This is a genomic window from Serratia grimesii NBRC 13537 (assembly GCF_001590905.1).
In the GTDB taxonomy this organism is placed as follows: domain Bacteria; phylum Pseudomonadota; class Gammaproteobacteria; order Enterobacterales; family Enterobacteriaceae; genus Serratia; species Serratia grimesii.
Genome location: NZ_BCTT01000014.1, coordinates 57,672 through 115,342 on the forward strand (window position 1 = coordinate 57,672; position 57,671 = coordinate 115,342).

Annotated in this window: 52 protein-coding genes, 4 tRNA genes and 1 other RNA gene (2 of these 57 cut by a window edge); 17 read left to right on the top strand and 40 right to left on the bottom strand. The window is 53.5% G+C overall.

Features of this window, described 5'->3' with window-relative positions; translation table 11 throughout:
* Positions 1–337, top strand: partial view of a lysoplasmalogenase gene (locus tag SGR01S_RS17635; RefSeq protein ID WP_061808143.1) — the 3' portion only. It extends 290 nt beyond the left edge of the window; the window shows 337 of its 627 coding nt (coding positions 291–627); its start codon lies beyond the left edge, outside the window; it ends in the stop codon at positions 335–337.
* Positions 338–373: 36 nt separating this feature from the next.
* Here the strand turns inward: SGR01S_RS17635 and SGR01S_RS17640 are convergent, their stop codons facing one another.
* Complete coding sequence (locus SGR01S_RS17640) at positions 374–751, bottom strand: AprI/Inh family metalloprotease inhibitor (RefSeq protein WP_061808144.1); 378 nt, start codon at positions 749–751, stop codon at positions 374–376.
* A 55-nt stretch (positions 752–806) separates the two neighbouring features.
* Positions 807–2,270 carry a serralysin family metalloprotease gene (locus SGR01S_RS17645; RefSeq protein ID WP_037423578.1) on the bottom strand — a complete coding sequence of 488 codons (1,464 nt, stop codon included), beginning with the start codon at positions 2,268–2,270 and terminating at the stop codon, positions 807–809.
* A gap of 671 nt (positions 2,271–2,941) precedes the next feature.
* On the opposite strand from SGR01S_RS17645, the gene SGR01S_RS17650 reads away from it, so the two are divergent.
* Positions 2,942–5,257 carry a zinc/cadmium/mercury/lead-transporting ATPase gene (locus tag SGR01S_RS17650; RefSeq protein ID WP_061808255.1) on the top strand — a complete coding sequence of 772 codons (2,316 nt, stop codon included), beginning with the start codon at positions 2,942–2,944 and terminating at the stop codon, positions 5,255–5,257.
* Between the two features lie 65 nt (positions 5,258–5,322).
* Here the strand turns inward: SGR01S_RS17650 and tusA are convergent, their stop codons facing one another.
* Positions 5,323–5,568: a sulfurtransferase TusA gene (tusA, locus tag SGR01S_RS17655; protein WP_012004676.1), complete on the bottom strand. Its 246-nt coding sequence runs from the start codon at positions 5,566–5,568 to the stop codon at positions 5,323–5,325.
* A gap of 220 nt (positions 5,569–5,788) precedes the next feature.
* Between tusA and SGR01S_RS17660 the strand changes: the two genes are divergently transcribed.
* From SGR01S_RS17660 to SGR01S_RS17670, 3 genes are all read left to right on the top strand, one after another.
* On the top strand, positions 5,789–6,454 hold the full coding sequence (locus SGR01S_RS17660; protein WP_061808145.1) for a 7-cyano-7-deazaguanine/7-aminomethyl-7-deazaguanine transporter: 666 nt from the start codon (positions 5,789–5,791) through the stop codon (positions 6,452–6,454).
* A 12-nt stretch (positions 6,455–6,466) separates the two neighbouring features.
* The gene (locus SGR01S_RS17665; protein ID WP_337590044.1) at positions 6,467–6,931 is read left to right on the top strand and encodes a GNAT family N-acetyltransferase; all 465 of its coding nucleotides are present in this window, start codon (positions 6,467–6,469) and stop codon (positions 6,929–6,931) included.
* Between the two features lie 80 nt (positions 6,932–7,011).
* Positions 7,012–7,575 (top strand): DcrB family lipoprotein, encoded by a 564-nt coding sequence (locus SGR01S_RS17670; RefSeq protein WP_061808147.1) that lies wholly within the window; start codon positions 7,012–7,014, stop codon positions 7,573–7,575.
* 51 nt (positions 7,576–7,626) lie between these two features.
* Here SGR01S_RS17670 and glpC read toward each other — a convergent pair whose 3' ends face one another.
* The 3 genes from glpC to glpA are packed head-to-tail and all read right to left on the bottom strand — an operon-like array spanning position 7,627 to position 11,727.
* Positions 7,627–8,826, bottom strand: a complete 1,200-nt coding sequence (gene glpC, locus SGR01S_RS17675) for an anaerobic glycerol-3-phosphate dehydrogenase subunit GlpC (protein WP_061808148.1) — start codon at positions 8,824–8,826, stop codon at positions 7,627–7,629.
* Positions 8,823–10,094, bottom strand: a complete 1,272-nt coding sequence (glpB, locus tag SGR01S_RS17680; protein WP_061808149.1) for a glycerol-3-phosphate dehydrogenase subunit GlpB — start codon at positions 10,092–10,094, stop codon at positions 8,823–8,825. The genes glpC and glpB overlap by 4 nt, the downstream gene beginning before the upstream one ends.
* Positions 10,084–11,727 (bottom strand): anaerobic glycerol-3-phosphate dehydrogenase subunit A, encoded by a 1,644-nt coding sequence (gene glpA, locus SGR01S_RS17685; protein ID WP_037426295.1) that lies wholly within the window; start codon positions 11,725–11,727, stop codon positions 10,084–10,086. The genes glpB and glpA overlap by 11 nt, the downstream gene beginning before the upstream one ends.
* A 365-nt stretch (positions 11,728–12,092) precedes the next feature.
* On the opposite strand from glpA, the gene glpT reads away from it, so the two are divergent.
* Positions 12,093–13,448, top strand: a complete 1,356-nt coding sequence (glpT, locus tag SGR01S_RS17690; protein WP_037426293.1) for a glycerol-3-phosphate transporter — start codon at positions 12,093–12,095, stop codon at positions 13,446–13,448.
* Positions 13,449–13,698: 250 nt separating this feature from the next.
* The gene (gene glpQ / locus SGR01S_RS17695) at positions 13,699–14,778 is read left to right on the top strand and encodes a glycerophosphodiester phosphodiesterase (RefSeq protein WP_037426291.1); all 1,080 of its coding nucleotides are present in this window, start codon (positions 13,699–13,701) and stop codon (positions 14,776–14,778) included.
* 171 nt (positions 14,779–14,949) lie between these two features.
* On the opposite strand, the gene yigL is transcribed toward glpQ, so the two are convergent.
* Both yigL and pldB read right to left on the bottom strand, forming a co-directional pair.
* The gene (gene yigL / locus SGR01S_RS17700; RefSeq protein ID WP_037426288.1) at positions 14,950–15,747 is read right to left on the bottom strand and encodes a sugar/pyridoxal phosphate phosphatase YigL; all 798 of its coding nucleotides are present in this window, start codon (positions 15,745–15,747) and stop codon (positions 14,950–14,952) included.
* A gap of 11 nt (positions 15,748–15,758) precedes the next feature.
* Positions 15,759–16,796: a lysophospholipase L2 gene (gene pldB, locus SGR01S_RS17705; RefSeq protein ID WP_061808150.1), complete on the bottom strand. Its 1,038-nt coding sequence runs from the start codon at positions 16,794–16,796 to the stop codon at positions 15,759–15,761.
* A 135-nt stretch (positions 16,797–16,931) separates the two neighbouring features.
* Here pldB and rhtB point away from each other — a divergent pair, with 135 nt between their 5' ends.
* Positions 16,932–17,552 carry a homoserine/homoserine lactone efflux protein gene (gene rhtB / locus SGR01S_RS17710; RefSeq protein ID WP_037426281.1) on the top strand — a complete coding sequence of 207 codons (621 nt, stop codon included), beginning with the start codon at positions 16,932–16,934 and terminating at the stop codon, positions 17,550–17,552.
* Between the two features lie 52 nt (positions 17,553–17,604).
* On the opposite strand, the gene rhtC is transcribed toward rhtB, so the two are convergent.
* From rhtC to pldA, 3 genes are read right to left on the bottom strand one after another with little or no spacing between them, the layout of a single operon-like run.
* A complete protein-coding gene (rhtC, locus tag SGR01S_RS17715) occupies positions 17,605–18,231 on the bottom strand; it encodes a threonine export protein RhtC (RefSeq protein ID WP_061808151.1) in 627 nt (208 codons plus the stop codon).
* Positions 18,232–18,243: 12 nt separating this feature from the next.
* Positions 18,244–20,076: an ATP-dependent DNA helicase RecQ gene (gene recQ, locus SGR01S_RS17720; protein ID WP_037426275.1), complete on the bottom strand. Its 1,833-nt coding sequence runs from the start codon at positions 20,074–20,076 to the stop codon at positions 18,244–18,246.
* Positions 20,077–20,124: 48 nt separating this feature from the next.
* Positions 20,125–21,003, bottom strand: coding sequence for a phospholipase A (pldA, locus tag SGR01S_RS17725; protein WP_061808152.1), 879 nt, complete (start codon positions 21,001–21,003; stop codon positions 20,125–20,127).
* 204 nt (positions 21,004–21,207) lie between these two features.
* Here pldA and SGR01S_RS17730 point away from each other — a divergent pair, with 204 nt between their 5' ends.
* Positions 21,208–21,678: a thioesterase family protein gene (locus SGR01S_RS17730; RefSeq protein WP_037426267.1), complete on the top strand. Its 471-nt coding sequence runs from the start codon at positions 21,208–21,210 to the stop codon at positions 21,676–21,678.
* A gap of 64 nt (positions 21,679–21,742) precedes the next feature.
* Positions 21,743–22,630 carry an EamA family transporter RarD gene (rarD, locus tag SGR01S_RS17735; RefSeq protein ID WP_037426264.1) on the top strand — a complete coding sequence of 296 codons (888 nt, stop codon included), beginning with the start codon at positions 21,743–21,745 and terminating at the stop codon, positions 22,628–22,630.
* Positions 22,631–22,638: 8 nt separating this feature from the next.
* Here rarD and SGR01S_RS17740 read toward each other — a convergent pair whose 3' ends face one another.
* Both SGR01S_RS17740 and corA read right to left on the bottom strand, forming a co-directional pair.
* On the bottom strand, positions 22,639–23,697 hold the full coding sequence (locus SGR01S_RS17740) for an AbrB family transcriptional regulator (protein ID WP_061808153.1): 1,059 nt from the start codon (positions 23,695–23,697) through the stop codon (positions 22,639–22,641).
* Positions 23,698–23,807: 110 nt separating this feature from the next.
* The gene (gene corA / locus SGR01S_RS17745; RefSeq protein ID WP_037426848.1) at positions 23,808–24,758 is read right to left on the bottom strand and encodes a magnesium/cobalt transporter CorA; all 951 of its coding nucleotides are present in this window, start codon (positions 24,756–24,758) and stop codon (positions 23,808–23,810) included.
* A gap of 447 nt (positions 24,759–25,205) precedes the next feature.
* Here corA and SGR01S_RS17750 point away from each other — a divergent pair, with 447 nt between their 5' ends.
* On the top strand, positions 25,206–25,685 hold the full coding sequence (locus SGR01S_RS17750) for a WbuC family cupin fold metalloprotein (protein WP_061808154.1): 480 nt from the start codon (positions 25,206–25,208) through the stop codon (positions 25,683–25,685).
* 42 nt (positions 25,686–25,727) lie between these two features.
* Here the strand turns inward: SGR01S_RS17750 and uvrD are convergent, their stop codons facing one another.
* From uvrD to lptM, 6 genes are all read right to left on the bottom strand, one after another.
* Positions 25,728–27,890 carry a DNA helicase II gene (gene uvrD, locus SGR01S_RS17755; protein WP_037426853.1) on the bottom strand — a complete coding sequence of 721 codons (2,163 nt, stop codon included), beginning with the start codon at positions 27,888–27,890 and terminating at the stop codon, positions 25,728–25,730.
* 77 nt (positions 27,891–27,967) lie between these two features.
* Positions 27,968–28,684 (bottom strand): 5-amino-6-(5-phospho-D-ribitylamino)uracil phosphatase YigB, encoded by a 717-nt coding sequence (yigB, locus tag SGR01S_RS17760; RefSeq protein WP_037426841.1) that lies wholly within the window; start codon positions 28,682–28,684, stop codon positions 27,968–27,970.
* Positions 28,684–29,595, bottom strand: coding sequence for a tyrosine recombinase XerC (gene xerC, locus SGR01S_RS17765; RefSeq protein ID WP_061808155.1), 912 nt, complete (start codon positions 29,593–29,595; stop codon positions 28,684–28,686). The genes yigB and xerC overlap by 1 nt, the downstream gene beginning before the upstream one ends.
* Positions 29,592–30,296, bottom strand: a complete 705-nt coding sequence (locus SGR01S_RS17770) for a DUF484 domain-containing protein (protein ID WP_037426835.1) — start codon at positions 30,294–30,296, stop codon at positions 29,592–29,594. Before SGR01S_RS17770 ends, xerC begins: the two co-directional genes overlap by 4 nt.
* Positions 30,293–31,117 carry a diaminopimelate epimerase gene (gene dapF, locus SGR01S_RS17775; protein WP_037426832.1) on the bottom strand — a complete coding sequence of 275 codons (825 nt, stop codon included), beginning with the start codon at positions 31,115–31,117 and terminating at the stop codon, positions 30,293–30,295. The genes SGR01S_RS17770 and dapF overlap by 4 nt, the downstream gene beginning before the upstream one ends.
* A 58-nt stretch (positions 31,118–31,175) precedes the next feature.
* Complete coding sequence (gene lptM / locus SGR01S_RS17780; RefSeq protein ID WP_303621142.1) at positions 31,176–31,373, bottom strand: LPS translocon maturation chaperone LptM; 198 nt, start codon at positions 31,371–31,373, stop codon at positions 31,176–31,178.
* Between the two features lie 78 nt (positions 31,374–31,451).
* Between lptM and cyaY the strand changes: the two genes are divergently transcribed.
* Positions 31,452–31,772 carry an iron donor protein CyaY gene (cyaY, locus tag SGR01S_RS17785; protein ID WP_037426825.1) on the top strand — a complete coding sequence of 107 codons (321 nt, stop codon included), beginning with the start codon at positions 31,452–31,454 and terminating at the stop codon, positions 31,770–31,772.
* A 46-nt stretch (positions 31,773–31,818) separates the two neighbouring features.
* Here the strand turns inward: cyaY and SGR01S_RS17790 are convergent, their stop codons facing one another.
* Positions 31,819–34,371, bottom strand: coding sequence for a class I adenylate cyclase (locus SGR01S_RS17790; RefSeq protein ID WP_061808156.1), 2,553 nt, complete (start codon positions 34,369–34,371; stop codon positions 31,819–31,821).
* A gap of 316 nt (positions 34,372–34,687) precedes the next feature.
* Here SGR01S_RS17790 and hemC point away from each other — a divergent pair, with 316 nt between their 5' ends.
* From hemC to hemY, 4 genes are read left to right on the top strand one after another with little or no spacing between them, the layout of a single operon-like run.
* Positions 34,688–35,629, top strand: coding sequence for a hydroxymethylbilane synthase (hemC, locus tag SGR01S_RS17795; protein WP_037422769.1), 942 nt, complete (start codon positions 34,688–34,690; stop codon positions 35,627–35,629).
* Positions 35,626–36,372 (top strand): uroporphyrinogen-III synthase, encoded by a 747-nt coding sequence (hemD, locus tag SGR01S_RS17800; protein ID WP_061808157.1) that lies wholly within the window; start codon positions 35,626–35,628, stop codon positions 36,370–36,372. Before hemC ends, hemD begins: the two co-directional genes overlap by 4 nt.
* Positions 36,373–36,389: 17 nt before the next feature.
* Positions 36,390–37,514: a uroporphyrinogen-III C-methyltransferase gene (gene hemX, locus SGR01S_RS17805; RefSeq protein WP_037422776.1), complete on the top strand. Its 1,125-nt coding sequence runs from the start codon at positions 36,390–36,392 to the stop codon at positions 37,512–37,514.
* A 3-nt stretch (positions 37,515–37,517) separates the two neighbouring features.
* A complete protein-coding gene (gene hemY / locus SGR01S_RS17810) occupies positions 37,518–38,714 on the top strand; it encodes a protoheme IX biogenesis protein HemY (RefSeq protein WP_037422779.1) in 1,197 nt (398 codons plus the stop codon).
* Positions 38,715–39,547: 833 nt separating this feature from the next.
* Here the strand turns inward: hemY and SGR01S_RS17815 are convergent.
* From SGR01S_RS17815 to trxA, 20 genes are all read right to left on the bottom strand, one after another.
* A non-coding RNA gene (locus SGR01S_RS17815) (RtT sRNA) lies at positions 39,548–39,675 on the bottom strand.
* 32 nt (positions 39,676–39,707) lie between these two features.
* Positions 39,708–39,784, bottom strand: a tRNA-Pro gene (locus SGR01S_RS17820).
* A gap of 76 nt (positions 39,785–39,860) precedes the next feature.
* Positions 39,861–39,947, bottom strand: a tRNA-Leu gene (locus tag SGR01S_RS17825).
* A gap of 43 nt (positions 39,948–39,990) precedes the next feature.
* A tRNA-His gene (locus SGR01S_RS17830) sits at positions 39,991–40,066 on the bottom strand.
* 64 nt (positions 40,067–40,130) lie between these two features.
* Positions 40,131–40,207, bottom strand: a tRNA-Arg gene (locus SGR01S_RS17835).
* Between the two features lie 135 nt (positions 40,208–40,342).
* The gene (gene thrP, locus SGR01S_RS17840; RefSeq protein WP_061808158.1) at positions 40,343–41,746 is read right to left on the bottom strand and encodes a bifunctional threonine/serine APC transporter ThrP; all 1,404 of its coding nucleotides are present in this window, start codon (positions 41,744–41,746) and stop codon (positions 40,343–40,345) included.
* A gap of 369 nt (positions 41,747–42,115) precedes the next feature.
* Positions 42,116–42,856 (bottom strand): lipopolysaccharide N-acetylmannosaminouronosyltransferase, encoded by a 741-nt coding sequence (gene wecG / locus SGR01S_RS17845; RefSeq protein WP_037422786.1) that lies wholly within the window; start codon positions 42,854–42,856, stop codon positions 42,116–42,118.
* Positions 42,857–42,874: 18 nt separating this feature from the next.
* Positions 42,875–44,251 carry an ECA oligosaccharide polymerase gene (gene wzyE, locus SGR01S_RS17850; RefSeq protein WP_061808159.1) on the bottom strand — a complete coding sequence of 459 codons (1,377 nt, stop codon included), beginning with the start codon at positions 44,249–44,251 and terminating at the stop codon, positions 42,875–42,877.
* Entirely contained in the window at positions 44,248–45,333 is a 1,086-nt protein-coding gene (locus SGR01S_RS17855; RefSeq protein WP_061808160.1) for a TDP-N-acetylfucosamine:lipid II N-acetylfucosaminyltransferase, read from the bottom strand. The genes wzyE and SGR01S_RS17855 overlap by 4 nt, the downstream gene beginning before the upstream one ends.
* Positions 45,330–46,580, bottom strand: a complete 1,251-nt coding sequence (gene wzxE / locus SGR01S_RS17860) for a lipid III flippase WzxE (protein WP_061808161.1) — start codon at positions 46,578–46,580, stop codon at positions 45,330–45,332. Before wzxE ends, SGR01S_RS17855 begins: the two co-directional genes overlap by 4 nt.
* A gap of 1 nt (position 46,581) precedes the next feature.
* Positions 46,582–47,712, bottom strand: coding sequence for a dTDP-4-amino-4,6-dideoxygalactose transaminase (gene rffA / locus SGR01S_RS17865; protein ID WP_061808162.1), 1,131 nt, complete (start codon positions 47,710–47,712; stop codon positions 46,582–46,584).
* Entirely contained in the window at positions 47,699–48,430 is a 732-nt protein-coding gene (rffC, locus tag SGR01S_RS17870) for a dTDP-4-amino-4,6-dideoxy-D-galactose acyltransferase (protein WP_061808163.1), read from the bottom strand. The genes rffA and rffC overlap by 14 nt, the downstream gene beginning before the upstream one ends.
* Positions 48,408–49,289: a glucose-1-phosphate thymidylyltransferase RfbA gene (gene rfbA / locus SGR01S_RS17875; RefSeq protein WP_061808164.1), complete on the bottom strand. Its 882-nt coding sequence runs from the start codon at positions 49,287–49,289 to the stop codon at positions 48,408–48,410. Before rfbA ends, rffC begins: the two co-directional genes overlap by 23 nt.
* Positions 49,290–49,340: 51 nt before the next feature.
* The gene (gene rffG, locus SGR01S_RS17880) at positions 49,341–50,408 is read right to left on the bottom strand and encodes a dTDP-glucose 4,6-dehydratase (RefSeq protein WP_061808165.1); all 1,068 of its coding nucleotides are present in this window, start codon (positions 50,406–50,408) and stop codon (positions 49,341–49,343) included.
* Positions 50,405–51,667, bottom strand: coding sequence for a UDP-N-acetyl-D-mannosamine dehydrogenase (wecC, locus tag SGR01S_RS17885; RefSeq protein ID WP_061808166.1), 1,263 nt, complete (start codon positions 51,665–51,667; stop codon positions 50,405–50,407). The genes rffG and wecC overlap by 4 nt, the downstream gene beginning before the upstream one ends.
* Positions 51,664–52,794, bottom strand: coding sequence for a non-hydrolyzing UDP-N-acetylglucosamine 2-epimerase (wecB, locus tag SGR01S_RS17890; RefSeq protein ID WP_061808167.1), 1,131 nt, complete (start codon positions 52,792–52,794; stop codon positions 51,664–51,666). Before wecB ends, wecC begins: the two co-directional genes overlap by 4 nt.
* A gap of 84 nt (positions 52,795–52,878) precedes the next feature.
* Positions 52,879–53,931: an ECA polysaccharide chain length modulation protein gene (gene wzzE, locus SGR01S_RS17895; protein ID WP_037422806.1), complete on the bottom strand. Its 1,053-nt coding sequence runs from the start codon at positions 53,929–53,931 to the stop codon at positions 52,879–52,881.
* Positions 53,932–53,951: 20 nt separating this feature from the next.
* Entirely contained in the window at positions 53,952–55,049 is a 1,098-nt protein-coding gene (gene wecA / locus SGR01S_RS17900; protein WP_115185125.1) for a UDP-N-acetylglucosamine--undecaprenyl-phosphate N-acetylglucosaminephosphotransferase, read from the bottom strand.
* A gap of 314 nt (positions 55,050–55,363) precedes the next feature.
* Positions 55,364–56,623: a transcription termination factor Rho gene (gene rho, locus SGR01S_RS17905; RefSeq protein WP_037422810.1), complete on the bottom strand. Its 1,260-nt coding sequence runs from the start codon at positions 56,621–56,623 to the stop codon at positions 55,364–55,366.
* Positions 56,624–57,202: 579 nt separating this feature from the next.
* Positions 57,203–57,529 carry a thioredoxin TrxA gene (trxA, locus tag SGR01S_RS17910; RefSeq protein ID WP_037422813.1) on the bottom strand — a complete coding sequence of 109 codons (327 nt, stop codon included), beginning with the start codon at positions 57,527–57,529 and terminating at the stop codon, positions 57,203–57,205.
* Between the two features lie 117 nt (positions 57,530–57,646).
* Here trxA and rhlB point away from each other — a divergent pair, with 117 nt between their 5' ends.
* Positions 57,647–57,671: the start of an ATP-dependent RNA helicase RhlB gene (rhlB, locus tag SGR01S_RS17915; protein WP_037422816.1), read on the top strand. The gene runs 1,262 nt beyond the window's last position; 25 of the gene's 1,287 nt are visible here — the first part of the coding sequence; the start codon lies at positions 57,647–57,649; its stop codon lies beyond the right edge, outside the window.

Consider the following 57,671-nt stretch of genomic DNA (forward strand, 5'->3'; position numbering starts at 1 on the left):
GATGACGTTCAGCCTGTTTTGGCCGCTGCCGCTGGCATTGCTGGTCATTGGCATGTTGTTGTTGGCAACCATTTGGACCCGGCTGGAAGATATGCGTTGGCCTATCGCCACGTTGGTTGCGATGACGTTGCTGATGGTGTGGTTGGCAGGTGAACAGTACTTCATGCGCAGCACAGATTTCGGTTTCTCGCTGCTGGCAGGCACATCTCTCCTGCTGCTGGCCAACATAGTGTGGTTGATTAATCGCTATCGCTTTACCTTCCGTGCAGCGGACGCGCTCGTGGCATTCTGCTACTTTTCCGGCCATTTCCTGATCGTACGTTCGTTGTATCTGTAATGCTCAGGGCGGGTTCGGCAACCGAACCCGCTGTAATTATGCCAACGCCTTCAGCGTCAAACCGTCAGCCGCACCGAGTTGGTTACGATAAATATCCCCGTCTCGTGAAAAGAATACCAATGTGCTGCCGTCTGCCTGTAGCAAGGCGATGCCATCTGGTGCAGGACGCCACCCCACCACCTCAGCCGCTAATACCTTTTTCAAACACCCTTGTTGATCCACCAATTGATAGCCGTTGGTTTCACTCTGCTCGCTGGCTGAAAACACGATCTGACACTGTTGTTCAGCATCGGCGACTTGCCACTGCCCCGCCAGAGACTGCGCGGTGGGAAGAATTAAACTGCTGGCCATAACGGTCCCCGTAACAATCATGCCTCCCGCCATCGCGACGGCGCAGGCTAAGCTGCCTTTCATATTGACTCCTGCATAACGCCCGGCCAAAGTGCTCCGGGCGTTATTAACTTCACTGTTACACGATAAAGTCAGTGGCAACGTCTACCTGACCCACGATCTTCACCAGGAAGTCCGGCGCCTGATGGCCACCAATGTTCAGTGCCAGATCGCTGACGTTATTTGACGCGTTGTAGGACAGTAAAGCTTCGCCCGCTGCGCCGCTGAAATGATCAACAAAGTGGATCTGATCGCTGCTCGATACGCCCTGATTGAAGAATGACAGATCGATCTTATCGATGCCTTTCTGGAAATCCTTGATCCAATCAGACGCACCTGGCGTAGAGTCGCTGACCGCAGAGAAGACAAAGATATCCTTGCCCGCGCCGCCCCACAGCTCATCAGCCCCACCACCGCCGAACAGAATGTCGTTGCCCGCACCACCTTTCAGCACGTTGTTGGCGGCATTGCCGACGATCACATCATTACCCGAACCACCAATCGCATTTTCAATTGTCACGCCTGCGGCGATAGACACGTTACCTTTCAGCCCGCCCACGTCGGAGAAGGACTTTTCATTCAGGTTAATGCGCTGGTTGGCGGTGTAACCGGAGAAATCAAAGGTGTCATTACCGCCCGCATCCCAGGCAGCAAAGATCACTTTTTGAGAATTGCTGGTCGTGCTGAGGAAATCACGGCCAGTATTGGAGTTGAAGCCATACACAGTGTCGCCGGTACGGGTCGACAGGTTGGCGCCATACAGGTGTTGAATGGCAGAAATGTCATCCAGCAGCGGTGCCGCCGCGTAGTGACCACCATTATCACCACCGGTGTTGGTTTCACTCCAGTAGCTCATCAGGCTGAACTCACGGGTGTCCTCGGCATAGCTTGCGTCGTTGTAGGTTGGGTTACCTTCCCCGGCGTTGTAATCCCCAGGGTGGCTCAGGCCCAACGCATGGCCGATCTCATGGGTAAACGTCTGGCGGCCATAGTCTTCGCTGGCAGGATGTTTAACGTTGGACTGGTTGACGTTGTACCAAGTCTGGCCACCCAGATCCTGTCCTTGGTAGATCGTGTTCGGCAAGAAAGCGTACGCCTGGGTGCCGTAGTCATAATGACCAGGGCGATCCTGGCTGTAGTTGCCGAAAGTGATATTGGCCTTTTGACCAGCGGCAACTTCAGTAAAAGTGATATTGGCCACGTCAGACCAAGACTGCAGCGACAGTTTGGCTTGTTGCTGTTGTTCCGCGCTGAATTTACTCAGCCCGGTATCACCAGCAACGTTGGTGGAAGAGAATTTATAGTCCGGGAAAGAGAACGTTAATTTAACCGGTTGGCCAAAAACTTTATAACCGTTCCAGGTTTGGTTCTCACGGGTAATAAACAGCCCAGCTTGTTCGGTAGAAAATGAGTCCTTGCCATTAACCTGAATCCCGTTGCCACGCTCGTGGTAATGCAACAGATCGTCTACAGCATTATAGCCGGAGCCGGTCGCCGCGAGGACGGATTCAGTAACTTCAATTGCCTTTTTAGTAGATTGCATTGGTTCGATTCCACTCATTAGCTGATCGTTATCAATCAGACAGATAGACATAACCTGCCAGTCAGCGACGGAGAACGATCCGCCAACTCACGGGAAGGGACTTATGCGCCGTTACCGGCAGTGTGTTAGAGAGAATTAATGCATATATATCAGCAAATAAGATTACCGCTATAAATGGTAATCGATTCCAATTATAGGCAGGGGTTGAAAACTGAACATAAAATAATCAGCTATATATTCAGGTAACGAAGGAGAGTTATGCTAGTTTTTATCGTTCTTTACAATGTAAATGAAACTTAAGAGTCATAAGTTGGCAACAAACTTCAACAAAAATGCGGCCTGTAGGTTCAAGCGGATCATGCTGGCATTTAAGTGACATAAAGTTAAATTTAGCTAAAGAGTTATAGATTAATAACTCTTTATTATTAGCTGAGGGGACTTTTTAGTTTGTATAGGAATAACATTTTCTTATTTTGCCTAATGGTCCTGTTTCGTCAGACCGAAAAGCACATATAAATTCAGCCAATACCGTGAGACATACGTGACTTGCCGTAAAACCCCTCGCCCTCTCACAGTTAGCAATAATTCTCATCCCCTGCTTGACTCTGGAGTTGACTCCAGGGTGTAGAGTCTGCCCAATGAACTTCATTAACGGCCCGGAGGGGGACGCTATGACTAACCATGAAAACCATAATCATCAAGAACATCATCATGCGGAAGGCGGTTGTGGGTGCAATCACAGCCACAGTAAAACCCAGCACGGTTGCAGCAGTGAAAAACAAAGTGTCGACAGTCACAGTGAACATGCGCACACACACGATCATGGCGCTGACGGTTGCAGCACGGAAGATCATGAGGATCCGGATGAAGAAAGTGACAGGCTAGCTACCGCCCCTCTCTCCGGAAGTCAGCGCTACAGCTGGAAAGTCACCGGTATGGACTGCCCAAGTTGCGCCAAAAAAATTGAAAACGCGGTTACCGCAATACCCGGTGTCGACAACGCACGCGTGCTGTTTGCCACAGAAAAATTGGTGGTCGATGCTCAATCCGATATCAGCCTGCGCATTCAAGACGCGGTAAAACAAGCCGGGTTTACCCTTCTCGGGGCACAGACAGCCAAAGCTGACAAGCCAAAGCCGTCACGCCTCGGAGAGTTTGGTCCACTGCTGCTGCTCACCACGCTGATGATCGTCAGTTGGGCGCTCAGCATGGTCAACCCTGAACTGAGCCGCATTGCCTTTATCGCGACCACATTGGTAGGTCTGGCACCGGTCGCGACCAAGGCGGTACGACTGATCCGCTCTGGCACACCCTTTGCCATTGAAACGCTGATGAGTGTAGCTGCCATCGGCGCACTGTTTATTGGTGCGACCGCCGAAGCGGCGATGGTACTGCTGCTGTTTATGGTTGGCGAAATGCTGGAGTCCTATGCCGCCAACCGTGCACGTCGCGGTGTGAAAGCGTTGATGGAATTGGTGCCGGAAGACGCCCTGCTGTTACAAGGCACACAGCGCAAGCGGGTACCGGTTTCCAGCCTACGTCCTGGTGATGTGATTGAAATTGCCCCCGGCGGTCGCCTGCCGGCAGATGCTGAGCTGATCAATGCGTTCGCCAGCTTCGACGAAAGCGCCCTGACCGGCGAGTCAGTACCCGTCGAACGTCAGCAGGGTCAAAAAGTGGCTGCGGGCAGTTTGTCGGTCGATCAGGCCGCACAGATGAAGGTCGTTTCCGAACCGGGCAAAAACGCCATCGACCGCATTCTGCAATTGATTGAAGAAGCCGAAGAGCGCCGAGCGCCGATCGAGCGCTTCCTCGACCGTTTCAGTCGTTACTACACCCCGGCTATCATGCTGCTGGCTATCGCAGTGATCCTGGTGCCACCGTTGATGTATTCACAACCTTGGGACACCTGGATTTATCGCGGTCTGACCCTGCTGCTGATCGGTTGTCCATGTGCACTGGTGATCTCCACCCCGGCAGCGATCACTTCCGGACTGGCCGCCGCCACCCGACGCGGGGCACTGATTAAAGGCGGTGCTGCGCTGGAACAGTTGGGCCAGGTACAAACTATCGCCTTCGACAAAACCGGTACCCTGACAGAAGGCAAACCCACGGTGACCGATGTACTGCCGCTCAACGACATCAGCGAACAACAATTACTGACCCTTGCCGCTGCGGTAGAAGCTGGTTCCCACCATCCATTGGCACAGGCAATCATCAACCGTGCCGAGCAATACGGTGTGCCTCTGCCACTGGCACAAGACCGCCGCGCATTGGCTGGCGTCGGTGTGGAAGGTCTTGTCGACGGTAAAACGGTGCTGATCAGCGCGCCAGCCAAGCTAGCTACAGGCTTGCTGAAACAACAGGGCATCCAGCAGGTAGAACAGCTGGAAAATGCTGGCAAGACCGCGGTGGTGGTACTGGAAGATGGCGTACCTATCGGCCTGCTGGCGCTGCGCGACACCTTACGCAACGATGCCAAACAGGCGATTGCAGAACTGAATGCACTGGGGATCAACGGGGTGATGCTAACCGGCGATAATCCGCGCGCGGCGGCGGCGATTGCCTCTGAGCTTGGGCTGGATTATCGGGCTGGATTGTTGCCGGAAGATAAAGTGAAGGCCGTAACGGAACTGAGCGAATTGCGTCCGACAGCGATGATCGGCGACGGTATCAATGATGCCCCAGCGATGAAGGCCTCCAGCATTGGCATCGCGATGGGCAGCGGTACCGATGTGGCACTGGAAACCGCCGATGCCGCGCTGACCCATAACCGTCTGCTGGGTGTGGCGGAAATGATCCGCATATCACGCGCCACACATGCCAATATCCGGCAGAACATCACCATCGCATTGGGGCTGAAAGGGGTATTTCTGATTACCACACTGCTGGGCCTGACCGGGTTGTGGCTGGCGGTGCTGGCAGACTCTGGCGCTACCGCACTGGTCACCGCCAATGCCTTACGTCTACTGAAGAAACGCGATTAGGCAATAACATACTGTAACAGCGTGGCCCATAAATGGGCCACGCGATCTATTCCCTCAGGCAGAGGTTAAACACCCTTGCGTAGCAGGTAGCGGTAAGGTGCGGTGTCGGTTTCCTGCGCCACCAACGTGTGTTCCATAAAGCGGCAGAACCCCGGAATGTCACGGGTCGTCGCCGGATCGTCAGCAATAATCAACAACGTTTCACCGTTATCCATATGGCGCACAGTTTTGCGCACCATCATCACCGGTTCTGGACAGCGCAATCCGAGCGCATCAAGCGTCTGGTCAGCCTGGGCAAATAAGTCAGTCATGCAATTTTTCTCGGTCGAAAACGATCGGCGAACGCTCGCCACATCTCATTACCGCCTAGTTTACGCCGGTAGTTTTTCTGTGCAAGATGCGTTAACGTTTGCGTTAAATTTAACCGTTGCATTGGTTGCGCAAACGCGTATCATGCGGCCGCGCAGCTTATTTCTCGGCGCAGACAAGACATTCTGGGTTCCCTCACCCCATTACTAAAAAGGCTACAACATGTATTCGTTTACTGCCCGGCAGCGCCTTACCGCGTTGATCTGGCTATCGCTGTTCCATATTGTCATCATTACCTCCAGTAACTACCTGGTGCAATTGCCGATGTCCATTTTCGGCTTTCATACCACCTGGGGCGCATTTACCTTCCCGTTTATTTTCCTGGCGACCGATCTGACGGTACGCATTTTTGGCGCACCACTGGCGCGACGTATCATTCTTTCGGTGATGGTGCCGGCGCTGTTCATTTCGTACGTGATCTCCACTGTGACCTATCAGGGCGCGTGGCAGGGTTTTGCCGCCTTGGGCAGTTTTAATCTGTTTGTTGCGCGCATCGCCGTCGCCAGCTTTATGGCTTACGTACTCGGTCAGATCCTTGACGTCCACGTATTCAACCGCCTGCGTCAACGCAGCGCCTGGTGGGTTGCACCCGCTGCGGCCATGTTCCTCGGCAATATCAGTGATACCCTGTCGTTCTTCTTTATTGCTTTCTACAAGAGCAGCGACGCCTTTATGGCCAATAACTGGGTTGAAATCGCCTTGGTGGATTACAGCTTCAAAGTGCTGATCTGCATGCTGTTCTTCCTGCCGATGTATGGCGTACTGCTAAACATGCTGCTTAAGCGCATCGCCTCGCGTCAAAACGACAGTAGCCTGCAACCAAACTAACCCGTGTTATTATTGGCGGCCTGCACACACCCGGAGGCCGCCATGACAGTGACCACCCGCCACGCCACCCTCGAAGAAATTCATCGTCTGTACCAACACATCCCTGAATTCGGTTGCTTGCACAGCTTGGCTGATTTGCAGCAACGTATTGGATCTGCCTCAGCTAATGCACTGATCGCCGAGATCGACGGTCAACCCGTCGGTTTTAAACTCGGTTATCAACAGCAGGAAAAGGTGTTTTACAGTTGGCTGGGCGGTGTACTGCCGGCGTTTCGCCGTTATGGTGTCGCACAGGCTTTGCTCGTTGCTCAAGAGCACTGGGCGCGGTCTCAGGGTTTTCGGCTACTGACGGTTAAAACGCGCAATCAGTTCCGTGCAATGCTGATGATGCTCATCAGTAATGACTATCAGATTGTTCAACTGGAAAAGAAAGGCGAAGTGGCTGATTATCGGCTATTACTTGAGAAAACCTTGTGACAACATCTGCCTTGCATTTCACCCTGGAATAGGGTGCGATAAGGCAGTGAAACCCTACCTGAAAGGAAAAAGGAAGCCCAATGCGTAAAGTAGCAAAATTGATGGGTATCAGCCTGTTAGTGCTTGGCCTGGCGGCCTGTGACGGCGACACCAAAGACACCAAGGCATCAGCTGCTGATGCAGTGGCCAGCGCGCCTGCTGGGCAGCAGGTAAGCTTGCTGGATGGTACGCTGGCATTCACCCTGCCAGTTGGCATGGCGGACCAAAGTGGCAAACTGGGCAATCAGGCAAACAACATGCACGTATATGCCGACAGCACCGGCCAACGCGCTCTGATCGTGATCCTCGGTGATAAAACACCCGACAGCCTGGAAACGCTGAGCAAGCGTCTGGAAGATACCCAGCGCGCGCGTGATGCCAACTTGCAAGTAGTCACCAACAAAGCCATCGAGGTTGACGGCGTGCCACTGCGTCAGTTGGACAGCATCATCACCAGCGGCGGTGAGAAAGCCTACTCGTCTATCTTGATTGGCACTCTGAACAACAACATGCTGACCATTCAGGTGACGCTGCCGGCGGATAACCAACAGCAGGCGCAGACTGAAGCCGAAGGCATCATCAAAACGCTAAAACTGAAGAAATAATACTCGACTGTGTCTCTCCATTGAACGTGGAGAGACACAGCCTGTTGCGCCCTACGCTAATGCTTGCGCCAGCAGAGTGATCGGATGTTCGCAGCGCTTGCTGGTCGACATTTCGATTTGCCATTTGCAGGTTTCGCAGTCAGTGACCACTAAATCCACGCCACTCTCCTCTATCTGACGGAACAGCGATGCACCTATCCCCTGTGAGGTCGCATAGTTTTCCGATTTAAAACCGTAGGTCCCGGCAATCCCGCAGCATTGCGAGTCCAGCACCACCAGCTCAAGCCCTGGAATCTGCCGCAGCAATTCCAGCGTGTAAGCGGTCCAGCCCATTTTTTCCATGTGGCAGGGCGTATGGTAAGCCACCCGCAATGGCGTGTGTTTCAATGGCAACTGGCGCCTTTGGTTGATCAGGCGATACAGATAACGTGTCGCCAGCTCCACCCGTTCACGCACTGCCGAGGTATCGACTTCCAGCAAATGCGGATATTCATCGCGCAAGGTAAAAGTACAGCTCGACGAAGTTGCCACGACAGGAATACCGCGCTCCAGCACCGCTTCATGCAGCGACTCAGCATTCACCTTGGCCTGCTTTTTAGCCTGGGCAATAAAGCCGTTGGCGATCAGCGGCACGCCACAGCATTTTTCCCGTTTCAGCAGTTGAACGCCAATATCCATCGCATTAAAGACCTTGATGAGATCCTTCCCCAACTGCGGGTGGTTATAATTCACGAAGCAACCATGGAAGAACGCCACCTGTTCGGTGTAACGCTGCTGGGTTTGAGCCTGCTGGCGATACCAGCGGCGGAAAGTGCCGAACGAATATTTAGGCAGCTCGCGGCGATGATCAATTTTCAACGCCTTATCCAGCAAAGCACGTACCGGTTTCAGTCCTGTAGCGGCATTAACAATCGGCGCAAACGGCGTCGATAACGAGCCCATGATATCGGTATGGCTCAGTATGGCGTCACGCAATGTTGGCTTGCTTTGGGCATAGTCGGCGCGCGCACGTTGAATGATATCGCCGATTTTGACGTCTGATGGGCAGGCCACCTCACAACGTTTGCAGTTGGTGCAATACTTGAGGGCTTCATCGTACAACGCCGGATCCTTGAGTCTCAGGCGTTCACCGTCTGGCCCCGCCTGCTTGGGCCCCGGATAGAGTGGGTTGACTTTAGCCACGGGGCAGTAAGTGGTGCACACCGTGCACTTGATGCAATTTTCGAAGCTATTGTCTTTATGTAGGCTCATGGTTGCTCCTCCTGCGCTGCAATCTGTTGCGCGACATGCAGCGCGCCAATCAGCGAAACACCCGCACCACAGCCCTGCTGCAACGGATCGTAGCCGCCAGTCACCGCACCAATGGCATACAGATTGCTCAATGGCTCCCCTTGCCTCAAAGCACGCAGTTGGCTATCAGTGCGCACCCCAAATTGTAGGTAGGGTTGCGGAGCAAACAGGTCGCTATGACTCCAATCCGCGCGATCCGCCCGGCTGTCGACATCCAACCCAAATACAGGTTCACGTATGCCGTCAAAGTCCGCCACCAGCCCATTACTGAAAAAGCTACCGCTAGCCAACACCACTTGTTGCGCTATTAGCGGAATATCGGTGTGGTTACGGGTATAGAGGCCCGTCACACGCCCGGCGTCGATATCTGCCCGCAGTACGCTGTCGCCTGGCATAAAAACGCCGCCCAGCTGCTGTAAACGCGATCGCAAAGCCTGATGCAGGCGCATACCCAACACCGAAGGAGGAAGCGTCGGCAACACACGGATCGGTTTGCCCACAGCCGCCTGCAGCGCCGCCAGTGGCTCATCGTCTTCCAAACCCAAGCAGGCGGGTAAGAAAATCGCCTCAGCATCCCCGGCTAATCGGCATACTTCATCCGTTATCAATGTCAGGTTCTCAGCGAGATCCAGCACTCTGGCAATATTCACCGCGCGAAACTCACTGGGATTGTTGCGCAACCGGTCCAGCACCGGTAAGTGCATATAAGCCACTTCAGCCTTGATCCCTGGCGCCTTCGTCAGGGAACTGGCAGCCAGTTGGGGCTGAAAATCTAAAAATCCTTCAATGCCTATTACCGCGATGTGTTGCCATGGGAGATCTCCTCCCAGCGGTGTGACAGGTATCGCCTGCGGGCTGAGCCAAGTGGCTCGGCGCGTGCCAAGCGGCGTAACACGCAGATGATTGCGTTCACTGCTCCCCTGCAAACTGAGACCACAACGATGCAGTAATCTTGCAGCTTCATCAGACAACATCGCCACCTGCTCGGCCCCCATCAGTGCATAGGGGTGCTGAGGAGCCTGCATTGCAAGTGCAGGCAATGCCGCCAAAGGTGCCTCTACCGGGGTACCGTCGGGCAACTGTGCCAGCAGATCAAGCGAGCCGGAGGAGAAATAGAGGGCACTCTGGCCAGAACTGACAACGGCACAACGCTTGCCCTGCTCCGACAAGCGAATAGCACAAGTCATGCCCGCCAATCCGCCGCCAATCACCACTACGTCAAATCGCATCATCGGCCTCCTGTTCCCCCCGAGCATCAAGCCCGCACAATCCCTGGTAAACCCAGCTGGTAAATTCACTTTCACGCAACGCATCACCCCAAGCGATGGGCCGTACCCCTTTCCAACGCTCATTGAGGAAATGCGATAGTTGATCGATAGACTGCTGCGGCGTGGTGACGTTAAAACGCGTTAGTAGCCCGGCAGCGCGACAGGCGCAAAGCTCACCCTGACAGGTGCCCATACCAACGCGAGTACGGCGGCGTAAATCAACCAGATTATTGACGGTGAGAGTGTTCACCGCATAACGTACCTCGCCGGCGGTCACGGCTTCACATTCGCACACCAGGCTGTTATCCAGCCGATCGCCGGCCGGCACCTGGCTGGCACGGTCACCGTGACGATAGACCGCCGAACCGCGAATGCTGGCGGGGAGAGAAACCACGCTGCGCACGGTTTCTTCCGCCGACTGACGGGAACCAGGCAGGGCTTCTTGCGCAGTGGTGCAGGGACTATCTACCTTAAGCTTTTCGCACACTTTATCGGTCGCCCACTGCGCCATCAGCCGGTATGTCATCAGTTTACCGCCGGTGATGGTGATAAACCCTTCCAACCCATCGCGGCTGGCATGATCAAGAAGCACAATGCCACGGCTGACGTTACGGCCGCTCGGATCATCATCACTGGCCACCAGTGGACGCACGCCGGCATAGGCACGCAGAATACGCGTCTGAGCCAGTTCCGGTGCTAACAACGCGCCTTCACGTATCAGGATATCCACTTCCTGTGGTGTCACCCGCATGTTGTCAATCTGGTCATAATCGATGTGGGTCGAGGTAGTGCCAATCAACGAGATGGTGTCCCCCGGAACCAGAATGTCGGCGTCTGCGGGCTTACGGCAACGGTTGATCACCATATTATTTATGCGATGTCCGAGGATCAGCAAAGCACCTTTAGCCGGGAACATGCGAATACGTAAATCGGCATATTCCGCAATCTGCTGGCCCCAGATGCCGGCGGCGTTAACTACCATTTCGGCATGAATATCGTAGCGTCGTGCAGATTTATGGTCGAAAACGCGCACGCCGGTCACGCGATCGCCTGCGCGGATCAAACCAACCACCTGATGATAGGTAAGAATTTGCGCCCCGTGCTCACGGGCATCGAGCATATTAGCGGCGGTCAGTCGGAACGGATCAACAGTGCCATCCGGTACACGCACCGCACCTATTAATGTTGGATTCGCTGCCGGCTCCAGACGCAGCGCCAACTGTGGGTCAATCGCTTCAGCGTTAATGCCGGCACTGTGGCAGGCGGCAATAAACTGTTGTTGGTAGTCCAGTGAATCCTGCGGCAGCGTAATAAACAGCCCATCGGTACGCTCAATGCAGTGGTGCGCAATGCGCTTGAGGATTTGGTTTTCTTCTATGCACTCACGCGCCGACTCACCGTCGGTCACCGCATAGCGTGCACCACTGTGCAGCAGACCGTGGTTGCGACCCGTCGCACCCGTCGCAATGTCGTGGCGCTCCAACAGTATGCAACGCAGGCCACGACGCGCGCAGTCACGGGCAATGCCCGCTCCGGTTGCGCCACCGCCGATGATGATCACATCCGTTTCGTTATCCGGTGAATGGCTGCCCATGACACTCCCTCATGATCCATAGTTATTTGTCTATTGGGCCACAGTCACTGGGGTCTTTGTTTGATAAGGAACAATAACGAACTACAAACGAAAGCAAAATGTCCACAAAAAACCATGAATGTGATCATAATCACGATTTTTGGGTGTTTTTCTATTTCATAACGTTAACGAATCGCTCAAAATTCGCCGGTGTTTCATAAAAGTGTAACAATTGCGCCATTCATCACAGCGACACCAGGCTGATTTGACTAGGATGACGCTCGTTATGGAACATAAAAACACCACATTCGATATCCGCTCAATCATCAAATGAACGTACAAGATCATATTGATGTGATAACTAGATAAAGCCATCGGAGGCGCTCATGTTGAGTATTTTTAAGCCGGCAGCACACATTTCCCGTGTGCCGGTCGACAAAGTCGACCCGCTGTACCGTAAATTGCGCTGGCAAATTTTTATGGGAATCTTCTTCGGGTATGCCGCCTACTATCTGGTGCGCAAGAACTTCACCCTGGCCATGCCTTATTTGATTGACCAAGGCTTCAGCCGCGGCGACCTTGGTTTCGCGCTGTCCGGTATTTCTATCGCCTATGGGTTTTCCAAATTCATCATGGGGTCGGTGTCTGACCGCTCCAACCCACGCGTATTCCTGCCCGCTGGCCTGATTTTGGCTGCCGCGGTGATGTTGTTCATGGGCTTTGTACCTTGGGCAACGTCTAGCATCGCGGTCATGTTCGTGCTGCTGTTCCTGTGCGGTTGGTTCCAGGGAATGGGCTGGCCGCCGTGTGGCCGTACCATGGTGCACTGGTGGTCGCAGAAAGAACGTGGCGGTATTGTTTCGGTCTGGAACTGTGCCCACAACGTAGGTGGTGGTCTGCCGCCACTGCTGTTCCTGCTCGGCATGGCATGGTTCAACGACTGGCATGCTGCACTGTATATGCCCGCTTTCGGTGCCATCCTGGTCGCCCTGATCGCCTTTGCCCTGATGCGTGACACCCCACAATCCTGTGGCCTGCCACCGATCGAAGAATACAAAAACGACTACCCGGACGACTACAGCGATAAAGCAGAAGAAGAACTGACCGCTAAGCAGATCTTCATGCAATACATTCTGCCGAACAAACTGCTGTGGTATATCGCCGTGGCCAACGTGTTCGTTTACCTGCTGCGTTACGGCATCCTGGACTGGTCGCCGACCTACCTGAAAGAAGTGAAGCACTTCGCACTGGATAAATCGTCCTGGGCCTACTTCTTGTACGAATACGCCGGTATTCCGGGCACCCTGCTGTGCGGCTGGATGTCGGACAAGGTGTTCAAAGGTAACCGCGGTGCCACAGGCGTGTTCTTTATGACCCTGGTGACTATCGCCACTGTTGTTTACTGGCTCAACCCAGTAGGTAATCCTGGCATCGATATGGCTTGTATGATCACCATCGGCTTCTTGATTTACGGTCCGGTGATGTTGATCGGTCTGCACGCATTGGAGCTGGCGCCGAAGAAAGCAGCCGGTACCGCGGCAGGCTTCACCGGCCTGTTCGGTTACCTGGGTGGCTCCGTCGCAGCCAGCGCCATCGTCGGTTATACCGTTGACTACTTCGGTTGGGACGGCGGCTTTATGGTGATGATTGGCGGTAGCATCGGCGCTGTTGTGCTGTTGTTACTGACCATGATGAGCGAGAAAAAACACCACGCGGAAATCGCTGCCAACAAACGCGGTTAAACGTCATACAACTTTCGCATTATTTAAAGGCCGCATTGCGGCCTTCAGACTGATGACAAACCTCATTCCTGCCCAGAGCAAGTAGAGGTTGATAAATAAAAAATCAGGAAAATCAATTTATTGATTTTCGGCTGATCACCACAAGGCAGGAAAAACCACGCTTTTTCCTGCTTTGTCAGCAACCTTAAAGGCCGCACTGCGGCCTTTTTACTACCCCTGCCCCTAGAACTAGAATATGGAGAACAACAGAATGCGGACTCAAGTCAAAGCCCTGCTGACAGGGATTATCCTGGCCACCTCAATGGTCAGCGCCGCACAGGCTGCCGACAAGGTAGTGATCGCCCACCGTGGTGCCAGTGGCTATCTGCCGGAACACACGCTGCCGGCGAAGGCTATGGCCTACGCGCAGGGTGCAGACTTCCTCGAGCAGGATCTGGTGATGACCAAGGACAACGAGCTGGTGGTGTTGCATGACCACTATCTCGATCGCGTCACTGACGTGGCAGAACGTTTCCCAGACCGCGCACGCAAAGACGGTCGCTATTACGCCATCGACTTTACCTTGCCGGAAATTAAGTCTCTGAAGTTTACTGAAGGCTTTGAGATCGAAAACGGCAAAAAAGTACAGGGTTACCCAGGTCGTTTCCCGATGGGCAAATCCGACTTCCGTGTTCATACCTTCCAGGAAGAGATCGAGTTTGTGCAGGGCTTGAACCATTCAACCGGCAAAAACATCGGTATTTACCCGGAAATTAAAGCGCCGTGGTTCCACAAACAGGAAGGCAAGGATATCTCCAGCAAAGTGTTGGCGGTACTGAAGCAGTACGGTTACACCGGCAAGAATGACAACGTTTATCTGCAATGCTTTGATGCCAACGAGCTAAAACGTATTAAAACCGAGTTGGAACCGAAGATGGGTATGGATCTGAAGCTGATCCAACTGATTGCCTATAACAAGTGGCAGGAAACCTATGAGCAAAAGGCCGATGGCAAGTGGGTGGAATACGACTATGACTGGATGTTCAAGCCGGGCGCGATGAAGCAAATTGCTCAGTATGCCGATGGCATCGGACCGGACTACCACATGCTGGTGGTGGCGGAGAAATCCAAGCCAGGTAAGGTGGTATTAACCGACATGGTGAAGGAAGCCCATGCCAATAAACTGGCAGTGCACCCATTCACCATCCGTGCTGATGCGCTACCAAACTACGTCACCGACGTGAATCAACTGTATGACGTGATTTACAACCAAGCAGGCGTTGACGGCGTGTTCACCGACTTCCCTGACAAGGGTGTGCAATTCCTGCAAAAGCAGGGCCAGCACAAGTAGTAAAGCTCAACGTCTCCCAGGTGGCGGATAAAGTCCGTTATTAGAGAGCGTGACGAAGGGGGCGTAGCAACTTTAACTGCCGGAGCGCCCCTCGGTGCGCTAGGCCCGGGTATCTCGAGCTTAATCTCAACGTTGTTCTCGAATTCAGGGCGCCGCAAGGCGCCCTTATCGTTAGAGATACATTTTGCGCAGGTAGTGCGGCACCGCATCGTCTTCGTTGGAGCCAATCACTTCCAGCTCAGGCAACTTGTCTTTTAGGCGCTGATGCGCGTCGCGCATAATGCAGCCTTTACCGGCCATCGACAGCATTTCCAGGTCATTCATACCGTCGCCGAAGGCAATGCACTCTTTCAGCGTATAGCCGATGATCTTGGCCACTTCTTCCAGCGCATGCCCTTTTGACACACCACCGGCCATCACTTCCAGACAGGTTGGGAACGAGAAACTGACGTTAACCCGATCGCCCCAGCGCGCATTGATGGCATCTTCGAGCGGCAACAGCTTTTCATGATCGTCACAGGTGAAGTACACCTTGCACACGCCATCAGTTTCCAGCAAGCCCGGCTCGAACAGTTGGTACTGGAAAACGGACTCACGGAAGAACTCTTCCTGCTCTGGGCTTTCACGGTTAATGAACCAGTCGTCGTTACGGTATACGTTGGTGGTGATATCCGCATCATCATGCAACATACCGTAGAGATCACGGGCAATGTCTTCGGCCAGGTTATGGCTGAAAATCAGCTCACCGTCAGTGTTGTGCACGCGCGCCCCGTTAGAGGTGATCATAAAAGCGCTGATGTCGAGGTTATCGCGGATTTGCGCAACGTCGATGTGGTGACGGCCGGTAGCAAAAACAAAATGCACACCACGCTGGGTCAGCAGCTTCAACGTCTCTTTGGCGTAAGGGGACAGAGTGTGGTCAGGTGATAGCAGCGTGCCATCTAAATCGGAAGCAACGACGTGATACATAGCGGTATGTTCTAACCTCTGATGGAGTGGTCGGCGGTAGGGGCACCACCTAAGTGTTGAGCAAAGAAACGCAGGATTGCGCTCAATGCTTCGGCGCGCATCGCGTCCCGCTCAAACAGGATCTCATGCCGTGCGCCTTCGATAACTCGCGGTTTACCCCCTTCACAGGGATGGCCCGCATCTGACAATGCCTGACAAAAAGCCTGATGGGAACGGTTGTCGACCACCCGTTCCTCCCCAGCCTGTAATAATAATAGCGGCGTGGTTATTTTAGCTGCCTGGGCGATAATTTCCCGCCCAGCCTGTAGGCTTTCCCTCACCCAATGGTAGGTTGGCCCCCCCACTTGTAACTCGGGATAATCGGCGTAATAACGTAAACAGCGCCGATAGCGTTCCCGGCTGTGGGTCAATACGTTAACGACGTATGGCAGTGGTCGCCACTGACCAGTGCCTATTGCATAGTAGTCGCGCACAATCGGATATTTCTCCGCCCAGTTTAAGATGCGGTTTGCCATCCAACCCGGCATTGGCAAATAAATACCAAACATGGGTGCACAGAACGCAGCTGCGTCAAAACTCTGTGGCTGACGTACCAGAAACTGTGCCAGGATCGCACCGCCCATCGAATGAGCCAACGCAAAACGTTGCCGGTAACCACGTGGTGCCACTTCTTGCTGATAAAATTGCGCGAAATCGTCTACGTAGTCGGCAAAGTTTACCACATGACCCCGGTGCGTATCTGCCAGCAAACGGCCTGAACGGCCTTGCCCACGGTGATCAAGAATCATGACGTCATAGCCGCAATGAAACAGATCGTAAGCAACCTCTGGGTATTTAACGTAACTTTCGATGCGGCCGGGGCTGATCACCACCACCCGCTGGTGACGCGCAGAACTGAAACGCACGAAACGGATGGGCACACCACCAACACCGCTAAACTCACCCTCTTCACGTAGCCGCCAAAAGTCCAGCAGCGGTCCGGTGGCGAAGGCAGCGAACTGCGTTTCACGCGTTAACCAGTCATCAGTGCTGAGAGTAAACGACGTCATCAAGAGCTTTTCCCTGAGCCGCCAGAGGCAAAAATGTGACTTCTGGCACAAGAAATAATACTAGCGTATTGTGATTCAATTCTTACAAAAACCGAACCATTTTGGCACAAATTGGCGCTTTCAGGGAGCACTACGATGACCTTCGACTGGTGGTTAACCTACCTGCTAACAACCCTTATCCTCAGCCTGTCACCGGGTTCGGGGGCGATCAACACCATGAGCACAGGCATCAGCCACGGTTATCGTGGCGCGGCGGCCTCGATCGCTGGCTTACAGGTTGGACTGAGTCTGCATATCGTTCTGGTCGGCATTGGCCTGGGCGCGTTGGTGTCACAGTCCCTGGTGGCATTTGAAATGCTGAAATGGTTCGGTGCTGCCTATCTGGTATGGCTCGGTATTCAACAGTGGCGCGCCGCCGGCTCTTTGGATCTGCATACGCTGGCAGGTACGATGCCACGCCGCCGCCTGTTCCGCCGTGCGGTGCTGGTGAATCTGACCAACCCAAAAAGCATTGTGTTTCTGGCCGCGCTGTTTCCACAGTTTATTTTGCCCAACCAGCCGCAAGCTGAACAGTACCTGGTGCTGGGTGTCACCACTGTAGTGGTGGATATCATAGTGATGATTGGTTATGCCACGCTGGCTACACGCATTGCCGGTTGGCTGAAGACACCACGCCAGATGCAGTTGTTGAATCGTATTTTCGGTTCACTGTTTATTCTGGTTGCCGGGCTGCTTGCTACGGCCAGAAAGGCATAATGCAAAAGGGCCGAACATGACTGTTCGGCCCTCAAAATCTGTGCAGCAGTGATTAGCGGGTAAAGATCAGGTGTAAACCAAAACCGGTAAACAGCACGCCCGCCAGCCCGTCAATCCACTTAGCCAGTCGCTGGTAGCCACGGCGCATCGCCGGCAGCGCAAACACCACTGCAACCAGGCTAAACCAGACAAACGTCTCAGCGATGATCAGCAAGAACAAGCCCCAGCGAGCGCCGGCACCGACGTCGTCACCCACAAACAGTGAAAACACGCTGCCGAAATAGATAACCGCCTTCGGGTTAGACAAATTCGTCAGAAAGCCACGGATAAAGCTGCGCCCTGGCTTAGGTAAGACCACGTTAACCTCTGGTGAGGGTGCTGACTGGGCATTTTGGGAGCGAGCGGAACGCAGCAACTGCCAACCCATCCAACACAAGTAAATACCACCGCCGACCATGATAATCTGATGCAGCCAGGCCATTTTTTGCAGGATCAGATGCAGGCCCATCAGCGCCACACCCGCCCACACCACGATACCCAGTGAAATGCCCATTACGCCCATCATCGCCTCACGACGTGAGCGACTTGCGGCGGTTTGCGAAACAAAAAAGAAGTCCGGCCCCGGGCTCATCAGCGCAATCAGGTGCACCAGCGCCACGGTCAGAAATAACATCAGCATGATTTATTGCCCTTAATCTTCGTCATTATCGAGGTGATCGCGGATCATCGCCATAAACGGGGCACCAAAACGCTCCAGCTTGCGCTGACCAACACCGTTAACACTCAACAGGTCGCCGGCCTTAATTGGCATCTGTTCTGCCATTTCCAGCAGCGTAGCATCGTTAAACACCACATAAGGCGGGATATTTTCTTCGTCGGCAATCGATTTACGCAGCTTGCGCAGTTTAGCGAACAGTTTGCGATCGTAATTGCCACCGTAAGATTTTTGGTTAGCACTACTGCGGGCCTTAAGACTCTGAATACGCGGCACCGCCAGTTGAAGCTCCAGCTCACCACGCAGTACCGGGCGTGCGGCCTCGGTCAGTTGCAGTGCCGAGTGCATAGCGATGTTCTGAGTGATAAAACCCAGATGGATCAATTGACGCAGTACGCTCGTCCAGTGCTCGGTGGTCTGTTCACGACCGATGCCGTATACCGGCAGCTTTTCATGCCCATATTCACGGATACGCTGGTTATTGGAGCCGCGCAGCACTTCGACAATATACCCCAGCCCGAAACGCTGGCCGACACGATACACACAGGACAACGCCTTGCGTGCATCTTCCAGTCCGTCGTAACGCTTGGGTGGATCCAGGCAGATGTCGCAGTTGCCGCAGTTCTGGTGTTTACCTTCACCAAAATAGTTGAGTAACACCAATCGGCGGCAGGTTTGCGCTTCAGCAAACGCGCCCATGGCGTTCAACTTGTGACGTTCAATATCCAACTGCTGCCCGGCTGGTTTTTCTTCCAGACAGCGACGCAGCCAGGCCATGTCCGCCGGGTCATACAACAAAATGGCTTCAGCCGGCAGGCCATCACGCCCGGCGCGACCGGTTTCCTGATAATAAGATTCGATATTGCGCGGAATATCAAAGTGAACCACGAAACGTACGTTAGGTTTGTTGATGCCCATGCCGAAGGCAACGGTCGCCACCACCACCTGCAAATCGTCACGCTGAAACGCTTCCTGCACCTGTGCACGACGGTCATTGTCCAGCCCCGCGTGGTAGGCTCCCACGCTTAGGCCACGGCTTTGCAGACGTGCGGTGGTGTCTTCAACCTTGGCGCGGCTGTTGCAGTAAATAATACCGCTCTTACCCCGTTGGTCCTGCACAAAGCGCCACAGCTGATCGAGCGGTTTGAACTTCTCTACCAGCGTGTAACGGATGTTCGGCCGGTCAAAGCTGCTAACCTGGACGAGCGGATCCTGTAGCGCCAACAGGCGCACAATGTCACCACGCGTCGACTCATCAGCGGTCGCGGTCAGGGCAATCACCGGCATATCCGGGAAGCGTTGCTTCAGCAGCCCCAGCGCGCGGTATTCTGGACGGAAATCGTGGCCCCACTGAGAAATACAGTGCGCTTCATCCACCGCCAACAGGGCCGGTGGATAGCCCCCGAGCTGATCGAGAAAACTGTCCATCATCAGTCGTTCAGGGGCGATATACAGCATTTTGATCTGGCCATTGCGACAACCCGCCATCACTTCAAGCTGTTGCTCGCGTGTCTGAGTCGAGTTATAGCAAGCGGCAGAGACGCCATAAGCCAGCAGTTGATCAACCTGATCTTTCATCAATGAGATCAACGGGGAAACCACCAATGTCAGGCCGTCCATCACCAGCGCCGGGATTTGATAGCACAACGATTTACCGCCACCGGTCGGCATAACTACCAGGCAATCCTGCCCGCCGATCGCCGTGTTGATAATCGTTTGTTGACCCGGTCGGAATTGTTGGTAGCCGAAGGTATCGCGTAATACCTGCTCTGCCAGCAACTCTTTGTTTATCACTGCTGCGGTTGACACACACTTCCCCATTTTTTGCTGCGTAGCGACGCCTGTATGACGGCCGGATTACATAATATCGTTAAGCATGACACCAACGCCAACCCGTGTCTGCCGGAAGTTGTAATCAATCAAGGATTCGCCGTAACCACTGAACACCTGAGTGTAGAAACGCACGTGCTTGCTGATCGGGTAGCTCCAGCCCAATTCTGCACCGCCGTAGCCGCTGTTCCAGTTGTAGTGACTATCAACACTGAACACGCTGTCGCCCCAGGCATAACCGACTTTCAGGCGGTAGTAACCCATATATTTGGTGATATCCGGGTTATCGTCGCTGCTGTCGCTTTCCGAGAAACGGAACCAGGGTTTGAGATCAACCTGCCAGTTGCCATTTTGCGCCATAAAACGCGCATAACCTCGGTTCCAACTGCGAGATGTGGGATCTGAACGGCCGTTGGACTGGTGGTTAAGACCCACTTCAACGTCGCGCAATGTCCAACCGGCAAAGCTGTAATCCGTCGCCCAACCCAAGAACACCTGTGGTTCATAGTTGGTCTCACGGAACGGCGATGACTCACTGTGGTTGGAAAGCTGCCACCAGGAGCGCTGAGTATAAGACGCCCCCAGTACAGAATTGTCGCCGGCAATGCCTCGCCACAGCGGGAACGCCAGACTGAGCTGGTATTTCACTTCATCCTTGCGTGCATTTTCGGCCCAGTTATAGGACTTGATGGCTTCTTTGTTGATATTGCTGGTATCGGTGTACAACACGTAGTTGGTGTCATACGGGTACAACGTAAATGGATTGTCGTGATCCTGCAGCATGTTGGCAATAATACTGCCGCGCACCGCCGGTTTATCATGAATTTGCTGCTCTTTGGCTTCTTCCGCCTGAACCAGCAGCGGCACTGACAGTGTGGCCAAAACGATCCCTGACAAAATGCGCATAACGTTCCTCACCCCAACAAAAAATGACAAACTCTGAAATAAAAACAGGCCATTTTACACACAAAGGCTGTTTTACAGCAGTGTGACGTGTATTTATTGGATTAGTCTGGAAAGCAACAAAATATAGGCATAATATCAACAAACAGTTAACCTGGACTGACCAGTTAACGTCCCCCCTACTACACAGAACAAGAATGGGTATTTATGTCTACCACACCACTGACGCTCGAAGCCGCACGCCAGAAAATTGGCGAAATCTTTGTTTATCACATGCCGTTTAACCGCGAGCTGGGCCTTGAGCTCCGCCGCTTTGACGACGACTACGTGGAGCTGAGTTTCACCAACCAACCCAAGTTGGTAGGTAACGCCGCCCAGAAGATCCTGCACGGTGGCGTAATCGCCTCGGTACTCGACGTCGCCGCAGGGTTGGCGTGCGCCGGCAGTGTGCTGATGCGCCTGGATCCACTACTCGAAGAAGAAGTCGCTACTCGCCTGTCACGCATGGGAACTATCGATCTGCGCGTTGACTATCTGCGCCCGGGCCGGGGTGAGCACTTCGTGGCTGCGGCTAGCGTCTTGCGCAGCGGCAACAAAGTTGCGGTCGCCCGCGTTGAACTGCATAACCACGATGGCCTGCATATCGCCAGCGCTACCGCCACCTACCTGGTCGGGTGATTGTATGCGGTGAGCGTCTTGAGTACACTCACCGCACCTCCGTTTTACCCATCTGAGTATCGTCATGGACGCACAGCAAACGCGGCAGGGCATTTTCTTTGCTCTGGCTGCCTATTTTATTTGGGGCATTGCTCCGGCCTATTTCAAACTGATTCAACAGGTCCCCGCCGATGAGATCCTGACTCACCGGGTGATTTGGTCATTCTTCTTTATGCTGGCGCTGATCTCGCTGGGTCGTAACTGGCCACAGGTGCGGGCCGCCTGTCACAACCGTAAACGACTTCTACTGCTGGCGGTAACCGCATTGCTAATCGGTGGCAACTGGCTGCTGTTTATCTGGGCGGTGAATAACCACCATATGCTGGAAGCCAGCCTGGGGTATTTCATTAATCCGTTGGTGAATGTTCTGCTGGGGATGTTATTCCTGGGGGAGCGTTTCCGCCGTATGCAGTGGCTGGCGGTAGCATTGGCGTTCGCCGGCGTGCTGATTCAGCTATGGCAGTTCGGCTCTTTGCCGATTATTGGTCTGGGACTGGCGTTCAGCTTCGCTTTCTACGGCCTGCTGCGCAAGAAAATTGCCATCGACGCGCAGACCGGTATGCTGATTGAAACCCTGTGGCTACTGCCCGTAGCAGCAGCGTATCTGTTCCTGTTTGCCGACAGCCCGACCAGTCACCTGAGCGTTAACCCTTGGTCGTTAAACCTGCTGCTGGTGGCCGCCGGGATTGTCACCACCGTGCCGCTGCTGTTCTTTACCGCCGCAGCGACCCGTTTGCGCCTGTCGACACTTGGCTTTTTCCAGTACCTCGGCCCCACGCTGATGTTCCTGCTGGCCGTCACTTTTTACGGTGAAACCGTCGGTCAGGACAAACTGGTGACCTTCGGCTTTATCTGGGCGGCGTTGCTGTTGTTTATTCTCGACGCGCTTTACACCCAACGCAAACTACGCTGATACCAAAGCTAGGTTGATGCTGGCGCGGCGCGGTTGGAAATAAACCGCGCCATCGCCGGCCCCGTCAGCAAAATCGTGAACAGCCGCAGTGTCTGCATCGCCATTACAAAAGACATGTCTACCCGGCTGCCGGCGGCAATGATCGCCACGGTATCCAACCCGCCAGGGCTGGTTGCCAGATAGGCCGTCATCAGATCCACCGGTAAGAAATGCGTCAGCATCCATGCCAGCAGGCCGCAAAACAGCATCAGCGCGACGATCGACACTACCATCTGCGGCAAGGTACGCAGCGCCAACAAAAATATCGGTCGGGTGAAACGTAGCCCAACGCTCCAGCCAATCAGGGTGTAGGCTAACGCCAGTAGCCATTCCGGCACTTGCAAAGCCATCGCACCGCTGGAATGCAGCGCTGCACCGATGATCATCGGCAGCAGCAATGCGCCAGAGGGAATACGCAGTCGGGGCCCTAACCATGCGCCTACAATGGCCACACCCAGCGTCGCCAGAAAGCGCCAATCCAGCGACGGGAACCATTCCAATGCTGCGCTACCGTGGCCCGCCTCATCCCCCAGACCAATACGTGCCACTATTGCTGCCGCCGTCGCGACAAACAGCACCCGCAAGTACTGCATGAATGCCACCAGCCGAACATCTGCGCCAAAATCTCCGGCCATTGCCACCATCGCCGACGCACCACCGGGCGATGAGCCCCAGGCCCCCGTTGGCCCTGGCAAACTGCTAAAGCGCACCAGACACCAGCCGGAGATACCACTCGCCAGCAATGTCGCGATCAGTACCAACAGCACCAGAGGCCAATCATCAAGTAACGGCGTGAGAATCGCAGGGGAAAGGCTTTGCGCGATCATGCAGCCCAATACCGCCTGGGCAGCGATAAAAAGGGCACTGTGAATACGCACTGTGGCGCCCAATAGCCCCATTGCCACACCGACAATCATCGGCCCCAGCAACAGCGCAGCGGGAATATGAAAGGTTTGCAGGCCAAACCCCAACACCAGCGAAGCCAGCAGCAGGATTGACCATTGAATCAAGCGGGGGAACTTCTCCATCAAAACGCACACCTTACGGACAGATAAGCTGAGGGAGCATTCTACCCCTATTTAGCAGGCTAAGGGTTGGGGACGGCAGAAATATCGGGCGAACTGTTTCGCCCGTCAGGTTAAAGCCAGTTTTTGCGTTTGAAGTACAGATAGGGAGCCAGCCCCGCCAGGATCATCAGGCTGATAGCCCCAGGGTAACCGAACGACCACTTCAGCTCCGGCATAAACTCAAAGTTCATCCCGTAGCTTGAGGCCACCAGCGTTGGCGGCAGGAATACTACCGACACCACCGAGAAGATCTTGATGATGCGGTTCTGCTCGATATTGATAAAGCCCATCGCCGCCTGCATCAGGAAGTTAACTTTCTGGAACAGCGATTCGTTGTGCGGCAGCAGGGATTCGATGTCGCGTAGCACTTCACGCGCTTGTTCCAATTGACCGGTCGGCAGCCGCGCTTTACGCACCAGGAAGTTCAGCGCGCGCTGGGTATCCATCAGGCACAACCGCACTTTCCAGCCGATATCTTCCAGTTCTGCCAGCGTTGACAGCGCTTCGTCGTATTCGTCGCCCTGATGGCCTTCCATGATCACTCGGCTGAGTTTTTCCAGATCGCTGTAGACGTTTTCGATCTCGTCGGCCAACTGCTCAATCTTGGTTTCGAACAGATCCAGCAATAGCTCATAGGCATTGCCATCGACCATCGTCAGGTTACGTGCACGCATGCGATACAGGCGAAATGCCGGCAGTTCGCGTTCACGCAGGGTATACAAACGGCCATCACGAATAGTGAAGGCTACCGTGGAGTTACCGGCATGATCTTCCGCATCTTCAAAATAGAAGAAGGAGTGAATATGCAGACCGTCTTCGTCTTCGAAGAAACGCGCGGAGGCTTCGATATCATCCAGCTCCGGGCGTGTCGCCAGGCTTTGACCCAGCTCGCTTTGAACGCGCTCACGCTCGCCTTCTTCCGGCTCAACCAGATCAACCCACAGTGACGTGGTCAGATCATCGGAGTCATCCAACTCCAGACGGGACAGGCGGCTGTTATCTAATTTAAACGCGCTTAGCATGTGCCAAAACTCCCTTAGGGTGACAGGGGTAAACAACGCGTGGAAGCACAGAAACAGAGGGGTGTTGCATCACCAGCTTGTTTCAGACCATGAAGGATCTGACTCGTAGCGACACTTTTAAGAGGTCGCCGACAACCACGAAGGCTATCAGCTCAATGGGATAGCCTTAGAAGTTGTACCTGTTGTTGTCCAGGTCAGTGAGCCAGTATCTACTGGGTGTGTCCAAGGCGTATGTCCTCATTGATAATAGTGCGCGCATGTTACGCCGAGAAGAAAAAGTCTGTCAACACGTTAGGCACGATAATTGCGCAACAATTCATCGCTATGACGAATAGGGTAAAATCGGCTTAATCCGTGGTAAAGGGTAACGAAAAAGTCGCGGCGATCTCTGACCACGCCCAATAATGTTGCTAAGATTAGGCCACGATAAGCTTGCGGACTTTACCGATGAAACAAATTACTGCCCTCGACCTGACCAGCATGAGTGAACAGGCCGCCAAAGTGGCACGCCTGCGCGCGCACCGCACGTTACACGACGAGTTGAGCGACCCGGTGCAGCGACTGGCGATTGCCATGGAACCCGGCACCTATATCCGCCCACACCGTCATCCACAAACCTGGGAACTGTTAACCCCGCTGAGCGGCCGCTTTGTAGTACTGCAGTTTAACGAAGATGGCGTCGTTACCCAACGCACCCTGCTCGGCGAAGAAACCAAAGTGCTGGAAATGCCGGCTTATACCTGGCATGCCGTACTGTCGGTTGATCCCGGTGGTGTGGTGTTTGAAGTGAAACAAGGGCCTTATCAACCACTGTCTGAAGAAGACTGCATGCAGTGGGCACCGCAAGAAGGGGCCGAAGGTACCGAAGCGGTGATGCGTTGGTATGCTACCGCGCAAGTTGGCGATCACTATACCCGTTCTGTTTGATGTGGCTATAGGGGCGATAATTCGCCCCTGTTACCACCGGCCTTACACCGTTTCCAGACGGGCGTAAGCGGCCACCAGCCACTTAATCCCTTCGCCCGGGAAAGCAATCTGCAGCCGACTGTGTTCGCCGCTGCCTTCCAGATTGACGATAGTCCCTTCACCAAACTTGGGGTGACGCACTCGCTGTCCCAGTTTGTAACCAGTGTCGTTTTCGCTAATCGGCGTGCCCATGCGGCGGTGACTCACCGGCCGCGACACACTGGCGCGCAAACGCACTTCTTCCACACACTCTTCCGGCAGTTCACCGATAAAACGTGAAGGACGGTGATAAACCTCTTTGCCGTATAAACGACGCGTTTCGGCATAGGTCAGCGTCAATTTCTGCATGGCTCGCGTCAAACCAACGTAGGCCAGACGGCGCTCTTCTTCCAACCTGCCGCCTTCGTCAAGCGACATTTGGCTTGGGAACATCCCCTCTTCCATACCGACGATAAACACCAGCGGAAACTCCAGCCCCTTGGCCGAGTGCAGGGTCATCAACTGCACCGCATCCTGATAAGCATCGGCCTGCCCTTCACCCGCTTCGAGAGCTGCATGTGACAGAAATGCCTGTAGCGGCATCAGATCCTGATCTTCATCCTGATAGCTGTACTGGCGCGTTGCCGTCACCAGTTCCTCAAGGTTTTCGATACGTGCCTGACCTTTTTCGCCCTTCTCCTGCTCATACATAATGAACAGCCCCGAATCGCGGATCACCCGATCGGTCTGAACGTGCAGTGGCATATCGGCGGTTTCGTGCGCCAGTGAATCTACCAGCTCGGTAAAGCGTTGCAGCGCAGATGCCGCGCGCCCGGCAAGCACTTTGTCCTGCAACAGGGCACGGGTAGCCTGCCACAACGTCAGTTGGCGATCGCGCGCTGTACGACGTACTTCGTCCAGCGTCCGGTCGCCAATGCCACGCGTTGGGGTATTTACCACACGTTCAAACGCCGCATCATCATTACGATTGGCGATCAATCGCAGGTAAGCCAGTGCGTCCTTGATCTCCTGACGTTCGAAGAAGCGTTGCCCGCCGTAAATGCGGTACGGCATGGCCGTTTGCAATAGCGCCTCTTCCAGTACGCGTGATTGGGCATTGCTACGGTAAAGAATGGCACAGTCATTCAGTGCACCGCCGTTCTCCTGCCAAGCCTTGATGCGGCCAACTACAAAACGCGACTCATCGAGTTCGTTGAAGGCACAATAGATTGAGATAGGTTCGCCATCCCCACCTTCGGTCCACAGGTTCTTACCCATGCGCCCGCCGTTGTTGGCGATAAGAGTATTGGCTGCCTTCAAGATATTACTGGTCGAACGGTAGTTTTGCTCCAGAAGGACGCTTTGCGCACCGGGGAAATCCTTCAGGAAACGTTGGATGTTCTCCACCTGAGCACCACGCCATCCGTAGATGGACTGATCGTCATCACCCACGATCATCACGTTGCTGTTGTTGCCGGCCAGCAGGCGGATCCAGGCGTACTGAATGCTGTTGGTATCCTGAAACTCGTCCACCAGCACGTTGGTGAAACGTTCACGGTAATGATTGAGGATATGCGGCTTGTTCAGCCACAGCTCATGGGCACGCAACAACAGTTCGGCAAAGTCCACCAGTCCGGCACGGTCACAGGCTTCCTGATAGGCCTGGTAGATACGCAGCCAGGTCGCTTCCACCGGGTTGTTATAGGTTTCCACGTGCTGCGGGCGCAGACCCTCATCTTTTTTGCCGTTGATATACCACATCGCCTGACGCGGCGGCCATTGCTTTTCGTCGATATTCAGCGCCTTGACGATGCGCTTGAGCAGACGGAACTGGTCGTCGCTGTCGAGAATTTGAAAATCCTGCGGCAGGTTGGCGTCTAAATGATGAGCGCGCAGCAGCCGATGAGCCAAGCCGTGGAAGGTGCCAATCCACATGCCGCCCTGGCTGGTGCCAATCAGGTGTTCGATACGGTGGCGCATTTCCGCCGCCGCCTTGTTGGTGAAGGTCACCGCCATAATGGAATACGGTGAGCAGTTCTCTACCGACAGCAACCAGGCGATGCGATGCACCAGCACCCGGGTTTTACCGCTGCCCGCACCGGCCAGTACCAACAGGTTGCCACGTGGCGCCGCCACGGCTTCGCGTTGTTTTTCATTCAGGCTGTCGAGCAGATCGGAAACGTCCATAGGCACCATTAATTGGTAAGGGAACGCGCGTCAGAGACGCGATTCCACTGGGAATTTATACAGAGTTCTGGCAGGGATTATAACAATGCTGTCAGCGATGCCAACTGCGAAATCTCAATATGTGGCAGCAGACGGCTGTCGGCGGCCTGCATCAGGCTGCGTTGGCGGTCGTTGATCCAACAGGCTTGTAGGCCAGAACGTAACGCCCCAGCGACGTCAGTGGTCAAGTCGTCACCGACGTGGAGAATATGTTGAGGAGCAATCCCTAACCGCTCGGCGGCCAGTTGATACATGTCCTGATAGGGCTTAGCGCGGCCATCCGGCCCTGAGCGCAATACAAACTGGAAGTAACTATCCAGCCCGCACAGTGCCGGATCGGCATTACCATTGGTAATCGCCACCAGCGGAAAACGTTCGCCCAGGGCTTTCAACGTCGCATGGGTCGCTTCAGGTACATCAATACGACTACGCCACAGCGCAAAGTTCTGCATTGCCGCGTCCGCGCCGTCGGCGGCTTCAGTATCACGCAGCCCCTGACGGCTCAGCGCCAAATGGATCGCTCGCCAACGCCATTGGGTGACATCGTGATAAATTTCCGGGTCCTGTTCACGCAGCTCCTGACGCAGGCGGTGAAAATCCGCCGACTGGAAGTGGTTCAACCCAGGATGATAGTTCTGCAAAAAAGCCACCGACTGCAGCTCGGTCTGTTTGATCACCGGACGGTTGTCGTACAGCGTGTCGTCCAGATCAAAGGTCAACGCCGCTAACGGTCGCAGCGGACGATAAAAATGCATCAGGATTTCCCCCGTTTGGCGCGTGGATGCGCAGCATCGTACACGTTCGCCAGATGTTGAAAGTCGAGGTGGGTGTAGATTTGAGTCGTGGTCAGGTTGGCGTGACCGAGCAGTTCTTGCACCGCTCGTAGATCGCCGCTCGACTCCAGCATATGGGTGGCAAACGAGTGGCGCAGCTTGTGCGGATGGATATGGCTATTAACGCCCTGCTTGACGCCCCACTCGGCAAAACGCTTTTGCACGTTGCGGGTCGAGATACGCTTGCCCTGATTGGACAAGAACATGGCATCGTCCGACGGCCCAAACAGATCGCGCATCGCCAACCAGTGTTCAAGCCAGGTCACTGCGGTGCGGCCTACCGGCAGTTTGCGTTCCTTGCTGCCTTTACCCAGTACCCAGATTTCACCGGCACCCAGATCGACATGGCGGCAGTCCAGTCCAACCAGTTCCGAAAGACGCAGCCCAGCACCGTACATCACCTCAAGCATGGCGCGATCGCGCACCGCCAGCGGATCGTTAAGATCGATATCCAGCAACTGATTCATTTCATCGACGTCGATGTTTTTCGGCAGATGCCGACCGCTGCGTGGCGTTCTGATACCTTTCGCGGGGTTGGCAATCAGCATACCCTGGCTGACCTGCCAGTCGAGAAAACTGCGCAACGCCGACAGGCGCAGCGCGAGGCTGGAAGACTGTAACCCGGCACGTTTACTGCGCGCTGCCAGCATCCGGACTTTGGCAGCATCCAGTGCTGGCCATTCCGTCACACCCATCTCTTGCGTCAAGACCATCAGCGCCTGCAGTTGGCGCGAATAACTTAACTGTGTCAATGGACTGAGCTGGCGTTCCACCTTCAGATAACGCAAGAAAGCGTCCACCGGCTGCTGCAGGCTGGCCGCCAGCGGGATCATGCGCGTTCGATCCAGCGTTCCAGCAGTTCAGGCAACATACGCGCCAGCTGATTAAGCATCACCGTACCCATGCCCTGCTGATAGTGTTGTGTATCACGGCTACTGAAAATCACCATGCCCAGCTCACCATCGTCACCCAACATCGACAGCGCAACCGAACCGACCAACTTGGCCTGTGGCAGTAACAGCAACAGTTCGGGACCGTTCAGGCTCCCAAGGAAATGTTGTTGATCACCCAAACGCTGAATACGCAGCGGCTCAAAGGACGAGCGCGTCAGCCCAAGGTGTGTAAAGTCGGAAGGTGCACCAATTTTCCAGCTTTCGGAAAACAGACGAATATTGGCGCCCGCCAAACCGAAACCACGCGCCCAGCGTTGCAGACGGTTGAGCATATCCTGCAAGCTACTGGCGGTCGCCAGATTGGCCTGCAAATGCAACAGGCTGGCAAACAACGTTTCGTTAGCGCTGGCCTGCTCCATCAGCAGCGTGATTTCTTCTTCCAACCGGTTGATATGATTACGCTGGCGGGCCAGGTGCCACTCGACCAACGACACAGTGCCGCGAACGGGATGGGGAACGCGCATCTGTTCCACCAAACGCGCATTGCGGATAAAGAAATCTGGGTTTTGCAGTAAAAACTGCATTACGGCGTCATCGTCAAGCTCAATGCCTGCGACAGCCTGGTCCTCAACGCTTTTCATAGATGAATAAATCCGTCATATACATGGGTTGCCGGACCGGTCATAAACAGCGGGCTGCCCGGTCCTTTCCAGCGAATATGCAGACTGCCACCCGGCAGCTCTACATGCACCTCTTCTGACAGCAATTCTTGTTGAATCCCTACCGCCACAGCAGCACAAGCGCCGCTACCGCAAGCTTGCGTTTCGCCAGCGCCACGCTCATAGACACGCAGCTTGATGTGCTCACGGCTGACAATTTGCATAAAACCAATATTGGCCCGTTCCGGGAAACGCTCATGCCCTTCCAGTACCGGTCCAAGCAACTCCACCTTGGCGGTTTTTACATCATCCACCTGTAAAACACAATGCGGATTGCCCATCGACACCACGCCGCATAACACTGTATGTTCGGCCGCACGCATGATGTACGTCTTTTCTTCTTTAGTCGCACGAAAGGGCACCGATTGAGGATCAAAGTTCGGCTCACCCATATTCACACACACCAGATCGTCATCGGTTACGCTCAGCACCATACGCCCAGTCTGGGTACTCACGCGAATATCGCGCTTGTTAGTCAGCCCTTTCAACCGCACAAAGCGGGCGAAACAGCGAGCACCGTTACCACACTGTGCCACTTCGCTGCCGTCAGCGTTAAAAATGCGGTAGTGAAAATCCAGTTCAGGATCGTAAGGCGGTTCTACCACCAGCAGCTGGTCAAAGCCAACGCCCAAGTGCCGATCGGCCAAACGGCGGATCAGCTCGGGTGAAAAATAGACATTCTGTGTAACGGCATCGACCACCATAAAGTCGTTGCCCAGACCGTGCATTTTGGAGAACTGCATATCATACTCCGCTATCCGTCTTGAGTTTGCGATGGCCCACGCCGCCGCAAACAAGATGTTACTGGTCGCTCATCGACGGTTTTTGCTGAGACCCAGAAAGCTCCTGCTGATTTTTCTGTACTTGATCGCCAGTCTGAACCTGAGGTTTCTTGCTGGCCGGATCGGCTGGAGGGAAGTACAGCGGGCCTTTCAGACCGCAGCCAGAGAGCCCGGCAAACAGAACTGCCATCAGCGCATAGCGTAGTTGTTTTTTCATTTGCATTAATGCCTGTAATTCATACGTCCAAGGTCTCTATAATCGCAGGTGGATCATGAAAAGCAATAGGAATTGAATATGAACGACAGTGAGTTTCACCAGTTGGCTGACCAACTGATGCTTAATATTGAAGAGACACTGGACGATTTTGACGGCGATGCGGACATCGATTACGAAACTAACGGCGGTGTCATGACGTTAAGCTTCGAAAATGGCACCAAAATTGTGATCAATCGCCAGGAACCTCTGCATCAGGTTTGGCTGGCGACCAAAACGGGCGGCTACCACTTTAACTACCGTGACGGTGTGTGGGTCTGCGATCGCAGCGGTCATGCCTTCTATCCGTTGCTGAGTGAAGCGGCCAGCGCACAGGCCGGCGAAGATGTGACATTTGCTTGAGTATGCGGGCATTCACAGGGGCTCAGTACTCTGAGCCCCTGTGAGATCAATGCAGTTGGAACTGCTGCTTCAGCGGCAGAGTTGCACCATCGGTCAGGGGAACGCACAGGCTCGACAATACATTGCTGCGGAACGGAATGACCTGAGTGCGACCATCGAGCTGCACTATCTGATAAAACTGTGGCAGGTTGAAGTTGATAAAGCTGGAACCATACGTGAAGCGGTCATGTGAGGAAGAGTAGAAACGGCTGACATCGCGCACCAGCTCCTCTTTACTGCCTTCACAATGGTGGTACACCTCAACCCGGTTAGACTCATCCAGAATATAGATGTTAAAGCCTTTATCGTCTGACGTGTCTTCAAAGAAGAACTGAATGATCCCTTCACTCGCAAAGCCATCCACGACAGGGGGCAGATGCACCTGATCGGTTTCTACTTTGATCGACAAGCCGTGCAATTTGTTATTCGAAATAGCGCCGTAGAATTCCACCGCATTTTCCAACTTCTGCACCGACACGCTCAGGCGCTCGAAGAACAGGCCCCAGGTCTGTCCGGCAACGCGAACTGCTTTAAAGCGGCCCGGTTCCAGTCGGGTACTGGACAAGCGCAGTTCAATGCACTCTGACACCAGCTGCTGAATACGGGTACGGATAAGGCCGCGCAAGTGCTGGCTGTAGCAGAACACCTCTACCGACTCCGGTGGGGCAGCGTCCTGATGCATTTTGCCAAGAATGGTCTTCAAGGCTTCCAACACCGATTGCTCACCGCTGAAATGCAGTGTACGCACCTCGTTCCAGGAGTTGCGGTACAGCAGATCGATACTGCCCACCAAACACTGTTGTTGCTGACCAAAACTGAACACATCGAGCTTGCGGAAATCGAAATGTACGACCTGATTACGGAAGGCCGCAGTCGGATCGTTTTCCAGATTGACGATAATCGCCAAATGGCGAATTTCACATGGGCTGTACAGCGCTTTTGGCGTCGGTGCCGCCAGGCGCAGCGGGAAGTGGTGCGATACATCGGCCACCAACTCCTGCAATTTGGCGGTGTCACACAGGTTGCCGCTCTTGATATGCAAACGGGTCTTCGGCGTCAGCAGGCCGTTGAAATAAGCCCAAGCCACCAGCTTGTTCAGGTAACGGTTATATTCCAGCGGTTGATGGCTGACAATCGAGTCCATGGCCGGTGCCTGGTTGTACAGGTACCAGCCGGTGCGGTTGGCGCGGCCAATCGGCACATGAATGAAGGTCAAATCCTCTTCTGACAGGTCCGGCGAGATCTGCGGGTTCACCAACGTCACCTTACCAGGCAGCGCTTCAAACGCAGCGTAAAGCTTGCGGGTCAGCACACCGATATCCTGCGGGCTGGCACTGACACTGAGGTTATTACGACGGGCGAAGCGGATCAGGTTGCGGTAGCTCTGCATCATCGCATCCAACAACTCATTGTGTGCTTCACGCACCCGTTCAATTTTCCAGTTCGCGCGGTTATCCAACATCGCCAGGCGCTCTTCGTCCCAACCCCATTCTCTGACCAATTGGCTGAGGATCTCACGACGCCAGCCTACGCATGCGTTGGCACGCGACAATTTTTCACAGACTTTGAGGTAGAAACAGCGGCGGACCAGATCGAGGCGGGTAGTGTCGTTGATTTCGGTCAGATAATGGGTGACGCGTTCAAGCATCATACAGTAGGCGTCGAGACCGAAGCAGACGATCTCGCCCTGGTGCAGTCGTTGCTTGATATCCATCGCCAACAACTGCGTATTCGGGTATTCCCAGGAATAGGCTTCCAGCAACAGGGTTTTCAGTACCGCTTTGTAAGGCGAGTCGATACTTTTATACAGTTGCCACAGGCTGGCACCAAAGTATTCCTCTGCCGACAACGTACTCAGGCCGCCGAGATCCAGCCATTCGTTCGGTGTTAACGCACCTTGTGAGTACAGCGACAGCACATACTCATCGTAATGGGCTTCTTCTTCACCTGGCACCATATTCCATAAAATGCGTTTGCCGGCCAGACGTACCGCGGTGCGGTAAAACTCGTCCAACAGCAGAATATGTTGAGTGGAACCACAGTCTTCACCGCCCAGACTACCGCTTTCGTTATGGCGGAAGCGGTTTTCGTCTATCAGGAAGAAGCTAACCTCAACCCCCATCGACGCTGCCCATTTTTCCAACAGGCTGCATTTCTGTTGCAGGCGATTGCGTTCTTCGTTGTCCAGCCAAGACTGGTGGCACACCCAGATGTCGAGATCCGAGCTGCAACTCTGGCCGATCGACGAAGTACTGCCCATGGAGTAAACCCCAGTAATCGGCAGTTCACCGCTGGCCAGCTTATCAAACGGGCTGCCCCATTTGTCTTCTAAATCGTTGAGATATTCTTGCTGGGTTTCATCAGGCGTGTAGAGGCAAACGCCATGGGGAACGTTACCGTTCAGATAACCTGGCATCAGTGGGTGGTGGTGGTGCAATAAGGTAGGCAGCAGACTGTATACCCGTTGAAACGCGGGCTTCATGGCCGCTAGGGCGCGATCGATTCGTAATTGATTGATCGCATCCAGTCTCTGCTTCAGTGTCTCGATGTAGAGGTACAAGACGTCTCGCCTGATTATCCCGGTGTTTAGAAAAAAACCCGTATTCCATAAGCGCCGTTAGTGTTGGAAGAATATTTGGCAACTTATTGCTGGAAACGTGATCAATTTAACACCTTGCTGATTGACCGTAAAGGAAGTAACGCTTCACTATTATTGTAGCGCCACTCTAAACGATTTACCCGCAGTGTTAACTGCCCCAAAATACATCACACGTCCCGTTGATTCCGTTGTCCTTTATCCGCCTATGGCTTCTTGCACTGACAGTTTTCACACTCAGTGGTAGGATGAATGGCGAATTATAAAAACGGTAACAAGCATGTTAGACAAAATTATTCGAATTGCCACCCGCCAAAGCCCACTTGCTCTCTGGCAAGCACATTATGTGCAGCAGCGCCTGATGGCCAGCCACCCAGGCCTACAGGTCGAACTGGTGCCGATGGTTACGCGGGGCGACATTATTCTGGATACACCACTGGCGAAAGTCGGTGGTAAAGGGCTGTTTGTTAAGGAACTTGAATTGGCGCTATTGGATGGCCGTGCGGATATCGCCGTCCATTCGATGAAAGACGTCCCGGTAGATTTCCCCGATGGTCTGGGTTTGGTGACCATTTGTGAGCGTGACGATCCGCGCGACGCATTTGTTTCCAACCGTTTCGACTCGCTCGATCAACTGCCGCAAGGCAGCATAGTCGGCACATCCAGCCTACGCCGTCAGTGCCAATTGCGTGAGCGTCGCCCGGATCTGATCGTGCGTGATCTGCGCGGTAACGTCGGAACACGCTTGGCAAAACTGGATAATGGCGATTACGACGCCATTATACTGGCCGTCGCGGGGCTGAATCGCCTGGGGTTGGAACAACGTATCCGCAGCCCGCTGAGCCCTGAAGAGTGCCTGCCGGCTGTCGGCCAGGGCGCTGTCGGCATTGAATGCCGACTCGATGATGAAACCACCCGTGCGTTACTGGCACCACTCAATCATACGGCAACCGAAATCCGTGTACGCGCAGAACGCGCAATGAATACCCGTTTGGAAGGCGGTTGCCAGGTCCCAATCGGCAGCTATGCCGAGCTGAATGGCGATAGCCTATGGTTGCGTGCACTGGTCGGCTCCCCAGATGGTAGCCAGATGGTACGCGGCGAGCGTCGCGGTCCCGCAGCATTGGCAGAACAAATGGGTGTTGAGCTGGCAGAAGAGTTGCTGGCGCAGGGCGCACGTGAAATTCTGCAGGTTGTTTATCAGGGAAATCCCCCGGCATGACAATATTGGTAACCCGCCCTTCTCCTTCAGGGGAGCAATTAGTGAGCCGACTGCGTGCACTCGGCCGGGTTGCCTACCATGCTCCGCTGATCGATTTCGCGCCGGGGAGTGATCTACCCAAGCTACCGCTGGCGCTGCAGCAACTTAATGATGGCGACCTGGTATTTATCCTGTCGCAACATTCAGTGAGCTACGCCAACTCGGTGATGGGCCGCGTCGGGCTGACATGGCCCGCCAGACTGACCTATTATGCTATCGGCCGTACTACCGCGCTGGCGATGCACCGGATCACCAGCCTACCGGTGGAATACCCGCGTGAGCAGGAGATCAGCGAAACCTTGTTGCTGCTACCTGCCTTACAGAAACTCGACGGCAAACAGGCGCTGATCCTACGCGGCAACGGCGGACGCGAGCTGCTCGGCAATACCTTGAGCGAGCGCGGCGCTGCCGTCAGCTATTATGAATGTTATCAACGCAGCCCAGTGCATTATGATGGTAGTGAACAAAGCGCCCACTGGCAGCGTGCCGGTGTTGATACACTGGTCGTCACCAGCGGTGAAATGTTACAACAGCTCTATACTTTAGTTCCTGATTACTACCGTTCTTCGTGGTTATTGCGTTGCCGCCTGGTAGTCGTAAGTGAACGCCTGGCTACCCTCGCCCAGGAATTGGGCTGGAGCACAATTCGGGTAGCTGATAATGCCGATAATGACGCGCTGATCCGCGCGCTACAACAAACCTGACTATGGGATGTGCCACTATGACGGAACAAAATACCCCATCCGCCCCGGTTGAAGAGCCAACCACCGCGGTTGAGAGCCCCCAGCAGCCAGACGCTGACAAGCGTAAAGGTAAAAATACCGGCCCGGTATTAGGCGCAATTGCCATCGTGCTGGTTATTGCATTGGGTGCTGGCGGCTATTACCACACACATCGACAAGCACAGCAGCTCATTGCAGCCAATCAAACCTTACAACAGCAGCTTGAAGCACTGAAACAGAGCCAACAGCAAGAAAGAGGCGCGCTGGAAGGCCTGCTGCAGCAACAGGGTAAAACGCTCGATGCTGCCGACCGTGAGCAAGCGACCCTGGCACGCCAACTTAATGAACTGCAAGAAAAAGTCGCCATCATTTCCGGCAGCGACGCCAAAACCTGGTTGCTGGCGCAGGCCGACTTTTTGGTGAAAATGGCTGGGCGTAAACTGTGGAGCGATCAGGACGTCACAACTGCCGCAGCCTTGCTGAAAAGTGCCGACGCCAGCCTGGCAGACATGAACGACCCAAGCCTACTCGAGGTTCGTCGCGCCATCACTGAAGATATCAGCACGCTATCTACCCTTACCCAGGTGGATTTCGATGGCATCATTCTCAAAACCAATCAACTCTCCAATCAGGTTGATAATCTACGCCTGGCGGATAACAACAGCGACGAAGCGCCAATGGACCAAGACAGCACCGAGCTGTCCAGTTCTATCGGTGAATGGCGGCAAAACCTGGCGAAAAGCTGGCATAACTTTATGGCCGACTTTATTACCGTTCGCCGCCGTGATAGCAGTGCTGAGCCTTTGCTGGCCCCAAATCAGGACATTTACCTGCGCGAAAATATTCGCTCACGCCTGTTAGTTGCCGCCCAGGCAATCCCACGCCATCAAAACGAAGTGTATAAGCAGTCGCTGGAAACTATCTCTACGTGGGTACGCGCCTACTTCGACACTACCGACCCGGCCACGAAAGCCTTCCTCGAAGAGTTAGACGCACTGAGTCAGCAGTCGATCACGATGGACGTGCCGGACCATCTGAAAAGCCAGCCACTGCTGGAAAAACTGATGCAGACCCGGGTGCGTAATCTGATGACCCAGTCCCCTGCAGCCCACCAGGAGGGATAAGCCATGTTACGCGTGCTATTTCTGTTCCTGGTGTTAATTGCCAGTGTGGTGGTCGGGCCGATGTTGGCCGGCCATCAGGGCTATGTGCTGATTCAGACCGATAACTACAACATTGAAACCAGTGTCACCGGTCTGGTGATCATGGGCGTTTTGTTGTTTGTGGTACTGCTGGTGATCGAATGGATCCTACGCCGCATCTTCCGTACGGGGGCCCGTACCCGCGGCTGGTTTATCGGTCGTAAACGCACCCGTGCGCGCAAGCAAACCAAGGCCGCATTGATCAAACTGGCAGAAGGTGATTACAAGCAAGTTGAGAAGCTGCTGACGCGTAATGCAGATCATGCCGAGCAGCCGGTCGTAAACTACCTCTTGGCCGCCGAGGCAGCACAGCAACGCGGCGATGACTTCCGCACCAACCAATATCTGGAACGCGCCGCCGAGGCCGCCGATACCGATCAGTTGCCGGTAGACATCACTCGCGTACGCATTCAATTGGCGCAAGGTGAAAACCATGCAGCACGTCATGGTGTCGATCGCCTGTTAAACCAAGCGCCACGCCACCCAGAAGTGTTAAGGCTGGCGGAAATGGCTTATCTGCGTACCGGTGCCTTTGCCTCGTTGCTTGAGATCTTGCCATCGATGAGCAAGATCAATCTGCATACCGAAGCTGAACTGCAAGCTTTGCAGCAACAGGCTTATATTGGCCTGATGAATCAGGCAATGGCAGATGAAGGCAGCGATGGTCTGAAGCGTTGGTGGAAAGATCAAAGCCGCAAAACCCGCCATGAAGTTCCGTTGCAAATTGCGATGGTAGAACATCTGATCGAATGCAATGACCACGAATTAGCACAAGAAATCGTGCTCGATAGCCTGAAACGTCAGTACGATGAGCGACTGGTGCTGTTGATCCCACGTTTGAAGTCGGGGAATCCGCAACAGCTGGAGAAAGCATTACGTCAGCAAGTGAAACAGCATGGTGCTACACCGTTGTTGAACAGCACTCTGGGGCAGTTGTTGATGAAGCACGGTGAATGGCAACAGGCCGCCGATGCATTCCGGGAAGCGTTGAAACAACGTCCAGATGCCTACGATTATGCCTGGCTGGCGGATGTACTGGATAAGCTGCACCGTTCAGATGAAGCAGCTCAGATGCGACGTGAAGGTTTGATGTTGACTCTGAAGCAGAACGGCGACGCATAACGGTATTATCGAGTGACCAAAGCGCGGCATGATTGCCGCGTTAGGTTGCTGACAAAGAAGGAAAAAGCGTGGTTTTTCCTTCTTTGTGGTGATCAGCCGAAAATCAATAAATTGATTTTCCTGATTTTTATTTATCGGCATCTACTCGCTCTGGGCAGGAATGAGGTTTGTCATCAGTCTGGCGCGGCATGATTGCCGCGTTTTTTTTCGCCTGTCGCTTATATTTAGGCAAAAAAAAACACTTGCCGCGGTGGCAAGTGTATAAAAAAGCAATCAGGTCTAGGACAACAGGGGCGGTGCCTCACTCAACGTTATGCCCGGAGTGTGATGTCATGGCTGTAAGCACGCTGACATCGTTCTGGTGGGCAATAGGCACCCTAAATCGGCTCTGCGTCATTCCCAGGGTTTATGAAGCCTAAGGCGAACATAAGAAGTGGAATGAGCATCTACACAGTAGATATTGCACTTGCCGTGCCAGCTTTTTTAAAAGAGCACCAATTTTTATAAAAATTTATTTATCATATTGAATTAAAACAAATTTAATCATTTTAGTATGTATCGTGTTTTCCGCCGCTTACCATGCTCTCCATCCCCCAACATCAGAAGATATGTCGCCTTATAACGACGACTTAAGCCAAAGTGATTTTTATTAATAAAAATCAATCAATTACATGTCTCATCCTGACGACAATGCACCATGCCGGTGTCGTGGAAAACCAACACGCTAGCCACATTGAGACGGAAACCATAAGCCGTACAAGGGAGGGATATGAAGTTGACCGGATTGCAGAAAGCGAAAAGCCCGTTCAGTAATGAACGGGCTTTTCTGAATGTCGTCGACGAGAGAGGATTACTGCATCTGTGATACTGCCCTGCGGGCCGTTGCTAAAGCAACGTTGTCTCGCTGCGCTCGGCTCAAACCTCCTTCGGAGGTGCTCATCCTATAAACTACAGATGTAAAAAAACCCGCTATAAAGCGGGTTTTCTTGAATGTGGTCGGCGAGAGAGGATTCGAACCTCCGACCCACTGGTCCCAAACCAGTTGCGCTACCAAGCTGCGCTACTCGCCGATTTCTTGTTGCAGATACTACTAAATTTTATCGCTTATGTCTATGTAAATCTTAAATTTATTAGACATTTTGTGTGTGGTGCGAAGAGAGGGACTTGAACCCTCACGTCCGTAAGAACACTAACACCTGAAGCTAGCGCGTCTACCAATTCCGCCACCTTCGCACAGTCACAAAACAGCTTACAATTCTTCACTTCTCTTAGGAAGTGGGGTGGCTAATGGGACTCGAACCCACGACAACTGGAATCACAATCCAGGGCTCTACCAACTGAGCTATAGCCACCATTTCTACTTCTTACTACTTCACGCGGTAATACTACCACCGCAGCTCTTGCACACAAACTTAATGGTGCGCCCGACAGGATTCGAACCTGAGACCTCTGCCTCCGGAGGGCAGCGCTCTATCCAGCTGAGCTACGGGCGCATAGCGCCGTTGCGGGAGGGGATACTACGGTTTTAACCCAATCCTGTCTAGTGCTTTTTCGCAGAAATGTTGCGTTTGATTACGCTTTGCTCACTCCTGCGCAGGAAAGGGCCGTCCGTAGCCCCTTTTCACCGGTTATTGCTGGGTTTCTGTCCGTTTTTCAGCCGGATGATGTTTCTTGTGCATACCGAAAGCAAAGTAGCACAGACTGACCGCCGCTAAGAATATCGCCCCAACCAACAGAGAAATGCGGGTATCCGGGTTAATTCCCATGCCGATCAGCACGCAAACCAGGAAAGCAATGGTCAGATAGTTCACATAGGGGAACATAATCGACTTAAAGCTGTGGGTTTTGATCGCTGCCTTATGGGCACGGCGGAAATACAGTTGGCTAATCAGCACCACAAACCACGGCACCATACCTGGCAGCACGCTGGCGCTGTAGACATAGACAAATACCGCCTGCGGATTGGGGATCAGATAATTCAAACCAGAGCCGACCAACAGGCAAGCAATAGTCACAGCAATACAGTTCACCGGCACGCCGCTGGCAGACAGTTTGGTCAGTGAGGCAGGGAGTTGACGGTTCTTGGCCAGCGCGTACAGCATGCGCCCCCCGCTATACATACCGCTATTACAGCCAGAGAGTGCAGCGGTCAGTACCACAAAGTTAATGATACCGGCAGCGGCAACGATGCCGATTTTGGCGAAGGTCAGCACAAATGGGCTGCCGGTGGTGCCAATACCGTTCCAAGGGAAGATGGTAACAATGACAAAAATAGCGCCGACGTAGAAGATCAGGATGCGCCACAAGATATTGTTAATCGCGCGTTTCAACGTCACCTGCGGGTTCTTGGCCTCACCCGCGGTAATGCCGACCAGCTCAACCCCTTGATAAGACGCCACCACAATACACAACGCAAACAGGAAACCTTTCCAGCCGCCGGCAAAGAAACCGCCGTGTTCAGTCAGGTTGGCAAATCCGATAGGTTGACCACCGTTACCAAAGCCAAACAAGATCACACCCAGCCCGACCAGAATCATCACAATGATAGTGGTCACCTTGATCATGGCAAACCAAAACTCCAGCTCGCCATACAGGCGTACCGCCGCCACGTTAGCCAACGCTACCATCGCCACGGCGATTAATGCCGGCAGCCACTGCGGGATCTCCGGGAACCAGAACTGCACGTAGACCCCAATGGCAGTGATTTCCGATATGCCAACAGCGATCCACATAAACCAATAGCCCCAGGCCGTCAGATAGCCAAAGTAAGGGCTCATGTATTTATGGGCATAAACGGCAAAGGAGCCTGCGACCGGTTCAAGGAACAACATCTCGCCCATCGAGCGCATAATAAAGAACACGAACAGCCCGGCGATGATATACGCCAATAATACCGACGGCCCCGCCCATTTCAGCGTACTGGCTGAGCCCATAAACAGACCGACGCCAATGGTACCCCCCAGCGCAATCAGCTCGATATGCCGGGCTTCCAGCCCTCGGTGTAGTCCTTGCGGTTTTTCTTTGTGTGCCATAAATCCTCAGTATTATTTCTTGATTGTGTTTGCATGCCGGCTATTACCGGTCGTTATTGTTTTAATGAAAAATAGCGTAAATCATCTCCCGCCGCTCAGGCGGACATCAACGTGTAGTCGGGGCAATCTTACGGCGGAGAAAAACGTCGTTCAGTGCGGCCATATCTGGCGCCAACAGCTGGGGATAATTTCAGGGCGGTATCGTTTCGCATTTTGCCGCTATAAGCAAACCGCAATTTAAAACTTTATGGAATAAATACAGGGGAGTTTAGGAACTGAGGTTATAGGGACGCTGGCTAAACAGCCATAAAGCAGGTTATTTGAACAACCTATGCGCCAAGGCAAAATAATCTTGCCCTGGCGCCATCATCACATCTTGCCGCGGTAATAGTAACCCACGAACTTGAGTAGCCTGAGCTGGCGCCGAATACGGCTCGGTTGGCTGAGCAACCGGTAAAGCCACTCCAGACCGAGATTCTGCCAGACCTTGGGGGCACGCTTCACATGCCCAGTGAACACGTCATAGGTCCCACCAACTCCCATATAGAGCGCCTTTGGATGGACCTTGCGACAATCTCGCATCAAGATTTCCTGTTTCGGCGATCCCATGGCTACCGTCACGATGGCAGCTCCGCTGGCACGGATCCGTTCAAACAGCGCTTCACGCTGTTCAGGCTTGAAATAACCGTCCTGGCTACCCACCAGATTAACGTTCCACTGGCTACGCAGCTTCTGTTCCGTTTCCGCCAATACCGACGGCTTGCCGCCAATCAGAAACACCGGTGTGCCTTCACGCCCAGCCCGCTGCATCAATGCTTCCCACAGATCGGCTCCTGCGACGCGTGACACATTAGCGCCTGGATATTTACGACGGATAGACCGAACCATGCTGATGCCGTCCGCGTACTTATATTCCGCTTCATCCAACAAGGCATGCAGTTCCGCATCTTGTTCCGCTGTAAGGATTTTTTCGGCATTCATGGCAACCAATGTGCCCTGTTTTACCCGGCCACCGTCAAAGAGAAAATCCATGCACTGTGCCATATCGCGAAATCCCCAGAGGCTGAAACCGCGCAGCTCATATTTGGGGACCGAGATTTTTACTTCCATCTTATTATTACCCTTACCTTACAAAAGGCTGTCGGCCTGAACGGATGATGCAGGCGGTGTCAGAGTGCGCGAGCGCAGCACCCGCGCCTTAATCAAGCCGGCAGTGTCAAACAGCCAGTACAGCAATTTTGCCATCAGCAAACAGGCACCAAAAATAAGGCAGAAGAACACCACTCGCGAAACAAACGAATCCACGCCCTCGCGTGCCAGCACAATGATGTTGAATACCGCGCCAAAGCAGAAGCCCTGCAATATGGCAGCCTTATAACGGTTCGGCTCGCTTTTGCCCATCTCATACAGCCAGTCGAACCATTTGATAATCATACCCACCAAAACCGCGCCAACCGGAATAAACAGCGCGCCGCCCATCACCACCAAAGAACCGATAAGCGTCGGCGAAATCGCCAAGCCTGAATGGTTATTCAGCACTTCCCAGGTGAAATAGTTGGCGGTGTTCAGCACGGTATCCGGTCGCCCCGGCCATAGCCAAGACGGAATAAAGACGTAGAAATCACGTACTATCGGCGCCAGGCCCTGGAAATCAATCTTGTCGTAGTTTTGCAGCAGTAACGCCAGGTTTTCCCACGGCGAGAACGTATCACGCGTCAGATAGAGGAACGTATAAAACGCCTCGGGGCCACTGACGTCCAGGCTGTAGCGCTTTAACGCCAACCAGAACATACCAACGATACCGAACACCCCGGCAGCTACCAGCATCCACAGCGAGATCCATCCCCGCACGATGCCGATAAACAGAAATAGCGAGAAGGCAATAATGATATTGGCACGTGTGCCGCCGACTATCACGTAGGTCAAAATGCCAAAAGCGACCGTTGCCGCCAGGAAAAAGAACCAGGCACGCAAATCTTGTTTCAGGAAATACACCACCAGCATCGCCGGGATAAAGAAATAGAAGAACCGCTTGAGCGCCACGCCAGAAACATCACTGGAGAAAATCTGGCTGTAGGAGTTGAGCTTGAACAGCAAGAAACCGTTTTGCATAAAGAAAATGCCAACGGTGACAATGGCCACTAACGCCAGTAATACCCAGGTCAGGTTGGTTTCCACCCTGTTCATGGTAAATACGGGCTTACGCGGCTGCATGCTGCGCTTTCGCAACCGGGTTTTATAGCTGACGTAATAAATCGCATAAAACGCAGTGGCAGAGAGAATGGCGTACAGCAGGAACTCTACGGGCACCACTTCAACGTCGAACTGGAACACCAGTAAACACGTCAATGGGAAGCCAAAGTAAAACGTCAGCAGATACAGCAGCGAAAAGAAGACGTTGAAGTTAAAGCGGACACGCCGAAACTCCTGATAGGTCAACGTCAGTACAAACAAGGTCCCAATCAGGTAGACGACAAATAACCCGCCAAATTGCGCCAGCGTCATGAATTATCCCCTGCAGCCAGGGCTAATGCCTGTTGCCAGCCATCAACGTAGTTGGGATTAAAGAAGGCGATCGTCTGCTTATCCACTGACGCCAGCTGGCGCTGCGCTTCTCGCACTACTGCCTCATCCAAGGAGTCGCCATAAAACAGCACCGGTAGATGCTGCTCTGCCAGGTCCTGCCAGAACGGGTTCTGCCGGCTCAGCACGAACGGCACACCAAACTGGATCAGCAGGCAAAGCGTGCCGATACCCTGCTGGCGGTTAAAAATAAAGTAGCCAAGATCGCACTCGCGCAGAATGTTCAGGTAGTCGTCGAACGCCACCTGCTGCGTCAATAGCTGCAAGTTCTTATTACCAAACAGCGCCAGCCCGGCAGTACGTACCTGTTCAATATAAGCATCGTTGTTGGCCGGATACCCCATCGGCAGGATCACACGAACATCGGCACCAAATTGCTGATGAATCGCTTTCAGTGCTTCCACATGCCGGTTAGTACGATCACCTGAATTCCCCACCAGAATGGTCATAGGGCCAGCCAGGTTTTTATCTACGTTAATGCCGGTCAACGCTGGATCCATCCGTGTCGGAAAATACAACAAAGAAGCCGGCACACGCACATGACGCTGTTGATAGTGGATTACATCACCACGAGTGGCAAACACGTGTCCCACCCTGCCCTGCGCAATACGGCGCAGTAAATAGAACAGGCGGAATTTCCAACTGGTTGCGTTTTCATAAAGGTCAGCCCCCCAGATATGCCAGCTCACCTGATGCGCTTTGATTTTCCCACTTAACAACGCCAGCCACAGCGTAGGGTTAAATTGACCATGCAGGAAGAAGCGCTGGTTGCGATCGGCCTGAGCACGGGCAATGACCGCCATCGCCAGGCTTTTCTTGTCCGGATAGCATTCAATGCTCAGATCGGGGAACGACCCTAGTGCAGCAGCGTCTTTCGCAGCTACCATGAAATGGCGTGTCTGATCGGACGGCAGGCGCTTCGCCAACACGTCGTTGAAGAAACGCAGCACCGTCTGATTGTGATGCGGGATATCAGATCCCAATACGTGAATCAGTGTGGTCATACTCGTCTACGATAAAGAATAAATACGCAGCTACAGAGCGCGAAATACACGATGTAGGTTGCCATGTAAGCCTGCGTTGCGCCCAGTGCGCCGTGCAACGGTATCAACCAGTGCGAGAACAGCGTCAACAGCAGGAACTGACTGACTTCAGTCAGGATATAAAAACGCAGCGACGCTTTGGCAATAACCAGGTAACCAAACACATAAGCGCCAACTTTCAGCACGTCTCCCACCAACTGCCAGGCAAACAGATCACGCATCGCGATGAACTTGTCCGTGAACAGTAACCAGATGGCAAAATCGCGTAACAGCCAGACGGTGAAACTTACCGCTGCCACCGCAGGCAGTACAAATTTAAGTGAACGCACAATCTCCTGTGAGATGGCGCTTTTTTCCTTCAACCGCGACAACGTTGGTAGCAGATAAACGGTAAATGAAGCGGTGATAAACTGGAGGTAAGCATCGGAGATACTGCTGACGCCCTGCCAAATCCCCACCTCATCCCAACTGTAATGGCTCGCCAGCAAGTTACGCATCATCACGTAGGCCACCGGCAGCGTCACCGAAGTGATCAGCGCCATAATGGTGAACTTGCCCAGATGGCTGGCTAATGCCTTGTCCCATGCCAGCGCTAAATAGCGCAGCGGCAAGGTTTTGCGTCGCCACAGCATAAAACCCGCGGGTAATACCACTAATGCCGGCACCAGCGCTAACCCCGCCAACGCGCCTTCATAGCCCCCGAGTTTAAAGCACAGGTAGTATGCCACTACGCCAATCAGGCTGCCGCCAATCACCGCCAGTGCGTTGCCCATCGCATCGCGGTAACCCTTCAGCACGGCCATAAACAGGTTGGCGTAGGCAATGCCCATCTGAATAAATGCCACTGCCCGCACCACGTTCACGAACTCAGCATGACCAAACAATCCAATACTGATGGGTTCAGCAGCGAACAGAAACACCAGCGCCAACAGCGTGGAAAAGCCCAGTACGATAGTCGACGCCGTGCCAACAGCCAGTCGCAGCCGCTGTGGGTCCTGATGATATTCGGCAACATATTTAGTGATGCCGTTAAAAATCCCGGCGCCGGACAGCACACCCAATACAGTAATCAACTGACGGAAGTTACCCGCTTGCCCAACACCGCTGGGGCCAAACGCCACCGCCAGCAATTTCACCACCAACAACCCCACGCCAATCTTGATAAGCGTAGAGCCGGCAGTCCAAAGCGATGCTTTTGCCAGTGACATATCAGGCGCAGAAACTAAGAATGGTATTGATCACTGTGCGTTGAGTGACATCAGACATATTGTAGAACAACGGCAAACGTACCAGACGTGCACTCTCTTGGCTGGTGAAACGATCTTCACCGGCAAAGCGACCGAAACGATCGCCCGCTGGGCAATCATGCAGTGGAATGTAATGGAACACCGCCATGATTTCGGCTTCTTTCAAATAATTGATAAACGCCGTGCGGTCTTCAATATCGCGCAATTTGATATAGAACATATGGGCATTCTGCACGCAGTCCGTCGGGATAGTCGGCAGCTCGATACGGCCCGCCTTGGCTAATGGCAGGAGACTGTCGTGATACTGTTGCCACAGTGCCAGACGGCGTTGGTTGATGCGATCTGCCGCTTCCAGTTGGCCCCAGAGATAGGCCGCTTGCAGGTCTGACATCAGGTAGCTGGAGCCAATATCACGCCAGGTATACTTATCGACCTGACCACGGAAGAACTGGCTGCGGTTGGTGCCTTTCTCACGAATGACTTCCGCCCGGTCAATCAGCGCTGGATCGTTAATCAGCGTTGCGCCGCCCTCACCGCCTGCGGTGTAGTTTTTGGTTTCGTGGAAGCTAAAGCAGCCAATATGGCCAATGGTACCCAGTGCTTTCCCCTTGTAGGTAGACATCACGCCTTGCGCAGCATCTTCCACCACGAACAGGTTATACTTTTTCGCCAGCGCCATGATGGTGTCCATTTCGCAGGCCACGCCAGCATAATGTACCGGCACAATCGCGCGGGTCTTATCAGTGATTGCGGCTTCGATTTTGCACTCATCGATGTTCATGGTGTCCGGGCGCAGATCGACAAACACCACAGTGGCGCCCCGCAACACAAAAGCATTAGCCGTTGAAACAAAGGTAAAGCTCGGCATGATCACTTCATCGCCCGGCTGGATATCCAACAGGATCGCCGCCATCTCCAGCGATGCGGTGCAGGACGGCGTCAGCAATACCTTGAGGCTACCAAACCGCTGTTCCATCCACTGCTGACAGCGCCGGGTAAAGCCACCGTCACCACACAGCTTGCCACTGCCCATCGCAGCCTGCATATAGTCAAGTTCAGTGCCAACAACCGGTGGTGCGTTAAATGGGATCATGTTTTCCTCTGTATAACCAATACGAGGTGCTTTCAATAACAGCACCCTGTCGTTGATAGAGCCGTAGTGCGGCGATGTTACCGATCTGAGTCGCAACCCGCAGGCGTTGCAGCGCCCCTTGCCGACACTCTGCAATAACCGCCGCCATCAATCGAGAGCCAATTCCTTTGCCTGCCGCGCCTGGGAACGCCGCCAGCAGACCGATTCGGGCCTCCTGACCACCGAGTTCACGCAGGCTGACAAAGCCTTCCGGCCGCCCAGTATCGTCGAGTACCAGCAGACATTGATGGTCAAACGTCCCCAATACCGCTTTTTCTATCCATTCGGCATAAAAGCGGCCGCTGTCCTGGGAGTGATACCAGGGGGCGCGGAAACGGCTGGCGGTGAACACGCTGGCCGCCGCCTCACGCAACATCGGGATATCGGCCGGCACCGCCGGGCGAATGGCCTGCGGCGTCACGGAATGAGGTAATGCACATTCCGTGCCGAGATTCAGCACCAGATCGACTTCACCCTCAACCAGTTGGAAGCCTAAACGGGCCAAACCGTCCGCCCAGGCAGTTTGATGCGCCGGAATTTTGGCCTGCACCAATGCGTAGACATCCAGTTCAGCCTCGGTGAGCATAGGAGCCGCCGTAGAAAAATTGAGTTTGGCGCTGTTAAGGGCGAAAAACTCTGTTTCCCAGGCTAATGGCTCAATACTGGCGCGGACGGGCATGCAGCAGATCCAGCAGGTATTTTCCGTAACCGGTTTTCAGCAACGATTGTGCGGCGCGCTTCACGCCCTCATCGTCCAGCCAGCCGTTACGCCAGGCAATTTCTTCCAGACAGGCAATTTTAAAGCCCTGACGTTTTTCTACCGTCTGCACAAAGCTGCTGGCTTCCAGCAGACTGTCATGAGTGCCGGTATCCAGCCAGGCGAAGCCACGGCCCAGCAGTTCAACGGTCAGTTCGCCACGCTCCAGGTACATCTGGTTAATGCTGGTGATCTCCAGCTCGCCGCGCTCCGAAGGTTTCACCTGTTTGGCGAACTCCACAACCTGCTTGTCATAGAAATACAGCCCGGTAACCGCCCAATTGGATTTAGGCGCTTTCGGCTTTTCTTCGATCGACAGCGCACGGAAATTATCATCAAACTCCACCACGCCAAAGCGCTCGGGATCCATTACCTGATAACCGAACACGGTAGCGCCCTGCGTACGGGCGGCAACCGTCTTCAATTTGGGACTAAAGCCTTGGCCAAAGTAAATGTTGTCACCCAGCACCAGGCAGCTCGGTTCGCCAGCGAGGAATTCTTCGCCAATCAAAAATGCCTGCGCCAAGCCGTCGGGGCTGGGTTGTTCGGCATAGCTGAGGTTAATGCCGAACTCTTCGCCGCTGCCCAATAAGCGTTTGAACGAGGGTAAATCTTCTGGGGTAGAGATGATTAAAATGTCGCGGATCCCTGCCAGCATCAAAACTGACAGCGGATAATAAATCATCGGCTTGTCGTAAATAGGTAATAGCTGTTTGGATACGCCGCGGGTAATCGGATGTAAGCGTGTGCCGGAACCGCCCGCCAGAATAATACCTTTCATACTCACTCCAGAATCCACAGGGCCACTACTTACGGGGTGGCCTCGCTAAATTTAGTCGGATAAACCTAAACGTTCACCCGCATAGGAACCGTCCTGAACGCGACGCCACCAGGTTTCATTGTTCAGATACCAGGAAACCGTTTTACGGATGCCGCTTTCAAAGGTTTCCTGCGGTCGCCAGCCCAGCTCCCGGTCAATTTTTCCGGCATCTATCGCGTAGCGCATATCATGGCCCGGACGATCCTTGACGTAAGTAATCAGGTCGCGGTATTTCTCAACGCCCTGTGGCTTGTTCGGAGCCAACTCTTCCAGCAGATCGCAGATAGTTTGTACCACCTCAATATTCTTGCGCTCGTTGTGACCGCCGATATTGTAGGTTTCGCCAACCACACCTTCGGTAACCACCTGGTACAACGCACGAGCGTGGTCTTCCACATACAGCCAATCACGCACCTGCGCCCCGTCGCCATACACCGGCAAGGGCTTACCAGCAACGGCATTGAGAATCACCAGTGGGATCAGTTTCTCCGGGAAGTGATACGGGCCGTAGTTATTGGAACAGTTGGTGACGAGCGTCGGCAGGCCATAGGTACGCAACCAGGCACGAACCAGATGATCACTGGATGCCTTAGAGGCCGAATAAGGGCTGCTCGGCGAATAAGGCGTCGTCTCAGTGAACAAATCGTCTGTGCCGTGCAGATCGCCATACACTTCATCGGTGGAAATGTGATGGAAGCGGAAGCCTTGCTTCTTCTTCGCGTCCAGCGGCTGCCAATAATGGCGGGCCGCCTCCAGCATGGTGTAAGTACCCACCACGTTGGTTTCAATAAATGCCGCAGGGCCGTCGATTGAACGGTCGACATGGCTTTCCGCCGCCAGGTGCATGATCACATCCGGCTGATACTGGGCAAATACACGATCCAGTGCCGCACGATCGCAGATATCCACCTGCTCAAACGAATAGCGTGGGTTATCGGCAACCACTGAAAGCGATTCTAAATTGCCCGCATAGGTGAGTTTGTCTACCACCAAGACACAGTCCTGCGTGGCTTCGATAATGTGCCTCACAACTGCGGAGCCAATAAAGCCGGCGCCTCCAGTGACTAAAATACGTTTCAACGCCAAACCCCTTTGGTATCCACGATCCAGGACTGCGTAATCTCTTCCGGCTTGATTGCCTTGAATTGCTTATGGTCGACCAGCATCACAATCACATCCGCCTGTTGCAGCGCATCGGGTAACTCTTTCAGCGTCACATGGCCAGCCAGCGATTTCGGCAGTTGCTCCACGTTTGGCTCAACGACCAGCGTCTCGCCTACGTGCCAATCGGCAATCAGATGTGCCACTTCCACCGCTGGGCTTTCGCGTAGATCGTCAATATTCGGTTTGAAGGCCAGACCAAAGCAGGCAATTTTTACTTCTGAGGCACGCTTGTCGGTCGCCGCCAGACAATCAGCAACGGCCGCTTTCACGCGATCAACCACCCACAAAGGTTTCCCGTCATTCACCAGACGCGCTGTATGAATCAAACGGGCCTGCTGCGGATTTTGCGAGACAATGAACCACGGATCGACCGCGATACAATGGCCGCCGACGCCAGGGCCTGGCTGCAGGATATTTACCCGTGGATGGCGATTCGCCAGGCGGATAAGTTCCCAAACATTGATGCCCTGTTCCGCGCAAATCAGCGACAATTCGTTGGCAAACGCAATGTTCACATCGCGGAAGCTGTTTTCGGTCAGCTTGCACATCTCAGCGGTGCGTGAATTAGTAATGACACACTCACCTTCGAGGAAAATTTTATACAGCGCGCTGGCACGCTCTGAGCATTTTGGCGTCATGCCGCCAATAACACGGTCGTTCTGAATCAATTCAACCATCACCTGCCCCGGCAGTACACGCTCTGGGCAGTAAGCGATGTTCACATCGGCAGATTCACCTGCCTGCTGCGGGAAGCTGAGATCGCTACGCGCCTCGGCCAGCCACTGAGCCATCTGCTCGGTGGCGCCGACCGGAGAGGTGGACTCCAGGATAACCAGATCGCCCTTTTTCAGCACCGGTGCCAGAGATTTAGCCGCAGCTTCGACATAAGCCAGATCCGGCTCATGGTCACCTTTAAATGGCGTTGGCACCGCGATCAGAAAAGCATCTGCGGCAAGCGGTTTAGTCACTGCCTGCAGATAACCGCCATCGACCGCGTCTTTCACCACTTTGTCCAGATCGGGTTCAACGATATGAATCGCGCCACGATTAATGGTATCTACCGCATGTTGGTTAACATCTACGCCCACCACTTTTTTCTTACGGGAGGCGAACGCCGCCGCTGTTGGCAGACCGATATAACCCAGGCCGATAACTGAAATAGTGTTAAAACTCATAGTGTCACCTGATGGTTCTTCAAAGCTTCAAGAATACGCTGGCAGGCATGCCCGTCACCGTAAGGGTTATGCGCCCGACTCATAGCGTGATATTCGTTTTCGTCCGTCAGCAAGCGGGTCACGGCATCAACAATATTTGTCACATCGGTGCCCACCAGACGCACTGTGCCCGAATCTACCGCTTCTGGTCGTTCGGTGGTGTCACGCATCACCAGCACCGGTTTGCCCAATGACGGCGCTTCTTCCTGAATACCGCCAGAATCGGTCAGGATCAAATAGGACTTAGCCATCAGATACACAAAGGGCAAGTAGTCTTGCGGATCGATCAGGATGATATTATCAATCCCTTTCAGAATGCGGTTGACCGGCTCGCTAACATTCGGATTGAGATGTACCGGATACACCACCTGCACATCGGGATGAGTGCGGGCAATTTCTGCAAGCGCGCTGCAGATCCGCTCAAAACCGCCGCCAAAACTTTCGCGGCGGTGGCCTGTTACCAGAATCAATTTCTTGTTGGCATCCAGGAACGGATAACGTTGCGCCAAGCTGTCATGCAACGCGGTATCACCCATCACCCGATCACGCACCCAGAACAGCGCATCAATCACCGTGTTACCGGTGACGAAGATATGATCGTCCGGCAACAATTCACGCAACAGGTTCTGGCGCGAATTTTCCGTCGGAGCAAAATGGTACATCGCCAGATGGCCGGTCAGCTTACGGTTAGCTTCTTCTGGCCACGGCGAATAAAGGTTGCCAGTGCGCAGACCTGCCTCAACGTGCCCTACGGGTATACGCTGATAAAACGCCGCCAGACTCGTCGCCAGCGTAGTGGTGGTATCACCATGAACCAGCACCACGTCTGGTTTGAACTCCTCGAGAACGCCTTTCAGGCCTTCCAGAATACGGCAGGTGATCTCACTCAATCCCTGGCCGGGCTTCATGATGTTCAGATCGTAATCAGGCACTATCTCAAATAACCGCAATACCTGATCCAACATCTCACGATGCTGTGCCGTCACGCAGACTCTTGATTCAAAGGCTTCATCCTGAGCCAGGGCATGTACCAGCGGGGCCATTTTGATGGCTTCAGGTCTGGTGCCGAAAACAGTCAACACTTTCACAGCGAATCTCTTTTGGTCGGTTAACCGCAGGCGTACCTGCGAATTGGGCGCGTAAGCGCCCATCAGCGAATTATTATATTATTTTTAATTACGCGGCCGACGCACCAGGGCAACACCTGCGCCAACCAAAGCGCCCATCGCGCCCCACATGATCAACCAGAATATCCGCCGCGGGCTATCACGTTTTACCGGCTCTTCCGGAGTCCGCAAATAGCGGTAAGTCTGAAACTTTTCGTCCAGCGTTGGGCCAACGTTCAATGTCGACAACATCGCACGGTTTTGATCGTAATCCAGATCGAAGGTAGGCCCTGACGCCTGTAAACCTTCCAGACGAGCCTGCAGCATAGGTTTGCCCAGCAGGAACAGATCGGAGTCTGGCAGCTGTTCTGCCGGTGTATCGGTTTGAGTGCGGCCGATACCCTGCGTTTCGGCAATTTTCAACGCCTGTTGAATGGTATTCAATTCGCGCTTATACACAGCCTCCGCTACCGCTTCCTGGCGCTTAACCTGCGCTTTCATTGAGGTGGTACGGGCAGCCCAGGCTCCCTGGATCTCTTCATTCAAATGCTGAGCTGCACGGTGACTGGCAAAGGCGACGTATTGACGCAGCAGACGGTTGGCATCTGCCGCCGTTTCCGCCGTCAACTTCACACCGTCGTTCGGCACTTTTTTATCATCACGCGCAGTAAACTGTATGTTGTTAATCAGTTCGTCGAGCAAGGCCGCATCAGCGCCCGCATCACCTTCCTGACGCTGTTTGTAATAATCGCTCTGCAGCCAAAAATCACGACGTGTATCGTAAGCTGCCAGCTGCATAATGAATTCATTATAAGCTTCGTCAGCAATACCTGGTTGCTCACTAGCAACAGCCGGCATGGTTCTCACATCCAGATTGCGCAGAAATTGTTGTTGGGAGTAATAACCGCCCAATGCATTCACTGTTGGCCGATCGGTAATCGCCGTTGCACTCCATTCCTGTTTCACCAGGTAGGAAACGATCAACGCAACCACAGCAAACAGCACCGCAATGCCAATAATCCACGGTTTACCGCGCCACAGGGTACAACACAGGCCACGGATATCGAGTTCGTTATCCACTGCCGGGGTATTCTTGTCAGACATTGTTTCTGGATTCATCACTGCCCAAAAGCCTCTGGTTAAGATACTTGCTTATTGCCGTTCGAACGCCGTAAACGACGTTTGATACGCTTAATGTAACGTGCAACACGCCAGGCGCGTTTAATGCAGTAACCGTATAAGAAGAAGGCAAGCAAGAATAATGCCAACATTACCCATTCAGGGATAAAAGTAAGACGTTCACCCAACACGCCGATGGCGGCCAGCAGCGCAGCTGCCAGCGTAATCAGCACAAAAGCCTGCCGTGGCGTAAAGCCCGCACGCATAATCAAATGGTGAATATGTTGGCGATCTGGGGAGAAGGGACTCATCCCCTTGCGCAAGCGACGGTACATGATTGCAATCATGTCCATCAGCGGAATAGCGATAATCCACAGGGCGGTAACAGGGTTAATAGAGTGAGCTTTACCTTGCGAGCTTTGCAACAGCAGCCAAATGGCGGTGAAACCGATCAACGTACTGCCGGCATCGCCCATAAACACTTTATACCGCCGGCCAAGAATGCCGAGGTTAAGCAGAATATAAGGAACGATGGCAGCAATCATCGCGAAACACCAGAAGGCCAGATCAGAATGCCCACTCAGGTATAACAATACGCCCAGCGCACCGAAAGATACGCATGACAGCCCTCCCAGCAGGCCGTCAATGCCATCTACCATGTTAAAGGCATTGATGGCTGCCCAAACGGCAAACAGCGTAACCAGGTAGCCGAACGGCCCCAGCTGCATTTCCCAGTCACCCAGCACATGGCCAAAACTGCGCAAGTAAAGCCCAGCAAAGACCATCATCGCAATGCCAACCAGTGCCTGAACCAGCGCGCGAATTTTGACGCTGATGTCGAAACGATCGTCAAGAGCACCAACGAACACCAATATCCCCGCACAAGCGAGGTAGAGTTTGCTATGCGCAATCGTTTGGTCAGAAATAAGGAAGGCAAAGCACAATCCGGCGTAAACAGAAATACCACCGACCAGAGGAATCAGCCCCTGATGGCGTTTACGGTAATTAGGTTTATCAACCAGACCAATACGTTTTGCTGCTTTACGGGCAACAAAGAGAAAAGCCAAAGAAAACAGGAAAACAAATAGAATTTCAGTACTCATAGTGAGTAAGTTCACAGTTAACAAGATCTCTGTAGAAGATAAGGCAGCTTAACACGGGCGACAGGTTGCGCCATGGGATCCCGCTACCTTTCAGTCATTTCCTATGACAACAGCGATTCATTCTTATTTCACTTTGCCTGCTCGCTGTTTTGACAGTAACAAAGCGCGAACGACGAAACATCGACCGCAAATAAGATGAATTCTCAGTAAGTCACGAAAAAAACTTACGTTTCCATTTCTGTTACTTATCGTATCTGCCAAAAGCAAAAAACGCCACGACTAGGCGTGGCGTTCTCTGAATTTTTTACTCAATTATGAGCGCATCGTCATTATGAGCGCTTCATCATATCGAAGAATTCATCATTGGTCTTGGTCATGGCCAACTTGTTAATGAGGAATTCCATCGCATCAATCTCACCCATTGGGTGAATGATTTTACGCAGGATCCACATTTTCTGCAGTTCTTCAGACGTGGTAAGTAATTCTTCTTTACGTGTACCAGAGCGGTTGTAGTCGATCGCAGGGAATACACGCTTCTCGGCGATTTTACGCGCCAAGTGTAATTCCATGTTGCCGGTACCTTTAAACTCTTCGTAAATAACTTCGTCCATTTTCGACCCGGTATCAACCAGCGCGGTCGCGATGATGGTCAGGCTACCGCCTTCCTCAACGTTACGTGCCGCACCGAAGAAACGCTTAGGACGGTGCAGGGCGTTGGCATCCACACCACCGGTCAACACTTTACCGGAAGCCGGTACTACGGTGTTGTAGGCACGCGCCAAGCGAGTGATGGAGTCAAGCAAGATGATCACGTCTTTTTTGTGCTCAACCAGGCGCTTGGCCTTCTCGATCACCATTTCCGCAACCTGGACGTGGCGAGAGGCTGGCTCATCAAAGGTCGAAGCGATAACTTCGCCCTTAACCAGACGCTGCATCTCGGTCACTTCTTCCGGACGTTCGTCGATCAACAGAACCATCAACACGCAGTCTGGATGGTTGTATGCGATGCTCTGCGCAATGTTCTGCAGCAGCATGGTTTTACCGGCTTTCGGCGGAGCAACAATCAGACCACGTTGACCACGACCAATCGGTGAAGCCAGATCCAGCACGCGTGCAGTCAAGTCTTCGGTAGAGCCGTTACCGCGCTCCATCCGCAGACGGGAGTTGGCATGCAGTGGGGTTAAGTTCTCGAACAGGATCTTGCTGCGGGCGTTTTCCGGTTTGTCGTAGTTAACTTCGTTAACTTTCAACAGGGCAAAGTAACGCTCGCCTTCTTTTGGCGGACGAATCTTACCGGAAATGGTGTCACCTGTACGGAGGTTGAAACGGCGGATTTGGCTAGGGGATACGTAGATGTCGTCGGGGCCTGCAAGGTAGGAGCTGTCTCCAGAGCGGAGGAAACCAAATCCATCTTGCAATATCTCCAACACGCCATCGCCGAAGATATCTTCTCCACTTTTCGCATGCTGCTTAAGGATAGAGAAGATAATGTCCTGCTTGCGCATACGGGCAAGGTTTTCCAGCCCCATATTTTCGCCGAGAGTAATCAGCTCAGAAACCGGCGTATTCTTTAATTCGGTAAGATTCATAGTGGTGGGTTCTTAAACTCGGGGTATGTCTCGAACTTATTTCGTGAATGGTATGGCAGCGAGATATATCTTTCGGCTTTCTGGTGGTTGCGTTGGCTTCCCGTGTTAACCCCAGCCACTTAGCGGACTAAGCTACGGAGATTCGTTCGGTTGCCGACTGGCCACACCCTGAAATCCATTGGATATGCGTGCCTGTTTACTGGACGTTCGATCACCGGGCGCTGAGCTGTCACGGTAAGAAATGGCTTACAGAGGACGCGCGCATTGACGGTTTAAGATCGAAGGTACCTTAAAATTGATTTTGCAAAACCGTTTGATTGTTAAAACACGGGCTGAGTTCATTTTTTCTTTCAACGCCAGCGGTTCAACACAGAGTAAAGCTTTAGATTTAGACTCTTTAGATTTAAAACTTCGGGCAAGTTCTATATGCAGTATGGTTAAACTTAACACGCTTCTTGGCAGGCGTCTAGCGGTGAATTGAACATCCCCGCTAGACGCCTGTATATCCCCGTTGCCTCTCACACTGCGACGTTGAGAACCGCAGTGTCAAATCCATTGGGCATACGGCTTCTCGCCCGATTACAGATTCGCGTTAAGGAAATCTTTGAGCTGGCCTTTGGACAACGCACCAACCTTGGTCGCAGCCACTTCACCGTTCTTGAACAACAACAGCGTAGGGATACCACGGATACCGTACTTAGGTGCGGTGGCCGGGTTTTGGTCGATATTCAGCTTGGTGATGGTCAGCTTGCCTTCGAACTCATCGGCAATCTCATCCAGAATCGGAGCAATCATCTTGCACGGCCCACACCATTCAGCCCAGAAATCGACCAGGATTGGCCCTTCAGCTTTCAGCACGTCGGTGTCGAAGCTGCCGTCAGTCAGGTGAATAATTTTATCGCTCATGTTCTACTCCAAAGGATTGTGTCTACCTTGTTGGTGTAGCATTAACCAACCTAAGGTGACTTTATTTCACCGGATACGCTTTCGTAAAGCAATAGTTAGCTGATATTCTACCACACTATGAGCAAAACACACTTGACCGAAC

Coding starts and splice junctions, on each gene's coding strand:
- SGR01S_RS17640 (WP_061808144.1), bottom strand. CDS start 751: ATGAAAGGCAGCTTAGCCTGCGCCGTCGCGATGGCGGGAGGCATGATT.
- SGR01S_RS17645 (WP_037423578.1), bottom strand. CDS start 2,270: ATGCAATCTACTAAAAAGGCAATTGAAGTTACTGAATCCGTCCTCGCG.
- SGR01S_RS17650 (WP_061808255.1), top strand. CDS start 2,942: ATGACTAACCATGAAAACCATAATCATCAAGAACATCATCATGCGGAA.
- tusA (WP_012004676.1), bottom strand. CDS start 5,568: ATGACTGACTTATTTGCCCAGGCTGACCAGACGCTTGATGCGCTCGGA.
- SGR01S_RS17660 (WP_061808145.1), top strand. CDS start 5,789: ATGTATTCGTTTACTGCCCGGCAGCGCCTTACCGCGTTGATCTGGCTA.
- SGR01S_RS17670 (WP_061808147.1), top strand. CDS start 7,012: ATGCGTAAAGTAGCAAAATTGATGGGTATCAGCCTGTTAGTGCTTGGC.
- glpC (WP_061808148.1), bottom strand. CDS start 8,826: ATGAGCCTACATAAAGACAATAGCTTCGAAAATTGCATCAAGTGCACG.
- glpB (WP_061808149.1), bottom strand. CDS start 10,094: ATGCGATTTGACGTAGTGGTGATTGGCGGCGGATTGGCGGGCATGACT.
- glpA (WP_037426295.1), bottom strand. CDS start 11,727: ATGGGCAGCCATTCACCGGATAACGAAACGGATGTGATCATCATCGGC.
- glpT (WP_037426293.1), top strand. CDS start 12,093: ATGTTGAGTATTTTTAAGCCGGCAGCACACATTTCCCGTGTGCCGGTC.
- glpQ (WP_037426291.1), top strand. CDS start 13,699: ATGCGGACTCAAGTCAAAGCCCTGCTGACAGGGATTATCCTGGCCACC.
- yigL (WP_037426288.1), bottom strand. CDS start 15,747: ATGTATCACGTCGTTGCTTCCGATTTAGATGGCACGCTGCTATCACCT.
- pldB (WP_061808150.1), bottom strand. CDS start 16,796: ATGACGTCGTTTACTCTCAGCACTGATGACTGGTTAACGCGTGAAACG.
- rhtB (WP_037426281.1), top strand. CDS start 16,932: ATGACCTTCGACTGGTGGTTAACCTACCTGCTAACAACCCTTATCCTC.
- rhtC (WP_061808151.1), bottom strand. CDS start 18,231: ATGCTGATGTTATTTCTGACCGTGGCGCTGGTGCACCTGATTGCGCTG.
- pldA (WP_061808152.1), bottom strand. CDS start 21,003: ATGCGCATTTTGTCAGGGATCGTTTTGGCCACACTGTCAGTGCCGCTG.
- SGR01S_RS17730 (WP_037426267.1), top strand. CDS start 21,208: ATGTCTACCACACCACTGACGCTCGAAGCCGCACGCCAGAAAATTGGC.
- rarD (WP_037426264.1), top strand. CDS start 21,743: ATGGACGCACAGCAAACGCGGCAGGGCATTTTCTTTGCTCTGGCTGCC.
- SGR01S_RS17740 (WP_061808153.1), bottom strand. CDS start 23,697: ATGGAGAAGTTCCCCCGCTTGATTCAATGGTCAATCCTGCTGCTGGCT.
- corA (WP_037426848.1), bottom strand. CDS start 24,758: ATGCTAAGCGCGTTTAAATTAGATAACAGCCGCCTGTCCCGTCTGGAG.
- SGR01S_RS17750 (WP_061808154.1), top strand. CDS start 25,206: ATGAAACAAATTACTGCCCTCGACCTGACCAGCATGAGTGAACAGGCC.
- uvrD (WP_037426853.1), bottom strand. CDS start 27,890: ATGGACGTTTCCGATCTGCTCGACAGCCTGAATGAAAAACAACGCGAA.
- yigB (WP_037426841.1), bottom strand. CDS start 28,684: ATGCATTTTTATCGTCCGCTGCGACCGTTAGCGGCGTTGACCTTTGAT.
- xerC (WP_061808155.1), bottom strand. CDS start 29,595: ATGATCCCGCTGGCGGCCAGCCTGCAGCAGCCGGTGGACGCTTTCTTG.
- SGR01S_RS17770 (WP_037426835.1), bottom strand. CDS start 30,296: ATGAAAAGCGTTGAGGACCAGGCTGTCGCAGGCATTGAGCTTGACGAT.
- dapF (WP_037426832.1), bottom strand. CDS start 31,117: ATGCAGTTCTCCAAAATGCACGGTCTGGGCAACGACTTTATGGTGGTC.
- lptM (WP_303621142.1), bottom strand. CDS start 31,373: ATGAAAAAACAACTACGCTATGCGCTGATGGCAGTTCTGTTTGCCGGG.
- cyaY (WP_037426825.1), top strand. CDS start 31,452: ATGAACGACAGTGAGTTTCACCAGTTGGCTGACCAACTGATGCTTAAT.
- hemC (WP_037422769.1), top strand. CDS start 34,688: ATGTTAGACAAAATTATTCGAATTGCCACCCGCCAAAGCCCACTTGCT.
- hemD (WP_061808157.1), top strand. CDS start 35,626: ATGACAATATTGGTAACCCGCCCTTCTCCTTCAGGGGAGCAATTAGTG.
- hemX (WP_037422776.1), top strand. CDS start 36,390: ATGACGGAACAAAATACCCCATCCGCCCCGGTTGAAGAGCCAACCACC.
- hemY (WP_037422779.1), top strand. CDS start 37,518: ATGTTACGCGTGCTATTTCTGTTCCTGGTGTTAATTGCCAGTGTGGTG.
- thrP (WP_061808158.1), bottom strand. CDS start 41,746: ATGGCACACAAAGAAAAACCGCAAGGACTACACCGAGGGCTGGAAGCC.
- wecG (WP_037422786.1), bottom strand. CDS start 42,856: ATGGAAGTAAAAATCTCGGTCCCCAAATATGAGCTGCGCGGTTTCAGC.
- wzyE (WP_061808159.1), bottom strand. CDS start 44,251: ATGACGCTGGCGCAATTTGGCGGGTTATTTGTCGTCTACCTGATTGGG.
- SGR01S_RS17855 (WP_061808160.1), bottom strand. CDS start 45,333: ATGACCACACTGATTCACGTATTGGGATCTGATATCCCGCATCACAAT.
- wzxE (WP_061808161.1), bottom strand. CDS start 46,580: ATGTCACTGGCAAAAGCATCGCTTTGGACTGCCGGCTCTACGCTTATC.
- rffA (WP_061808162.1), bottom strand. CDS start 47,712: ATGATCCCATTTAACGCACCACCGGTTGTTGGCACTGAACTTGACTAT.
- rffC (WP_061808163.1), bottom strand. CDS start 48,430: ATGCCCGTCCGCGCCAGTATTGAGCCATTAGCCTGGGAAACAGAGTTT.
- rfbA (WP_061808164.1), bottom strand. CDS start 49,289: ATGAAAGGTATTATTCTGGCGGGCGGTTCCGGCACACGCTTACATCCG.
- wecC (WP_061808166.1), bottom strand. CDS start 51,667: ATGAGTTTTAACACTATTTCAGTTATCGGCCTGGGTTATATCGGTCTG.
- wzzE (WP_037422806.1), bottom strand. CDS start 53,931: ATGAATCCAGAAACAATGTCTGACAAGAATACCCCGGCAGTGGATAAC.
- rho (WP_037422810.1), bottom strand. CDS start 56,623: ATGAATCTTACCGAATTAAAGAATACGCCGGTTTCTGAGCTGATTACT.
- trxA (WP_037422813.1), bottom strand. CDS start 57,529: ATGAGCGATAAAATTATTCACCTGACTGACGGCAGCTTCGACACCGAC.